The following is a 57,671-nucleotide window of genomic DNA, read 5'->3' on the forward strand; positions in this document are numbered from 1 at the left end:
GATTCTCTATTCTTGCTCAAGACAAAACTCAATTTTCGACGAGTCACTGTCCTGATATTTCGTATCCGAAATACCTCGGCCAGCGCCCACACGAATTACTTGGTCAACTTTTTAAAGAGCGTTCGGGGCTTGCCCGATCAAGGTGGCGTATTCTACATCGAATCACCGCCTTGTCAACCGCTTTCTGAAGAATTTAAAAACTTGAAATCTTCAATTAATTCAAACGGTTGCCTTTCAATTTTTGACCCGCCTCAGCGGCGTGTCCCTCGAAAGAGATGCGTATTCTACAGAGCTCACTTGAGGTGTCAACGCTTCGTTAAAACTTTTTCGGGAAACCGACGAATTACCGTCAAAGTTCGATCTTTACAGCAGCGACTGCCCTGGTCGCCTTTTCTCTGGCTTCGTCAATTGAACCGCCGGTAGCAAGAGCCACTCCCATCCGCCGACGTCCTCTGAGTTCGGGTTTACCAAAAAGCCTGATATATATATCGGGCTCTGCCAGGGCTTTTTCAAGCCCAGAGTAAGCTACGGAGTCGGAATCTCCTTCCGGTAATATCACTGCAGAGGCTGACGGCCCCTGCTGACGTATTGCGGGTATGGGGAGCCCAAGGATCGCCCGGGCGTGTAATGCGAATTCTGAAAGATCCTGGGAAACCAGTGTCACCAGCCCGGTATCATGGGGGCGCGGCGACACTTCTGAAAACCACACCTCATCCCCCTTAACAAACAGCTCTACGCCGTAGACACCATAGCCACCAAGATTGTCGGCAACCGTTTCGGCGACTTCCCGGGAGCGAGCCAGCGCTTTGTCACTCATCGGCTGCGGCTGCCAGGATTCCCGGTAATCGCCGTCTTCCTGACGGTGACCGATCGGCTCACAGAAAGAGATGCCGTCACGATGCTTTACCGTCAGCAGAGTGATTTCGTAATCAAAGTCCACGAAGCCTTCTATAATCACCCTGCCCTTACCGGCGCGGCCACCTGTCTGCGCATAATCCCACGCGGGCTCGATATCCTCGCGGGACCTGACCGTGCTCTGGCCCTTACCAGACGAACTCATTACCGGCTTTACCACCAGGGGTAACCCGATGGCATCGACTGCGGCGAGATAGTCCTCTTTCGATTCCGCGAACCGGTACGGTGATGTGGCAAGCCCGAGCTCTTCGGCTGCCAGGCGCCGGATGCCTTCCCGGTTCATGGTCAGGTTCACAGCCCGCGCCGTGGGGATCACATGATAGCCTTCCTGCTCCAGCGCTACTAATTCAGGCGTGGCAATGGCTTCTATCTCTGGAACAATCAGGTTCGGTTTTTCCGCTTCGATAATGCGTCGGAGCGCCTCACCGTCAAGCATATCGACAACGTGGCTCCGGTGGGCGACCTGCATGGCCGGCGCATTGGCGTAACGATCAACCGCGATGACCTCCACGCCAAATCGCTGAAGCTCAATAACCACTTCCTTGCCGAGCTCACCTGAGCCACAAAACAGTACTCTGAAGGCATTTTCTTTCAGCGGAGTACCTATCCGAACGGTGTCAGTCATGATCTTGCCTGCCTGTGAAATTGATAAGTGCCCACTGTGTTAAATCAACGCCTTGCGCTCTCGCTCGGCAACTTTTTGCAGCACTTCACGTCGTTCTTCGTTGCTCATTGAAGACCAGCGGGTAATTTCCTCCCCGGTGCGGTGACAACCGACACACGTGTCATTGTCGTCCAGTGCGCAAATGCTCACACAGGGTGAGCGTACCTTGTCCGCGACTTTCATCCTGCTATCACCTCTCGCATAACCCATTACATGGCAGGCCGAAGGCCATCACTTTAACCTTTCCTGATCTCTGCATCTAATTCCGGTTCCGTCACCGGCTCCCCCCAGGAATTCCCATGTACCAGTTCCGACAATGGCAAACGCGCCCGCCAGCCCTTTTTCTCAAGCTCGGGCTGATCAAGAAATTCGCTGACATAGCCCAGACACAAATAAGCCAACGGATACACGTGCTCAGGCAGGTTTAGCGCACTGGCCAGTTTATTCTGATCGAGGATACTGACCCAGCCAGCTCCGATACCCTCTGCCCGTGCTGCCAGCCAGAAGTTCTGTACCGCCAGGCAGGTACTGAACAGATCCGTCTCCACGATCGAATTGCGACCCAGAACGTGAGTGCCACCGCGGCTACGATCGCAGGTTATGCAGAGATTCACGGGGCTTTCGAGAATGCCCTGCAGTTTGAGACTTTTATACTGGATATGACGATCGCCTTCGTAGTTATCCGCCGCTTTCAAGTTCTCCTCTTCGAAAATCGAGAGAACGGCCCGGCGCACATCTTTACTGTCGATCACGATAAAGTCCCACGGCTGCATGAATCCCACGGAGGGCGCGTGATGCGCCGCATTCAGCAGGCGGGCGAGAACGTCCGGGGGAATGGCGTCGGGAAGAAACTGGGAGCGCACATCCCGTCGCTCATGAATAGCGCGGTAGAGGCCTTGTGTTTCTTCCGCGCTGAATGGGCGATTCTGGTCTTTGCCGTCATTTCTTTTCATAGGTTACCCCTGATGATCCCTGGCCAGTCCCAGCAGTGTGTTCAGCAACTCAGTATCCAGACACTCCTCCACCAGGTCCGACAGCCGGTCCAGTTGCCCCAGCCGATGGGCCTTGTAATCCACCGCCTGACCTTGTCGACGCAGCCCAGCCCACTGCAGTAGTTCACTAGCCGCTTCCGCCTCGTCGAAAATACCGTGTACGTAGGTGCCCATTACCTGATTATCGTCACTGACAGCGCCATCAGGGCGGCCATCCAACCTCGTTAATGGGCGCTCCAGGGCCGGGCCGGTCGTGACGCCATTATGCATTTCATAGCCAGTCAACCTTGATTCCCCCAACCCAAGGTTGAACACGCCGGCCACCTCCTTCAATTGTTTGCCAGCAACCATGCACGTGGTGATATCCAACAGGCCCAACCCTTCGGTACGGGCGGTCTCACCTTCCAGACCATCGGGATCGACGACTTCCCGGCCCAGCATCTGGAAGCCTCCGCAGATGCCGAACACTTTGCCGCCATAACGTAAATGCTTACGGATTGCCTCAGGCCAGCCCTGGGCCTTCAGCCACTGCAGATCGTGGCAGGTACTTTTACTACCGGGCAATACAATCAGGTCTGCAGGAGGAATAGGCTGACCGGGGCCAATGAACTGCAGGTTGACTCCAGGATGCAACCGAAGCGGGTCGAAGTCATTGTGGTTGCTGATACGAGGCAATACCGGGATGATTACGTTCAGCGCCCCCGCATCGCTGTTCCCGCTTGTACCAACGCTGTCTTCGGCGTCAATCACCAGCCCATGCAGAAAGGGCAACACACCTGCCACCGGTTTGCCAGTGTGCTCAGCCAGCCATTCCAGACCCGGCTCCAGCAGCGCCCTGTCTCCACGGAAGCGGTTGATGATAAAACCTCTGGTGCGCCCGCGCTCGCTCTCCGAAAGGAGTTCCAGGGTGCCTACCAACTGGGCAAAAACACCGCCCTTGTCAATATCCCCAACGAGCAGCACTGGGCAGTCCGCCGCTTCGGCAAATCCCATGTTGGCTATGTCGTTGGTACGCAGGTTAATCTCCGCCGGGCTGCCGGCGCCTTCGGCAATGATTACGTCATACCGGGCGCTGAGATCATGCCAGGCTGCCATCACTGAATTCATCGCTTCTGCTTTGTACGCGTGGTAATCCAGCGCGTCCATATTGCCGTGAACACGACCCCGCAGGATCACCTGGGCCCCGCGGTCACTCTGGGGCTTGAGCAGCACCGGATTCATATCGCTGTGGGGTTCCAGGCCACAGGCCAGGGCCTGCAGGGCGGTGGAACGGCCGATTTCGCCTCCGTCGACAGTAACAGCGCTGTTCAGTGCCATGTTCTGGGGCTTGAACGGCGCTACGGACACACCCTGCCGCGCCAGCCAGCGGCATAGGGCGGCGACCACTGTGGTCTTGCCGGCGTCAGAGGTGGTGCCCTGGATCATGAGTGTGGTCATGGAGTTTCCGGCCTTCTACAGCTCAACGCCTTTCTGGGCCTTGATGCCCTGATCCTTGAAGGCATGTTTCACCACGCCCATTTCAGTAACCGTATCGGCAAGATCCACCAGCTCCTGGGGAGCGGAGCGACCAGTCACCACGACATGCTGCATTTCAGGACGACCCTGAAGGTCATCCAGGACCCGCTCCAGGTCGATATACTCGTACTTAAGAGCGATATTGAGTTCGTCCAGCAGGATCAGGTCGTAACTGTCGTCTTTCAACATTGCGGCAGCCACATCCCAGGCGGCGTTGGCGGCTTCCTCGTCCTGCTCCCGATTCCTGGTTTCCCAGGTGTAGCCCTGGCCCATAACGTGGTAATCCACATTGGGCAGGTCGCGGAAGAAGGCGTGTTCACCGGTACTGAACGCTCCCTTGATGAACTGGACAATGCCCACTTTCATGCCGTGGCCGAGGGCCCGGGCAACCATGCCAAAGCCGGAGCTGCTCTTGCCTTTGCCGGGGCCGGTGAGCACCAGCAACACGCCCTGCTCATTCTGGGCACGGGCGATGCGGTCGCGCATGATCTTCTGCTTTGCTTCCATGCGGCGGGCATGGCGTTCCGGGTCTTTGGCGCGTTCACGCATGGTGTGTCTCCTTCGAAGTGGAAATTGGCGTGATGGCTTCCCCCCTGAAAATAGCCGCCACCAGTTCTGGCGCCGAGGGGAAATAGCCGTGAAAATAGCTGGCCACCAGGCCGTTGTGGCAGAACACCGGCTCCGCTTCAGTACCCGCAATCTTGCGGGTGCGGGCCGTTGGAATCCAGCCGGTCTCAAGGCGGGAATGATGGTAGGTGTGGCCTCTAAGTTCGCCCTGCTCTGTCGTCAGGCTTTGTAGCCCCAACGCCTGCAGCTTGCCCGCCATTTCAACATGGCCCGGCATCAGGCCCAGCATGGGGTGGTTCTCTCCGTTCTTGTCCACCAGTGCTTCCGTACAGGCCATCAACCCGCCGCACTCCGCCAGCATTGGCTTACCCGCCCCGTGATGGTTTCGAATCGCCTCGAGCATCGCGGTATTGGCGGCCAAAGCCGCGCCGTGTAACTCGGGGTAGCCTCCGGGCAACCACAAAGCATCGGCCTCGGGTAATTCGCTGTCTGCCAGAGGCGAGAAAAACGTCACCTCCGCACCCATTGCCGCAAGCAGGTCCAGGTTGCCACGGTAGAGAAAACTGAAGGCGGCATCTCTGGCAATGGCAATGCGAACGCCTTCCAGCAGCCGGGGTGGTGGTGCCGGTGCCTCGGCGGTCAGGGTCACTTCCTGCGGCAGACCATCCAGCCCGGCCTCTGCGAGCACTTGCGCGGCGGCATCTAGGCGCTGGTCCAGGTCATCCAGTTCACCGGCCTGGACCAGGCCCAGGTGCCGGTCCGGTATGTTCATGGCCTCGTTGCGAGGGATCGCCCCCAGCAAACTGATCCCCTCTGGCAGGCTCTCCCGCAGCATATCGCCATGGCGGGGGCTGCCAATGCGGTTGGCGATCACCTGGAAAACCGGCAACTCCGGGTCAAATGTTGCGAGCCCCAGAGCCACGGCCCCAAAGGTCTGAGCCATGCCCCGGGCATCGATTACCGGCAACGCCGGTATACCCATCAGCTTGGCCAGGTCCGCGCTCGAGGGGTCGCCATCGAACAGCCCCATGGAGCCTTCAACCAGAATCAGATCCGCATCCTGGGCCGCTTCAGTCAGACGCCAGCGGCACTCGTCCTCGCCAGTCATCCAGGGGTGCAGCTGATACACCAACTGGTCGGAGGCGACTTCCAATACCATGGGATCCAGATAATCCGGGCCATGTTTGAACACCCTCACCTTGCGCCCAGCGTTTCGGTGCAACCTAGCTAATGCCGCTGTCACCATGGATTTACCCTGGCCGGAGCCTGGAGCGGTTATCATTGCAGCTGCTACGGTTGCTTTCATGGTATCCACCGTGTCCGAAACTTTGGGTGTAAGCATTGGTCGGGGAGCACCTTGCGGGACGCGCTGTGAATACGTCCATGTACGCTCGACAAAAACATCCATGTTTTTGACGGTCCCGCAAGGTGCTCCCCGACCAACGCCCTGAACTTTCATCGGGCCTTCTTGGGCACAAACAAAGGCGCCCCATCCACTTCTACCGTGAGCAATTCCTGGTCATAAAGTCTTTCAAGCGCGGCGGGCGCCAGCATTCGTTCCGCTGGCCCCCAACAGGCATCACCGTTCGGATAGAGCAATAACAGATGGTTGCACCATCGGGCTGCCAGATTAAGATCATGCAGGCACATGAAAACGGAGCGGCCGCTTCGGGCCTGCTCTGTCAGCAACTCCAGCACTGATACCTGATGGTGGAGATCCAGATGGTTGGTGGGCTCATCCAACAGCCAGGTATCCGGTGCCTGGGTCAGTACCGTAGCAATCGCCACGCGCTGGCGTTCGCCGCCGGAGAGCGTGCTTACCAGGCGGTCACTTAGCTGACCAACATCCAGCGTTTCCAGAGCCTGCCGCGCAATTCGCTCATCCTCTCCGGATTCCATCTGCCAGGGCGATAGCCAGGGATGGCGGCCGATCAGGGCGGTTTCCAGTACCGTTGCCGGGAAGCCGTCCTGGCGCTCCTGGAATACCAGACCCAGTTGTTGCGAAATCTGTCGGCGTCGCAGTTCTGTTAATGAGTAGTCAGCGAGGCAAACGGTTCCCTGTCGAGGCGGTCGCAAACCAGCCAGGGTATGCAGCAAGGTAGTCTTGCCAGCGCCGTTTGGACCCAGCACGCCCCAGATCTGGCCCGGCTCGACGGTGAAGCTCAATGGTTGGCCATCGTCCCGGCCCGGAATGTCGATCACCAGTTCTTTTGCCCGTAACGGATTCATCAGCGGCTCCGGTACAGTAAATAAAGGAAGGTGGGCACGCCCAGCAAGGCCGTAATTACGCCCACTGGCAACTGCTCCGGGGCAATCACCACCCGTGCCAGGGTGTCCGCCAGTACCAGCAAGGTCCCACCCGCTAAAGCACAGGCGGGCAGGATCAGGCGCTGATCATTGCCCAGTACCAGCCTGAGCATATGGGGCACCACCAGGCCCACAAAACCGATACTGCCGGCCATGGTAACGGCGGTGGCGGTCAGCAGACTGGCAAGAATGTAGATGGTCCACTCCAGTGGTCGCACCGCAACCCCCAGCGCCGCCGCCTGCATCGGACCCCGCGCCAGAACGTTCAGGCTTCGGCCCAGTGGGACGACCAGCAGGCACACCAGAAGCAGCAGAACCAGGGCGGGCCAGGGTGAGCGGGCGTAGGACACATCCCCCATCAGCCAGTACAGCATGCCCGGCAGGCGCTGGGCCGGGCTTATAGCCAGCATCAGCGTAATCACAGCACCCCAGCCGGCGGCCACCACCACTCCAGTAAGCAACAGTCGCGAAGGTGTCCAGCTGCCGGTACCGTGTGCCAGCCCGAATACCATCAGGGTCGCCAGCAGCGCACCCGCAAAAGCCGAGCCGGAAACAATCAGGCCCCCCAGGCCTGCCAGCATGGCCAGCAAGGCGCCCACGGCCGCTCCCCCTGAAAGCCCGAGAACATACGGGTCCGCCAGCGGGTTGCGCAGCAACACCTGCATCAGGGCTCCGGCCACTGCCAGCAAACCGCCGGTGGCAAACGCCGACAGAGTGCGGGGCAGCCGCAGTTCGAGTACCAGGGTCTGTTGCAGACCGCTGCCCTCGCCCAGGATAACCGCCAGCACCTGCCCCGGCGGTACACTCACGCTGCCGGTGCCCACCGACAGCACCATGGCGGCCAGGCCAGCCAGGACCAGCACCAATAACGGCTTGAGCAGAGGCCGGCTCACAGTCGCCCTCTCCTGTCAGCGCCTGGCACGGGCATCATCCAGTTTTTCACAGAACAGGCGGGAGCCTTCCAGCATGCGCGGCGTGGGACGCTGCACCAGGGAAGGTGGAATAAAGTACAGGTTGTCCTTGCCGGTGGCTTCGATACTGGGGAATTCCTCCCAGCGGGTCAGCCAGTGGCGGTTTTCTTCACCCATACCGCCGGCGAGGATGGCTTCGGGGTTGGCACCGATAACCGCTTCGGGGCTGATCCTGGGTACCAGCCGCTCCAGGTCACCAAACACATTGACCCCGCCGCACAGGGTGATCACCTTGCCGATCAGGTGTTCATCGTTCACCGTCATCAGTGGCTCATCCCAGACCTGGTAAAACACCGGTACCGGCTCCGCATCGCGGTATTGCGCCTCCAGTTCCGCGATGCCCCGGCGGAATCGATGCGCTTCAGCAAAGCCTTCCTCTTCCGTACCTGCCAGGGTGGCCAGCCGTTCAATGGTGTGGGAGACCGCCTCGAAGGTGCGGGGCTCAATGGAGAATACGGGCAGCCCCAGTTCTTTCAACGCCTCAAGCTGCTCAGGCGGGTTGCCGGTGACCCAGCCAATCACCAGATCCGGCTCCAGCTCCATCAGCCGTTCCAGATCCATGCGAGTGTGGCTACCTACGGAGGTGACGTCTTTGGCTTCTTCCGGGTAGTCGCTGTAAGACACCACCGCCACCACCTGATCCCCGGCACCGGCTGCCCACACCAGCTCGGTGGCGCCGGGGGACAGCGCGGCAATGCGGCTGGCCGGCTGTTCAAGGCAAACCTGCTCACCGGTATCGTCCCTGGCACACACCTCACCGGCTACGGCGGTACCCTGCCAAAGTAGTGAGGCAGCAACGATCACCTGGAGTGGAGTGGGAAACGTCAGCATGAGCTCACCCGATTGTTCTGATTATCGCATTCATCATTGGCCGCAGGTAACGATTGATATGCGGGCGAACCACCCTTGCGAGCGGATTCGAAGGCCTCACGCTGCTGCGGTTCCAGCTGCTCCGCCACCCAGTCCATCAACGGATGGTCCGGACGGGTGTGGCCGCTGCCTGGCAGGCCATGGTCGATGATATTACCGGCGAAGTCACGGGCCAGGGACTGGCGGGTAAACACATCCGTCTCCCAGAAGCCGCGCTGGGCAGCCAGCAACGCAATGGCCTGCATGTGGGTCTTGACGTGGACATTGTGCCCCTCGGCCAGGAAGTCATCCAGGCCGATATCGTGACGATCCTGGAAGTACACCTCGTTGATCTCGTCCCAGACACTGGAACGCAACACCTGGGGGCTGGTGATCTGCCAGCCCCAGAGGTTATCGAGGAAGTCGCTGCCCATGGTGCGGGCGCCGGCATAGCCGTGTTCCATCAATGGAACAAGCCATTGCGGGTTAAGGTTGCGGGCTCGCAGTTCCACCTGCAAGGCGCGCTCAAGGGAATCTATCCGCGGATTCTTCGGCTCCGCGTACTGAAGCACCCGGTTCCGGGGTGGTTCGCCGCGAAGGTGCTCCACGGCATTGGAGAGGCCGCCCTGGAAGTCGAAGCCGTCGTCGTTGTCCAGCAAGCCATAGAGATGGCTGGCCCGGCCCAGATAGGTATGGTTCACCGTATGCAACTGCCGGTCAAAAGCCCCATGGGCAGACTCGCCCTGATGGCCCTTGCCATACACATGCCCCATACGACGACGATAGGCATCGCCCAGCTGGTCCCGATCCTGCCAGGCGCCGGAGCGGGAGGCCAAGCGGTTGACGCCGGCACCGTAGGAGCCAGGCGCAGTACCGAAGACCCGGTAGGCGGCCTGGGAGCCGGCGTCCCGGGCCGAGGCACCCGCCGCCAGCAAGACCCGGGTATCTGCCACCCAGCGAGCCGCCACGCCGTTGGTTTCCAGGGTTTCACTGCCGGGGTCCCGCATCTCCACCGGTAACGTCGACAGGGCTTCGTCCAGGGCATCCGTCAGCTCGGGATGTTCCGCTTTGATAGTGTTGGCCGCTCCGGCCAGAGCATAACGGGAGGCCAGGTCCAGCCATTCCAGTTGCCCTTCATACAGGTCACGGAACAGACCGGAAGTGGTGAATACCACATTGCGCCGCTCCGGGGTGTCGGTACCCGGCCCTGCGGGCAGGCGCTCCAGGCCCTTGACGATGCCCCGGCTGTTCCACACCGGCCGGATGCCCAGCAGTTTCATACCGAAGGCAATCATCACGCCTTCGTCCCGCACCGTGTCGGAAGCCCAGAGGACCAGGGCGTCGCTGTCACCCTGTGCTCTGGTTTTGTCCGCCACCGCCTCTTCGGACAGTTCCTGCGCCAGGGACCAGGCCACACGGGTAGGGATCAGGTCATCGGACAGGGCGTGAAAGTTGCGGCCTGTGGGCAATACCGCGGGCGTGCGCAGCGGGTCGTTACCCTGCCCCGGCGCCACGAACCTGCCCGCCAACGCGTTGAGGAAGCTCCGGCGCTCTGCTGCTGGCGAGGCCTCCAGGTTCTTCCGCCACTCTGATTCGGGCGTGCCGGACTTGCCGGCCATGGACTCCAGCATGGTGTCCACCATTTCCGCACTCCAGTCCCGACCAAACACATGCAGACCAAGGGGCATGAAATGTTCCTGCATATCGGTCACATAATGGCCTGCTTCGTGCACCAGCAAGTCCGGCGACAGTTCGTCAACGGACACCTCATCCTCCGACAGCCCCATCTCTCCGGCGATTTCCCGCTCCAGGTCCTCACCGATGTCGAGCACCTGTATCTTTTCCCGCAACAATGTAAGCGCCCGTTCCCGGGTGGGGCTGTCGGGTTCGTTGGCGGACTCCCAGGTTTCCACCAGTTGCCGCAGTTCCAGCAGGTCGTCGTAGAGCTCGGTGGCTGCCAGCGGTGGCGTCAGGTGGCTGATCATCACCGCCAGGGCCCGGCGCTTGGCCTGTATGCCCTCGCCTACCCCATCGACGATGTAGGGATAGATCAGCGGGAGGTCGCCCCCCAGCAGATCCGGGTAGTCATCACCGGTGAGACCGGCACGGCGACGGGGAAGGAATTCCCGGGTTGAGTGACGGCCAACGTATACCAGGGCATCCGCCTGGTAGTGCTCCCGCAGCCAGTGGTAGAAGCCCACATATTGATGGGTGGGCGGGAAGGTAAGGTTGGCATGCAGTATTTCCTCGTCCACTTCCCAGCCCCGGGGCGGCTGCGGGCCGATGTAGATATTACCGAAACGCAGGCCGGGGAATATCAGTTGATCATTGACCACCATTGACTTGCCCGGCGCTTCACCCCAGCCCTTCAGGCCGGGGATGCCGATGTTGGCCAGGGCATCGCGGCTGGTCTTCAGCTCGTCCTGATGGCCGCCTTCGTTCAGCCGCCGCTGCCAGAGGGCCTCGTACTCATCCAGTTTTACCAGGGCCTGCTTTCGGTTGGGGTGCTGCAGGTGCTCAATCAGGTGGCGCAGGTCGCGGATGCCCCGGCTCAGTAGGCCCGTGGCCAGGGCCTTCTCACCCATTCCGTGGGCCTGCTCCAGGCGTTCATGCAGGTAGCCCAGGGGGCCATGGGTCATCTCCTGTTGCACCACGACGGGCAGGGTTTCCAGGTAACGCTGATAGGTGTCGCTGTCCATGGACGCCGCCTTCCCGGCCATCTCCTCCAGGCCGCGGGGATCATCCGGCAGGTTCACACCTCGCTGCTGGATCATGTCATTGAGGGCTTCCGGGCTGTCCGGCAGCGGGCCGGTATCGTAGCCTTCCGCTTTCAGCCAGGTCAGCATTTCGTAGAGGGAGGCGGGCACATCGAGATTGTCCGCACCGATGTTCTGGCGCCCCGGCGGGTGGTTGTAGTAGATGATGGCCACCCGCTTGTGGGCATTGTTTTTTGCCTGAAGGGTCTGCCAGCGCTTGAGGCGGTCTGCCACCGCCTCGACCCGCTCCGGCACCGGTTGCGTCAGGGTCAGGGCCACACCGGTTTTTTCATCGATTACTTCCGGTTCGGCAGTGGCCAGCACCATGGGCTGACTAACACCCTGCAGCTCCGGCATGGCCAGCTTGTAGTGCACCTTGTCGGCGGGAATGCCATCCACCGACAGCTGCCATTGGTTGACAGTGCGTGAGGCCAGCCGCAGGCCCTTGATGACCGGTACATTCAGCCGTGTCAGTGCCTCGGTGACCTGGCGCCGGCCCTCGCCGCCGCCGATGGTAAAGTCCTGCAGGCTGACGATGCCGGACAAGGTCGCGGGCCCAACCGTATTATTCAAATTGCGGACCGCTTCGAGGCTGGCCCCGCCCCAGCGGGACAGCACGGCAAAACACTGGATATCCCGCGCTTCAAGGGCGTCGCAGGTGGCATCCAGCAAGGCCCGGTCACCCGGGCGGTCGCCGCTGTCCAGATCCAGCAGGGTCACCACCGGGCCAGCTCTCAGGTTCAGGTCTGCCGGGTCTTTGGTGGCTTCGTCGTTGCGGTAGTAGCGAATCAGCGCCCGGGGTGGCAGGTCCGGTACCTCCAGCTCCTCGCCCGCCTGCACCAGCAGCCAACGCAACAGCCCATCCAGATGCTGCGGGGTGCGGCCCTGGTAGAGACCGCGCCCGTCCAGCCAGGGCACCTGCTGCGGGAATTGCTGCCGCAGATTGTCCCGGTGGGCCTTGACATCCGCACCCGGGTCGGGCGCTTTCATCAGCTCGTTCAATGCGGACGCGTCCAACCCGTCCAGCACGGCACGACCTTCCAGCCGCGACAACCGTGTCAGCGCCCGGTCACCATTAACTGCCAGTATGGGAAAGTGGCGTTCTGCCGCCTGCTCGCGCACCGCCTGCTCGAGCCGACCCACCTGGTCGCCGAATACCGCTGCCAGCAGCAGGGCATCGGCCTGGCCCAACAGCTCAGCCAGTGCCCGGTTGTCCAGGCTGGCGAGCTGTTCCGGGGTGCGCAACATTACCCGATGATCCGGATGGGCGGCGAGAAACCGTTCCGCGCCCGCAGCCATTTCTGCCGCCGAGCGCTCCGATACCACGCCGACGACCGTGGCCGCCTGCAGCGGCAAGACAATCACCAATCCGGTCAGCAGACTTAGCATAAAGCCGGTCAGACGACGTATTCCTGGCTGCAGCATCCTGCTTTACCTTTTCAGTTGGATTTAACGAAAGTCGTGTCGGACTGACAGGAAGCCCGCAGTGCCGGCTGCAAGATACTCGGTACCGTCAAATCGTTGAGCCGTGGCGTACTCTTTATCCGTCACGTTCTTCAGAGTCAGGCGCGCGTTCCAGTCCCGGGCAAATTCCCAGCCAGCACGCAGGTCGAGGGTGGCATAGCCCGGCAACCGGTCTTCGTTATCGGCATCGTCGTAACGGTAGCCGCTGGCCTGAATGGTACCGCCGAAGCTCCATGCGCCCAGCTCCCGGTCCAGATCGACCCGCAGGGTCTGATGGCTGCGGCGGCGAAGGCGATTGTCGGTTTCTCGATCACGGGGATCGAGCAGGGTGAGCCGTGCGGCCAGATCCCAGTCGTAGGCACGGAATCCGGAACCCATTTCGATACCGCGAATACGCGCTTCGCTGACGTTCACAGGGCGGGAGTCCCCGTTGACGGTCTGGATATCGATCAGGTCATCCACGTCGAGCTGGTAAATAGCGGCATCCCAGTACCATTCCTCGTAACGGCCGCTCATACCCACCTCTACCGAGCTGCCCTTTTCCGGCTCGAGGTCCGGGTTGCCCGCATAGGTGCCGCCAAAACTGAAGGTTTCCAGCGGGTAGTAGAGGTCATTGAAGGTGGGAGCACGGAAGGAGGTGCCGTAGCTCACCCTCATTCGATGAGAGCGATCAAAGGAGTGACCCACGGCAATACCGCCGGTCTCCTGGCGGCCGTAGGCTTCGTTATCGTCTCCCCGCAGTGCCAGCTGAATATCCGAAGGGCCGAAATTCAGTCGTAGCTGGCTGAACAGTGCAGCGTTGGTGCGGCTGTCTTCGTCAAAATTCGTGGAGCTTTCTACCTCGTCCGATTGCAACTCGCCGCCGACAGCCAGCTCATGAACACCTCCAGTGATGGTGTTTTCCCACCGCGCCGTTCGGGTCTTGGTGTTGAAGACGGAATCGCCGGCAGTACGAAAGCTCTCCTGCTCATCGGCAGCTTCGGAGAGCTGGATGGAGCTGTTCCAGTAATCGCTGACAGGGGTATCAAGCCTGAGGCCAACAGTACGGATCATGAAATCCGAGTCGCCACCGTCAAACTCGGTATTGCCCTCGGATTGCATCATTACGGCACTGGCCTCGCCACCGTTGGGCAGCTCATGGACAACACGACCAACACCGGCGGTATTGCGAAAGCCCTTGTCTTCTCCATCTTCAGCAATACGGGTGCCGTCGGTTTCCTTGTGAAGCCCACTGAGGCTGAATCGGGTCGATCCTGTGCTTGCAGTTGCTCCGGCACTGGTTTTCTGGGTATTGAAGTTGCCAGCTCCTGTCTCCACCCAGCCTTTATTGCCGCGCTTCGGATCCAGGGTGAACGCCTGGATGACACCCCCTACCGCATCGGCGCCGTACAACGCGCTGCGCGGGCCACGAACAATCTCTACCCGCTCTACCAGTTCTGCCGGGAAATACTGCCAGGGTGCACCACCGCTTGTGGCGGATCGCAAACGTATGCCGTCCACCAGGAATACCGTCGAATCGTTGGTCGTCCCACGGGTGAACACGCTTGTATTTTTGCCGAAAGAGCCGTTGGTCACCAGGTCAATACCTGGCTGGCCACGCAACAACTCGTTGAATTCAGTGGGAGCCTGGCGCCGGATGGCTTCTTCCTCTACCACGGTTACCGAGGACAGGCTCTCTCCCGCCGTCCGCGGCCCGATTGTGGCAGTCACCACAATCGGATCCAGCTCCCGGGCGCCGTCAATTTCGTCGGCGTTCACGTTAAGTGCGGGTAAAAAAACAAGGGGCAGACCGGACAAAAGTACCGGCACAGTTTTGCTAGCAAAAGCCATAATCAACACTCGCTGTTTAACCATGCGCACCCGCATGGCGATTCTTGTAGTGTTGCGAAGGGTGATTGCGAGGATGGGGGCAGGATACGGGCCGGTCCACAGGTGTGAAGCCGACACAACTCACCCACCACCGTCGCCCTCCGCAACTTCGGGTGTGTATTCAGGCCGGTCTCCGGGCTTGCGAGTGGTATGGCCAACTGGCCAATCCGGGGCAATCACCTTCCCATGCTGAACGCACAGTGGCTTTATTGATTGCCTTTAGCTCGCTTACCGTTGCGGGGGCAGCGTCGGACTCTAACCGACTTCCCGTTTTCAGCTTTCCGGCGGGGGTACCGCGAAAAGCATTACCTGAATACTGTATACATTTAATCGAACGCCAAACTATCAGCCCTCTCGGGGCAAATCAATACAGATCACTCAAACTCATCGCCTGATCGAGCCGCGCCCAATCCGACTCGGATCCGGGCAGCCCGAGCCGCAGTGCCGCGGGTTGATCGAATACCCGGACAAGTATTCCGCGACTGGCAAACTCTGACGCTATGTCCACAGCCCGGCTGTGGCGGACATACCGGAACAACGCGGTACCCGTTGAATCACCAAGCCCCTGGCGCACCAGCATCTCCGCAAGCCGCTGGCTGTCGCTGTGCAGCCGTTCAGTAGTCGCGGCCTGCCACTGCTGGTCTGCCAGCACCCTGCTCATGACAAACCGCGCGGGACCGCTGACTGACCACGGCCCCATCACAGCACCGAGCCGGTCGACAATATCCGGATCCCCGGCCACAGCCCCGGCCCGAACACCTGCAAGGCCAAAAAACTTGCCCAGCGATCTCATCACAACCAGCCCAGGCCGACCGGATGCCTCACCAATGCTGAACGCCGGGGTAGCATCCATAAAAGCCTCATCCACGATCAACCAGCCCCCGCGGCGTTGCAGCCTGTGGTGCCAGCTCAGTAACCGCTCCGGCTCAATGGTGTCGCCAGTCGGGTTATTGGGATTGACCCAGACCAGCACATCCAGGTCATCCAGCCAGCTTTCGTCACCGCTGCCGGTGTGATCCCCGGTGATGCCAGTCACCCGATGCCCGGCTGCGGCCCAGCAGTGTCCGTGCTCCTGGTAACCCGGCGACGGCACCCCAACCCGGCACGGCGGCCGCAACCGGGGCAGCCCCATGATGGCCGCCTGGCTGCCGGCAACCGGTATGCATGCCGCTGAAGCCGTCGCGCCAAGCCAATGCCTGAGAAGACCCTCCAGGCCGTCGTCCGGCTCTGGAAGCCTGCGCCATACCTCTTCCGGTATGACAGGCACTGGCCAGCCGTGGGGATTGATGCCGGTGGAGAGATCCAGCCACTCGGCCAGCGGTATGCCCCATTGTTCGGCGGCGGCACGAAGCCGGCCGCCATGCTCAGGCGCCGTCAACATCCGCTTCATTACCTGCTCTGATGACCGGAATTACTCACCGGGCACCCAAAGTACATCGTCCTTGCCCTTGCCGTTGGCGTGTCTGGCCAGAACGAACAGAAGGTCCGACAGACGGTTCATATACTCCAGCACCACCTGACTGATCTCCTGCTCTGATTTGAGCTGGGCAATGATTCGTTCAGCCCTGCGGGTCACGGTGCGGGCGTGGTGAAGGTGTGTTGCTGCCGCATTGCCAGCCGGCAGGATGAAAGAGCGCAGGGAAGGAATGTCCGCGTTGAAACGGTCAATTTCCTGTTCGAGCTCCAGCGTCTTCGCTTCGGCCAGCCTCAACGGCGGGTATTTGGGCTCTTCTTCAAAGGGCGTGCAAAGATCGGCCCCCACATCGAACAGGTCGTTCTGGATACGAGCCAGAATGCCGTCGAGTTCTTCATCCACGTGAAGCCTGGCCAAGCCGATGACGGCGTTGGCCTCATCCACCGTGCCATAGGCCTCCACACGCAGATCGTGCTTGGGGACCCGGCTGCCATCGCCCAGGCCGGTATCGCCCTTGTCTCCAGTTTTCGTGTAGATCTTGGTTAGCCTGACCATTCATTTCTCCTGGTAGGCGGTTCATTGGTCGTCGAAGCCGGTCAGATTACAGGTTTTTCGCGATAGGTTCCCCATATGCCCTTCAGGGTTTCAACAATATCACCCATGGAAGCGCCTTCCCGGACCAACTCGATTGTCAGCGGCATGAGGTTTACCGATTCATCCTCGGCCTGCTCTTTCAACTGCTTGAGCATACCCTGAACCTTTTCCTCATCGCGGCTGTTCTTGACCTTGTTCAGGCGTTCAATCTGCCGGCGCTCGGTTTCCGGATCGTGGGGATGGGTTTCGATTTCCACATCTTCCTCATCCTGTACGAACATGTTCACGCCGATAACAGGCCGCTCGCCACTGGCCTTGCGCAGCGCGAAGTCATACGCCGAGTCGGAAATGCCTCTCTGGAAGTACCCATCGTCGATACACTGGAGTGTACCGCCGAGCTCTTCAACCTCGTCGAGGATTTTCCAGACTTCCTTCTCAATCTCGTCAGTGAGGCTTTCGACATAGTAGGAGCCACCCAGGGGATCCACTACCTGGGGAATGTTGGTTTCGTAGGCGATGATCTGCTGGGTACGCAGGGCAATCCTCATCGCTTCCTCGGTGGGGATGGCAAAAGCCTCGTCCATGCCGTTGGTATGCAGGGACTGGGCACCCCCCAGCACGGCAGACAATGCCTGAAGTGCGGTACGAATCGGGTTGATGGTGTACTGGGGTTTGGTCAGCGTCGCGGCCGCAGTCTGGGCGTGGAAGCGTAGCCGGCTTGCCTCGGGTTTCGTGGCACCGAACTTCTCCCGCATGATCTTGGCGTATACCCGGCGAGCCGCGCGGAACTTGGCGATTTCCTCGAAGAAATCCGCCTGACTGACAAAGAAGAATGACAGGCGGGGGCCAAATTCGTTCACGTCCACGCCGGCGTCGATGGCGGTTTTGACGTACTCCATGGTGGTGGCCATGGTGTAGGCCACTTCCTGCACGGCGGTCGAGCCAGCTTCCGAGATATGGTACCCGGAGATATTGATGGCGTTGTACCGCTTCATGTTCTCCGAACCGTACTGGATACAGTCGCGAACCAGGCGCACCGACGGCCGCACAGGGAATATCCATTCCTTCTGGGCAATGTACTCCTTGAGGATGTCGTTCTGGATGGTGCCCGACAGATCGTTGAGGTCATAACCACGCTGTTGCGCCAGGGCAATGTACATGGCGTAGAGGATCCAGGCTGACGGGTTGATCGTCATGGAAACAGAAATCTTGGTCAGATCAATGCCTTCAAACAGATCCTCCATGTCCGCCAGCGTATCGATGGCAACGCCTTCGCGGCCCACTTCGCCCTCGGCCATGGAGTGACTGGAGTCATACCCCATCAGAGTGGGCATGTCGAAATCGATCGACAGCCCGGTCTGGCCCTGGGCAATCAGGTACTTGAAGCGCCCGTTGGTTTCCTTGGCAGTACCAAAGCCGGCAATCTGGCGCATGGTCCAGTTCCGGCCCCGATACATGGTGGGATAGGGCCCCCGCGTGAACGGAAACTGCCCGGGAAAACCAATGTCCTCGAACGGAGTATTTTTCAGGTCCAGCGGCGTGTAGGTGCGCTTCGTCGGCATGCCGGATGCGGTGGTGTATTCCGACTGACTTTCCGGTGCCTTTTTAATGAATGACGAAACTTCATTTTTTTCCCACTCATCGAACTCTTTTTCAATATGCTCAAGTGCAGCGGGGTCATGCAGATTAGTCTTGTTCATGAATCGTCTCCTTCATGGCTTTGAGCAGGGTCACCGCGGCGCCGTGAGGATCCAGTTCGCGCTGAGTGACTTTTTTGAGCAGCTCTTCGGTTTGCGACCTGCTGTCACGTACAAAATTATCCCGGACAATCTCCTCGGCAACTTTCACTACCCGGGTTAAAGCAATCTGGCGACGCCGTTCGGTGATTTCGCCACTCCGTTCCAGGTGCTCCGCGTGGTTATCAATCGCGGCCATCAGTTCACCGAAACCGGTATGTTTTTCAGAGCTGGTGGGCACCACGGGCACCCTCCAGACGTCCTTCCCAGGCTCCAGGCTCATCATCAACATGGCCTTCAGTTCCTGGATGGTCCGGTTGGAGTCCGGCCGGTCGGCTTTGCTCACCACATGGACATCGGCAATTTCCAGAACGCCGGCCTTGATAGCCTGAATGTCATCACCCAGGCCCGGTGCATTGACAACCACCGTGGTGTGGGCGGCGCGCACGATATCCACTTCATCCTGGCCCACCCCGACCGTTTCGATCAGGACCACGTCGAACCCGCCGGCATCCAGAAGATCAACCGCATCCAGCGCCGGCCTCGCCAGGCCGCCCAGGGTGCCCCGGGTTGCCATACTGCGGATGAATACGCCAGGGTCGGAAACCAGGTCGCCCATACGGATACGGTCACCCAGGATTGCCCCACCAGAAAACGGGCTGGAAGGATCAATGGCAACAACACCGACGGTGCGGCCGCTGGCCCGGTACTCATGGACAAGCTGTGTCACGAGGGTCGACTTGCCGGCCCCGGGCACGCCGGTGATACCCACCACGTGGGCATTGCCGGTACTTTTATAGAGCTCGGCCAGGGCTTCGCGTACGTCCGGATCGCCGCCACTTTCAACCCGGGTAATCAGCCTGGCGATGGCCCGCAGGTGCCCGTCACGGACCCGCTTGGCCAGTTCCATTGAGGGTATGCGATTAATCATCTAACCCCCTTGCTTCTGGTTAAGGCTCTGGTAAAGATCCCGGTCATCGACGACACGTTGAGCTTTAAAGTCTGTCCGCGGGAAGGTCTCAGGCTCGACCATGATCACCCGTGCCCGCACACCCAGTACCCGGCTCAGCTCGGCTTCGGCCTTTTCGCCAAGTGCCCTGACGGCATCCGGGCCGCTGCTTTTGGTTTCCTGGTCAAACTCCGCCTGTACTGCCAGCTCGTCCATCGAGCCGTCACGGGAAATGACAATGCGGTGTTCGCCGCCGTAGCCGGATAATCCCTCAAGGACCTCCGCGATGGCGCTGGGATAGACGTTCTCACCTCGGATCTGGAACATGTCATCGATCCGCCCGTAGATGCCCTTGGGCAGCCGGGGATAGGTACGACCGCAGGGGTTGTCTTCCATCACCCAATGGGTCAGGTCGCCAGACACCATGCGAATCATGGGCTGGGACGTTCTTTCCAGATGGGTGTAGATCGGCGTGCCCTGTTCACCGTAGGGCACACGTCGATGGGTATTGGGGTCGGCCACTTCGGTATAGACGATGTCCTGCCACAACAGCATGCCTTCGGTGTCGGCGCTGCCGGATGCATGCATCCAGGGCGTCAGTTCGGCCATGGTGCCGCAGTCAACAACCTTGGCGCCGTATATATCCTGGATCTTGTCCCGTATGGACGGTATTGAGCCGCCCGGCTCGCCGGAGAAAAACAGCACCTTGATACCGAATTCCCGGGGGTCTACCCCTTCCTCACGGGCCACTTCGGCCAGCCTCAGCGCGTAGGACGGCGTTGAATACAGGCCGGCAGGTTTCATCATTCCCAGCCAGGTTACCGCTCGCGCGGTCATGCCCGGCGCACCGGCACCGAAGGGGAAGGCTTTGCAGCCCAGCCGCTCCGCTCCGATCAGAGCGCCCCACGAGCCCATATAAAGACTGAGGATAGCGGCCACAAACACTGTATCCCCGGGCCGCAAACCCATGCCCCACATGATCCTGGCATGATTATTGGCGATGGTTTCCCAGTCGCGCCGGGAGATGCCAAATGCGGTAGGCCTGCCGGTTGTGCCAGAGGTACCATGGATATGATGAATCTCGCTTTCCGGGCAGCACAGATAGTCTCCGAAAGGCGGATGTTGAGCCTGGGAGTCCCGCAGCTCCTGTTTGGCGACAACAGGCACCTCTTCAAAGTCGGCAAGCGTGCGAATATCGCTGGCCTTGATGCCCGCTGCATCCCACTTGCGCCTATAGAACGGGGAATGGTCGTAAGCGTAGGCCATCACATCCCGAATGCGCGCAACAATGAGTTCTTCCCGCTTTTCCGGGTCCATGGTTTCACGCTCCCGAAACCAGTAAGGACTGTTCGGATCGGGAAAATAATCGCCGCTGTAATTGGGGGGAAACTTCCACTCTTCCATCGGAGACTCCTGATATTGTTATTGGTGGGCGTCTGAGGAAATTTGGTTTACCGGGCACCCCGCTCTGCGACCAGTTGCCGGAACGAATCAATGATTTCCTGTGGAGGAGTGTCCTGAAGCAGAATCTTGTGGACGCCCATCTCGTAAAGCTCTTTGACATCGTTGTCGGGAATGACACCGCCACCGGCCACGATCATGTCCTCGGCCTCTTTGGCTTTCAGCAGGTCCAGCACCTTGGGGAAAATGTGCATATGGGCCCCGGAAAGCAGGCTGATGCCCAGGATATCCACGTCTTCCTGGATGGCGGCGTCAACAACCTCTTCAGGCGTGCGGTGCAGGCCGGTATAGACCACATCCATACCGGCATCACGCAGAGCGCGAGCGACCACTTTTATGCCCCGGTCATGGCCGTCGAGACCAATCTTGGCCAGCATTACCCGGATTACCTGCGCATTATTGTCATTGTTTTGCATCGTATTCTCCTTGGATTAGATATCAGAGCTGCCAGTTCTTCTGCAGGGCTCATGGGAAACGCGAATCTCCTGCTGAAGCCAGCGGGATGCGGTTTCCACATGCTGCCTGGCGAGCGTTTCAGCCGTTGTCACATCCCCGGTCAATACGGCTTCGAGTATTGCCGAGTGCTCATCCCAAATCTGTTGCTGGTTCTTCTGCACGATGAGGATGTCCGCCATCACCCGCCTGACGTGGTTCCAGTGGGCTTCCATGGAATCGAGAATGAACGTATTGCCCGCCAGTTCATAAATGAATCCGTGAAAGCGCATGTCAGCATCAATGAGAGCAGGAAGATCATGGGCCTTGCCGGCGGCGTAGCCCTCTGCAAGAATCTCTTCCCCGCGTTTTCGCGCGAAGGCATCCACTCGCCGGGCGGCCAGGCCCGCACTGATCAAATCAATCCCACACCGGTATTCGTACAGCTGGGCCACAAACTCTTCATCCAGTATGGAAACCATCAGCCCACGTCGTCCGACGCTGGAGAGGAATCCATCATCCCGCAGACGCTGCATGGCCTGGCTCACCGGCAATCGCGAAACGTCCAGTCTTTCAGCCAGGGTCTCCTGGGTCACCCGTTCACCCGGCTTAAGCAAACCTTCCACAATCGCGTTGACCACGGAGTCGTATATGAGCTCCGGTAAGTTCTTCTCAGCCTGAATTTTCTTCATCGATCAAACTCCACGACACAGCTCCCTGGTTGTCGTTTGCATACAGTATTCACCATGTAATACTCATTTCCGGCACAAACACATAAGACTTTAGTCTAATTATTGAACGCATTTTTTGAACACACAGCAGCTCGCCCCCATTCCATCCGGAACAGGGGCGATAGAAAAGCCAGGAAAATCAGGGGGACAGTACGGGCCTGAATGAACAGGCGCTATGATCAGGACGCGGAAAAAAATCAGCCCGGCTCAGGAGGCTCGAGCAAATCAATACCCGCATCGTAGACAGCGTTCAGGAAATCAACCAGTACCACAGCGGACAGGCCCCAGATCTGGTAGCGCTCCCAGCGATAGCACGGCACATAAAAGGTATTATTGAGAAAGTTCAGCGGGTCGGTGCGATGGCGCTTGTCTTCCAGGAAAAATTCAACAGGCACCCTGAATATGCTTTCAATTTCCGCGGGGTTTGCGGTCAACGGGTGATCGCCGGGTATTACCCCAACGTATGGAGTTACGAGTATCTGATGCAGAGACATCACCTGGCTCAGAGGTGCAATAAGCTGAACCTGCTCCGGAGGTAATCCGATTTCTTCATGGGTTTCCCGTAGCGCCGTGTCGGCAATGGAATGGTCCTCCGGATCACGGCGACCGCCGGGGAAAGACACCTGGCCCCGATGAGTACTCAGGTTTTCAGACCTCAGGGTAAAAACGATTTCAGGATTGCGGCGGTCATCTGTGACAGGGACCAGCACGCCAGCTTCGGGGTAATCAAGCGTCAGTAACCGGGGAACATAACCTGAGAGGCGTTCGGTAAGAAGATCACGCAAAACACGGCTCCGTTTTTACATCGAACTATTGAATGAGACGCCGGCAGCACCGATAGTTACACCTGCTACCACACAATTGTCCAGTATACGGTGAAACGAATGAAATACTGCAGTACCTGCGGCCATCCTGTCGAACAGCGCGTCCCTGAAGGAGACAATCGTCACCGTTATGTGTGCATAAGCTGCGAAACCATACACTATCAGAATCCCCGCATTGTCGCGGGCACGGTTCCGATCTGGCAAGGACAGGTTCTGTTGTGCCGGAGAGCCATCGAACCCCGCTACGGTTACTGGACACTGCCCGCGGGATTTATGGAAAACTCGGAAACCACACTTGAAGCCGCAACCCGGGAAACCTGGGAAGAGGCGCTGGCCGAAGTCACCGTGGACAATCTATACACCATTATTCATGTGCCCCACATCGACCAGGTCCACATGTTCTACCGCGCGACTCTCACCAGCGAAACGTTTGGCGCCGGCCAGGAGTCTCTGGAAACCAGGCTGTTTGCCCTGGAGGAAATTCCATGGGATGAGCTATCGTTTCCGACCGTTCGTCGCACCCTGGAGCTTTACCTGGAAGATGTACAGAAAGAGCACTTCCCGGTACATGTGGACGACATACGTTATCGGATGAAACCCGTCGGGCAGTAAGCGCTACATGTCCTCCATACGAAAGACTTCGTAGGCCGGTTCTTCATACGGATGTGATTCCTTTAGCGCCTGAACCGCAGCCCGGATCAGCTCATCCCTGCACACCAGTTCTACGCGATACTCCTCAACCTTCTCCACTTCACCCGCTTGACCAAGATAGGGGTTGCTCCCGTCGAGCGGGCGGAACTGCCCCTGCCCCTTACACTGCCAGGCACAACTGTCGTAGTCTCCGATACGGCCAGCACCGGATTCAAACAGCGCAGTCTTGGTGACTTCGAGATGACTCTCCGGGACGAAATAACACATTTTGTACATGGCCACCCAGCTCCTCTACAAGACGTTAAGCAGCATCGACGATTCCGGTTTCAGCTATGCCAATGCGCATATTTTTTGTACAGATTAAGCAGTTAGCTACTTACCCACAGAATCTGTGGATAACTCTGGGGAAAGATTTTGGGAACATGCCCTCACCCCCCGTAATTACTACACTTCCGTTAAATTGGCGACAAATTCACCTACTTCATTAAAAGCTTATTTATCAACACCTTATAAACCTTGCGCAAAAAATGAACCTGAAACCAACGCTTTGTTCAAGGAACGCACAACAAGGTACCCGGAATGTGCATAAAGTATTTTAGTCAAGGGGATTTTCGCACTTATAAACAAAAATTTCCCTTGAAAACCGTCGCATTCTCAAGGTTCGGAAATAAAAAAAGCCGGCCCTGGATCAGTCACCTTAAAGGTGTATCCGGGCCGGCTTTTTCAGCCTCTGTCAGAGCTTATTCGAACCAGCGCCTCGCGTTGCGGAACATGCGCATCCATGGTGCATCTTCTGCCCACTCCTTCGGATGCCACGAGAGCTGAGAGGTGCGGAAAACCCGCTCAGGATGCGGCATCATTATGGTGACCCGGCCGTCCCTGGTAGTCACACCAGTAATGCCTGCTTCCGAGCCATTCGGATTGTAGGGATAGCGGGTCGTAACGGCACCCCGGTTATCCACATAGCGCAGGGCCACAAGCTCGCTGTCGCTGAGCTGTTCCGCCGACGTGCCAGAGGCAAATTCCACCTTCCCCTCGCCGTGGGCAACCGCTATGGGCATTCTGGACCCTACCATGCCCTCCATAAAGGCAGAGGGGGACGGCGTTACCTCAGCCATCACCAGCCTGGCTTCAAACTGCTCCGACTGATTACGAACGAAGCGGGGCCAACCCTCACTGCCGGGAATCAGCTCATGAAGATTGGACAACATCTGGCAGCCGTTACAGACACCCAGCGCCAGGGTGTCCTGGCGATTAAAGAACGCGGCAAACTGGTCGCGAACCCGATCACTGAACAGAATGGACTTGGCCCAGCCCTCTCCTGCACCAAGCACATCGCCATAGGAGAAGCCGCCACAGGCCGCCAGGCTGTTGAAGACTTCAAGAGACGCCCTGCCCGACAGCAGGTCACTCATGTGAACATCGACAGATTCGAATCCCGCACGGTCAAAGGCTGCGGCCATTTCGACCTGACCGTTGACACCCTGCTCCCGCAAAACAGCAATCTTCGGCCGGGCGCCCTTGTTGATATAGGGAGCGGAGACATCCTCGCTGACATCAAAGGTCAGGCTGGCATGGAGACCGGGATCATCAGCATCCAGAAGGTTATCAAATTCTTCCCGGGCACAGTCGGCGTTATCGCGAAGCGCCTGCACGCGGTAACTGGTTTCAGCCCACAGCCGCTGCAAAGCGGCACGCGGCCGGGCAATGACCTCGTTGCCTTCGAAGGTATAGCGAATGCAGTCATCCTGGTTGAGCGTACCAATTACGGAAGTGTGGTCACCAAGGCCCGCCGCCGAAAACTGCTGCAGTACAAAGCCGGTTTCTTCACGCCGAACCTGAATGACCGCCCCCAGCTCCTCATTGAAAAGCTCACGAGGGAACTGGGATGAGTCTTCCGCCAGTCCATCCAGCTTGATATCAATACCTGAGCGCGCGGCAAAGCTCATCTCCGCCAGTGTCACAAACAGACCGCCATCCGAGCGGTCATGATAGGCCAGCAACTTGCCGTCTGAATTCAGCCCCTGAATCACCGCAAAAAACGCCTTGATATCTTCCGGGTCATCCAGATCAGGCGCCACTGCGCCCACTTGCCGGTAAACCTGCGTCAGAGCAGAGCCACCCAGGCGATTCTGGCCGGCCGCCAGATCAATCAGAATCAGGTCCGTGTCGCCGGCATCTGTAGCCAGTTGCGGAGTGAGGGTTCGGTCAACGTCTGTCACCGGTGCGAAACCACTGATGATCAGCGACAAAGGTGAGGTAACGCTCTTCTGCTCGCCATTATCCTCTTCCCACACGGTTTTCATGGACATGGAGTCCTTACCCACCGGGATGGTGATGCCCAGCGCCGGACAAAGCTCCATCCCCACAGCACGTACTGTTTCGTAGAGGTTCTCGTCCTCTCCGGGGTGCCCCGCTGCGGCCATCCAGTTGGCGGACAAACGGATGTCCGACAGCCTGGCGATCGGCGCTGCAGCCAGGTTGGTAATTACTTCACCAACCGCCATGCGACCGGACGCTGGCGCGTCAATGACAGCGACCGGTGTGCGCTCGCCCATTGCCATGGCCTCACCGGACTTCACGTCAAACGATGAAGACGTAACCGCCACATCGCTGACCGGTACCTGCCAGGGGCCCGCCATCTGATCCCGGGCTACAAGGCCGGTGATCGTACGATCACCAATGGTAATCAGAAAGCTCTTGGAACCCACTGAGGGCAGTCGGAGAACACGGTTGATGGCATCTTCAAGATCGATCTTTGTGGAATCGAAAATGGGCTTGGTAAACGAGGAGCGGGAAACGCTCCGGTGCATACGCGGTGGCTTGCCGAAAAGAACATCCATCGGCAGATCAACCGGACGGTCGTCGAAATAGGAATCACCCAGTTCAAGATGGTGCGTTTCGGTCGCTTCCCCAATTACCGCATAAGGGCAACGCTCGCGGCGACAAAGCGCATCGAACTGCTCAAGGTTCTCCGGCGCTACGGCCATCACGTAACGTTCCTGGGATTCGTTGCACCAGATCTCCAGGGGCGACATGCCAGGCTCGTCACTGGGAATGTCCCGCAGTTCAAAACGGCCACCACGGCCGCCGTCTTTCACCAGTTCGGGCATGGCATTAGAGAGCCCGCCTGCGCCAACGTCGTGAATAAAACAGATGGGGTTGTCGTCACCCATTTGCCAGCAGCGGTCAATCACCTCCTGACAGCGACGTTCCATTTCGGGGTTGTCACGCTGAACCGAGGCAAAATCCAGATTTTCGTTGCTGGAGCCGGAATCCATGGAGGAAGCTGCACCGCCACCGAGACCGATCAGCATGGACGGCCCGCCCAACACAATCAGTTTGGCGCCGACAGGAATATTGCCTTTTTCTACATGGCTGGCACGAATGTTACCCAGACCGCCCGCAATCATGATGGGCTTGTGATAGCCGCGGACTTCCTCGCCACCGGCACCCGGCACCAGCTCCTCGAACGTACGGAAATAACCGGTCAGGTTCGGGCGCCCGAATTCGTTATTGAAAGCCGCCCCGCCAATGGGGCCTTCAATCATGATATCCAGTGGTGACGCAATCCTGTCCGGCTTGCCGTAATCCAGTTCCCAGGGTTGGGGGTCATCCGGCAGGTTCAGGTTGGAAACCGTAAAACCCGTCAGCCCGGCCTTTGGCTTGGAACCACGACCGGTGGCTCCCTCGTCGCGAATTTCCCCACCGGAGCCCGTGGCGGCACCAGCCGCCGGAGCTATGGCTGTGGGGTGGTTATGGGTTTCCACCTTCATCAGAATGTGGATGTCTTCTTCGTGGTAACGATAAACACCGGTTTCCGGTTCCGGGAAGAAACGGCCGCCGCGGCTGCCGGCGATCACGGACGCGTTGTCCTTGTAGGCCGACAGCACGCCTTCGCTGTTCATTTCGAAAGTATTGCGGATCATGGCGAACAGGGATTTATCCTGCCCTTCACCGTCAATATCCCAGGAGGCGTTAAATATCTTATGGCGACAGTGCTCCGAGTTGGCCTGGGCGAACATCATCAGTTCAACGTCGGTGGGATCCCGCTCAAGGTCCGAAAAAGACGCGACCAGGTAATCAATTTCGTCTTCCGCCAGTGCCAGGCCAAGTGAACGGTTGGCGTCCACCAGAGCCTCGCGTCCGCCGGAAAGCACCGGGATGCGGTTGAGAGTGCGGGGCTCATCGGTGTGGAACAACAACTCTGCCCCGCCCATCTCGTGAAACACCTTCTGGGTCATGCGGTCGTGAAGCAGCGCCGCAATCTTTTCTCTCTGCGCCAGCCCCAGTTTACGACTGGCCTTTATATAGTAGGCCGTACCCCGTTCGATTCGCCGGATCTGCTTTAATCCGCAGTTGCGCGCTATATCCGTCGCCTTGCTGGACCAGGGCGACAGGGTGCCGGGCCGCGGAACCACCAGAAAAAGTACTCCGTCAGGTTCTTCGGCAGGAACACTGGGGCCGTAGGTCAGTAACCGGTCAAGTACCGCCTGGTCCGATTCGGAAAGTGGCGACTCAAGGTCTGTGAAATGCATGAACTCTGCATACACATGATCCACCTCGGGAACGATATCCTGAATGCGGGTATGCAGCTTGCGGGAGCGAAAGGGCGAAAGCGCAGGAGCGCCGCGAAGTTCAAGCATGATCAAAACCTGTACGCGCGAAACTGGGAGCCGGGGCACGCCTCCTGTTCCCCGGGAGGTCCGGTAACAGGAAAATGCTGGCCATTTGAAAGGCCGCAATGATACTCGAAACGGGGTTCGGGATACAGCGTCAAAAGGTCATAACCTGTGCCATGCATTTCACATTGTTTTGCATATAAAATGATCACCTCCATTGACCGGCACCCTCCGACCGGGGATTATTAAGGCCAGGACAGGGAGTTCAGAATTTGCAGAAAATAAAACGCCAACCGACAGGCTCCACCATGGCAAGGTATATTTGCCTGCTGGCTATTGCCCTCGTCGCTGCCGGGTGCTCCAGGCCCAGCACTCTCCAGGAGATTCGCTCGGAGGGTGTTCTGCACGTGATAACCCGTAACGCACCTTCTGTGTACTATGAAGGTCGCGACGGCCCCACCGGCTATGACTACGAGCTGGCCCGGCTATTTGCCAATGATCTGGGCGTAGAACTCAAGGTGCGGGTAGCTGACGACAACACCGGTGTGCTCTCTGTGATCGACCAGGACTACGCCCACATCGGGCTGGCCGGCCTTTCCGTCCGCCCGGATTTTCCAGGGCGGTATCACACGGTCTCCAATGGCGTGGAGGCAGAGTCCGTAGTGGTGTACAACCGCGACACAGACCGCCCCGAGTCCGTAAAAGACCTGGAAGGACAGGTTCTCCACCTCGTTGCAGACAGCAACCATGAACACCAGCTGGCGCAACTGCAGTCGGAGCACAAAGGCCTGCAGTGGGAGGTTCACTCCGGTCTGGACGCGGCCGGCATACTGGCCCGGGTTGAGTCGGGAGAATACTCGCTGGCCATCGTCTCCTCCAACGAGCTTGACCTCAATCACGTCTTCTTCCCCATGGTCAAAAGCGCGTTCAGTCTGGGCGAGCCTGAAGACCTTTTGTGGCTGTTTCCCGGAGAACAGGACCAGACCCTTGCCGTGGCCGCCCGGGAGTTCATCGGCGAGCTGAGAGAAAGCGGCGCCCTGGCCCAGATAGCTGAGCGTTTTTACGGCCACCTGGACCGCCTCAATTATGTCGGTGCGCGGACCTTTGTCCACCATGTGGAAAACCGCCTGCCGAAGTATGAACCCCTGTTTCGGGATTATGCGACTACCTACGAGCTGGACTGGCGCCTGCTGGCCGCTATCGGCTACCAGGAATCCCATTGGCGGCCAAATGCCGTCTCTCCCACCGGCGTGCGCGGACTGATGATGTTGACCCGTACAACCGCCAACCATATCGGTATAAAGAACCGGCTTGATGTGGAGCAGAGCATTCAGGGCGGGGCCAAGTATTTCACCATGGTTCATCGTAAGGTTCCCGAGCGTATCCAGGAGCCGGACCGCACCTGGTTTGCACTGGCTTCATACAACGTTGGCTGGGGCCATGTGGAAGACGCCCGCAGGCTGACCGAGGACGCCGGAAAGAACCCTGACCGCTGGATGGACGTCAAGGAATTTCTACCGCTACTGACTCAGAAAGAATGGTATTCCAAAACCCGTTTTGGCTACGCCCGTGGCCACGAACCGGTTATCTACGTGCAGAATATCCGGCGCTATTACGACGTTCTGGCCTGGATGACAGAGCCCACGAAAGTTGCCGAGACCCCGCAGGAACCCTGGTTCAAAGACCTTGAAGGCATGGAAAAAATTATCCGGCCCGGTGGCATTCCGTCTGGCCAGGAAACCCGGGCGAGCCTGCCGAGTGAACTCGGCTTCGTTCCCCCTACGCTATAGCCGCCGCTCAAGCGCTGACTCCACTTGGTCAGAAGCGAATCCTCTTCTGGCCAGAAATCGCCCCTGGCGGACCTTTTCATCCCAGTCTTCACTGATATCGCCCAGACCAAAACGCTTTTCCCGCAGCAGTACGGCCCGCTCAGTCCAGTCGGAATCGGTCATATCACGGACACAGCCGGGAGAGGTATAAACACCGCGCTGCTGAAGCTCCGCCAGAATCCTGAGTGGCCCGTAACCAAGGTCTATCCTCTGGCGCGCATAGACATCGGCAAACCGCTCATCGCTCAGCCAGCCTTCGGCTTCGTAGTCATCCAGAACCCGCTCGATAATGTCGGATTCAATTTTTCTCTGCCTGAGTTTGAGGGACAACTCAAGACGGCTATGCTCCCTGCGGGCCAACAGCCGCAACGCGGCCGAGCGGGCCTTGTAATCCTGGTCGTCCTGATTTGATGCTTTTCCCATTCTGACTCTTCCCGCAAATGCCGACAAAACGCTAGACTAGTGCCCCGAATGGCTACCCCACTCGATAATCGTACCCGGCATCCGTAACACCGGATAAAGCCGATGGTCGGTGCAGGCTTACTTTGCCGGCACCGGGAACTGGTTTCAATATCAAAGGATACCCCCATGGCTGCATTCATCCAGAAACTGTTCAGAACTCGCAAGGCGACGACACCTACCCCTGCGGCGAGTCGACGGGAACCAACGCCTGAAGATCTGGAAAAGGTAAACAGGCAGGATGACAAGCGTGAGCAGCAAGTCGAGATTCTGAAGTCCGCTCCTTCCGCCAGCCAACTTGAAGAACTGGCAACCAGCGGCATGACCTCCGGCATCCGTATTGAAGCAGCGGAAGCCCTGGCCGATAAAGCAGCCCTGCAACGGGTACAGAAGCTTGCCAAGGGAAAGGACAAGGGGGTTTATCAGGCGGTACGCCAGAAGCTCCAGCATATCCGTGATAAAGAGGAGCAACAGCGCCAGCAGGCTGAAGCCATACAGACGCTGGTACGCAACGCTACCGATCAGGCCCGCAGTGACGACACAAAACTGTACGAAGCCCGGCTTGAAGCATTGTTGCAGAAATGGGCAGAAGTGGAATCCCGGGCTTCCCAGGAACAGACCACCGACTTCCTCCAGGCAGTGCACCAGATCCGTGAACGCCTCGGCCTGATGCAGGCAGAAAAAGATCAACTCAGGCAGCAGCAGGAACAGCGCAGCCAGCGGGCGGAAACCCTCGCCCTTCTCGAAAATACCCTGGACGAACTGAAACAGCAGGATCCGGACCTTGAACCGTCCCTTGCCTCTCTTGATGCACTGCAGAAAACCCAGGAAAACCGCTGGCTGGAAGCCACCCGGGAGACTCCGGTCGACAAGCAGGAACAAAAGGCCTATGAAAACCTGATGCAGTCGCTGCGGGCCTACATAGCCGCTGTCAAACGCCTCGGCCAGCACAAAGATGAGATTACCGCGCTGCAGAACCCTGCCGAAGGCGAGCCAGAAGAAGAGACAGGCACCCAGAAGGCGAGGGAAATACTCGACGCGGTTGAGTGGCCAAAGGACTTCCGGCGCCCCTCGCTGCTCGACGCTCTCTACCGCATCACCGGCAAGCCCCGCCCAGCAAAAATGGAAAAGCCGGACACCGACGAACAAAAGCAACTGGCCGACTCAGTGCGACAGACCCTGGACAAGCTGGACGCGGCCCTGGAAGCCAGGCAACTGAAAGAATCCCGCCAGCACTTCAAAGCCGCGCAACAGCAACTGAAAAGTCTGGACCACCGTCACAGTAAATCCCTGCAGCCCAGAATTCACCTGCTGGGGGGACAGCTTCGTGAACTGACCGATTGGCAGGGGTTTGCCACCCGCCCGAAACAGGTGTCCCTGTGCGAACAGATGGAATACCTGGCAGACCAGCCCATGGAACCGGAAGCCAAAGCTGAACGCATCAAGGAACTGCAGAACGAATGGCGTGACCTTGGCGGCTCATCGGACCGCGACCTGTGGTCACGATTCAAACAGGCCTCTGACCTGGCCTATGAACCCTGTAAGGTCTATTTTTCTGCAAAGTCCGGGCTGAAAAAAGCAAACCTGCAAACCCGGAAAACAATCTGTGAGCAGCTCCGCACCTTCCTCGACAACGCTGACTGGCAAACCATCGACTGGAAAGCTGCCGAGCGAATCCATCAGACTGCCCGGGAAGAGTGGAAAGCCGCATGGCCGGTAGAATTCCGCGACAACCGGCAGGTACAGAAGCAATTCGACGACCTTCTCAAACAACTCGAGGAGCCCCTGGATGAAGAACGCAAGAAAAACGAAGCGCTGAAACAGGGAATTGTGGAACGGGCGGAGGCCCTTATTGACCACGAGCCTCTTGCTGACGCCATGAACCAGGCTAAATCCCTGCAGGGCGAGTGGACCAGCATCGGCATCACCCGCCACCGCGAAGACAGGAAGCTGTGGCAGGCGTTCCGCAAGGCCTGCGACCAGATTTTTGCGCGCCGTGATGCCCATAAAAATGAACAGGAACAGCTCTCCCGTGAAGCGGACGAAAAGGCAGAACCGGTACTTGTCGCCTGCAAATCTCTCGGCGCCGACGCCAGCGTGGAGACCCTGCAGACAAGCCTGACGGAACTGAACGCCCTGAAGAGTGAACCTTTGTCAGCTGGTGCCCGGGAGCAGGTCCACAACGAACGTAGCCGACTTTCCGCGCTGGCCTCCAGCCGCAAGTTGCAGGAGCAGATTGAAACCTGGACGCACTGGATCATGGCGAGAAGCACCAGTACCCTCAACAGCGATGCCTTGCCCGGCCACTGGGCGCAACTGGCTGCAAAAGTCGGACAGCCGGGCCCGGAAGAGCTCGTTATCCGGGCAGAGATACTGGCTGAGGTTCCCTCCCCTGACGAAGACCAGGGCCGCCGTATGGAAATCCAGGTACAGCGACTTGCGGAAGGGATGGGTAACGCGGCCAGCGATCAGGACAAGTCACAGCAACTTGAGATGCTGGTCGCAAACTGGTGCCTGGCGCAGCCAGTGGAGGCGGTAAGCGAGCCCCTGGCCCAGCGACTTGGCCGGGCACTGGAAGCGGTTCTGGGGCGTGAAGGTCAGTCGTCCCGCTGATGGGCCCTGACAAACTCCCTGGCCTGCTGTACGGCGGACAGGGAGTTTTTCTTCATGGCTTCGAGTTCGCCATCGGCAAGATAGAACATCATATCGATGCTGTGGCGATAATATTTTGCGGGTAAGCGGTTCAGAGCCACGCACATCACATCGGCCAGAAAGTCCTGGTTGTCCCCCTCTTCCCTGGTTTCATCAATGGCTTCAGCAACCAGCGGCTCATAAAAGTTATCAATGGCGTCTCTCAGGGACATCTCGCAACTCCTGCTTTTGATACACGTACCTGTCTATAACATAGATCCCCGGGCAGCAAATGTCATGATCAGCGTGAGCAGTTTCGCCAATGGGATTGGCAGCGCACGTCATTACGCATCGGGGCGGCAAACCGCTATGGTTAGTTTTTTGAGATTCGATTCCCGAGCCAAAGACCAACAGAGGACAGGAAATGACCACCGAAGCCTATATCTTCGATGCCGTTCGCACCCCACGGGGGCGCGGCAAGAAAGACGGTTCCCTGCACAGCGTCAAACCCATCACACTGCTGACCACGGTGCTCAAAGCCCTGCAGGAGAGAAACAGCCTGGACACTGCCCAGGTTGACGACATCGTTATGGGCTGTGTGACCGCAGTGGGCGACCAGGGGGCGGATATCGCCAAAACCGCTGCTCTTGCAGCAGACTGGGACGAAGTGGTGGCAGGCGTTACTCTCAACCGATTCTGCGCCTCTGGCCTTGAAGCTGTAAACCTGGCGGCCATGAAAGTCCGTTCGGGCTGGGAAGACCTGGTGGTTGCCGGGGGTGTTGAGGCCATGTCGCGGGTACCCATGGGTTCCGACGGTGGCGCCTGGGCAACCGACCCCGCCACCAACCTGCACACCGGCTTCATGCCCCAGGGTATCGGCGCGGACCTGATCGCCACGCTGGAGGGCTTCAGCCGGGAAGACGTGGACGGCTTTGCCGTGAAATCCCAGCAAAAAGCGGCCAACGCCTGGGAAAAAGGCTACTTCTCCAGGTCCATCATTCCCATCACCGATCAGAATGGGGTGATGATTCTGGATCGCGACGAGCATGTTCGCGGAAATACCACCGTGGAATCCCTGTCCAGCCTCAAGCCTTCGTTCCAGATGATGGGCGAAATGGGCTTTGACGGCGTTGCCCGGGAAAAATACCACTACGTGGAGAAGATCAACCACGTCCACCACGCTGGTAACTCCTCCGGCATTGTGGACGGCGCTACCGCCATGCTGATCGGCAGCGAAGCCAAGGGTAAGGCCCTGGGACTCAAACCCCGCGCCCGCATCCTGGCGACGGCTGTCACCAGCACCGACCCCACCATCATGCTGACCGGACCTGCGCCAGCGGCCCGCAAGGCGCTAGAGAAAGCTGGCATGACGGCGGACCAGATCGACCTGTTTGAAGTCAACGAAGCCTTTGCCTCGGTGGTCATGCGTTTTCAGAAAGAACTGTCGGTTCCCGACGAGAAGGTGAACGTGAACGGCGGCGCCATTGCCATGGGACACCCTCTGGGTGCCACTGGCGCCATGATCCTGGGCACCCTGCTCGATGAACTGGAGCGGAGAGAACTGCGCTACGGCCTGGCCACCCTGTGTGTGGGCGGCGGAATGGGCATTGCCACCATCATTGAGCGCGTCTGAGCCGACCACTGATTCTGAGAGGAGAACCGATTATGAGTGCCATTCACTACGACCTGGGTTCAGACCAGATCCTGACCCTGACCATCGACATGCCGGGCCAGTCCGCCAACACCATGAACGCCGACTTCCGCACGGGCCTTACCGAAACAGTGGGCAAGGTCAAAAACGACCTGGACAACATTCGCGGCATCATTATTACGTCCGCGAAGAAAACGTTTTTTGCCGGCGGCGACCTGAAAGAACTTTACAAGGTTACCCGGGAAGACGCCATGGCCTTCGAGGACATGGTCAACAGCCTCAAAGCTGAGATGCGGACCCTGGAAACCAGTGGCAAGCCGACTGTTGCAGCCATTAATGGCTCCGCACTGGGTGGCGGCCTGGAAATCTGCCTGGCCTGCCATCACAGGGTGGTGATGGACGATGACAAGATCCAGTTGGGCCTGCCGGAGGTGACTCTCGGGCTTTTGCCTGGCGGTGGCGGCACCCAGCGCCTACCCCGGATGATTGGCCTGGAAGCGGCTTTCCCCTACCTGATGGAAGGCAAGAAAGTGAGCCCGAAAGCGGCCTTCAAGGCTGGCATAGTCGATGAACTGGCCTCGTCCATGGACGATATGATGGGCAAAGCCCGGGCCTTTATCGAAGCCAACCCGAAAAGCCAGCAACCGTGGGATCAGAAAGGCTTCAAATTCCCCGGCGGCGCCCCCCATCACCCGGCCATGGCCCAGAAACTCGCCATTGCGCCGGCCATGCTCAAACAGAAGACCAAAGGCTGCTACCCGGCACCGGAACGCATCTTGGCCGCAGCCGTGGAAGGCGCCCAGGTGGATTTCGACAATGGCAGCCTGATCGAGACCCGCTATTTCGCTGAACTGGTCACCGGCCAGGTGGCCAAGAACATGACCGGCACCTTCTGGTTCCAGCTCAATGCCGTCAATGCGGGTGAAAGCCGGCCTGAAGGCGTGAACAAGGAAACCTTCCGTAAGGTAGGTGTGCTGGGTGCCGGCATGATGGGCGCAGGCATTGCCTATTCCACAGCAACACGGGGCATCGAGGTGGTGCTCAAGGATGTGTCCACTGAGAATGCCGAGAAAGGCAAAGCCTATTCGGAAAAACTGCTGGCGAAGAAAGTCAGCCGCGGGCGCATGACCGAAGAGCAGAAAACCGAGATACTGAACCGTATCATGGCCACCGGCTCCGCCGCGGACCTTGAAGGTTGCGATCTCGTCATCGAAGCCGTTTTCGAGGACAGCGAGCTGAAAGCGAAAGTGACTCAGGAAGCGGAAGCCAGGTTGGTCAAGAACGGCATATTTGCATCAAACACCTCCACCATTCCCATCACGCAACTGGCGGAAGCTTCAGCCGCACCGGACAACTTCATTGGCCTGCACTTTTTCTCCCCCGTGGACAAGATGCAGCTGGTGGAAATCATCGTGGGGGCCAAAACCTCGGATGACACGCTGGCCCGGGCCTTTGATTACGTGCAGCAGATCGGCAAGATCCCTATCGTAGTGAACGACAGCCGCGGCTTTTTCACCTCCCGCGTGTTCGGTACCTTTGTCAACGAAGGCATCGCGATGCTTGGTGAGGGCATTCACCCGGCCAGTATCGAGAACGCCGGTGTGCTGGCCGGAATGCCGGTGGGCCCGCTGGCCATTTCCGACGAGGTCAGTATGACGCTGATGCAGCACATCCGTGACCAGAGCAGGAAAGACACGGAAGCAGCCGGTAAAACCTGGAATGCCCACCCCGCAGAGGCGGTGATCGACCAGATGGTTACAAGCCATAACCGCAAGGGTAAGGCCGCGGGCGCCGGATTCTACGAATATCCAGAATCCGGCAGGAAATACCTGTGGCCGGAGTTGGAAACACTGTTTGTGGATCAGGAAAAGGCCCGGGCAACCGGATTGCAGGATCTGAAAGACCGCATACTGTTCATTCAGGCTATCGAAACCGTGCGCTGTCTGGAGGAAGGTGTGTTGCGCACTGTTGAAGACGCCAATATCGGCAGCATTTTCGGGATTGGCTTTGCCCCCTGGACCGGCGGTGCCATTCAGTTCATCAATCAATACGGTGTGAGAGCCTTCGCAGAACGGGCAAAAAATCTCGCGGAGCGTTTTGGTGACCGCTTCTCCCCGCCGGCGCTGTTGCTGGAAAAAGCCGAAACCAACACAACCTTCAGCTAACACCCGCCCTTCCTTGCCGGAGCCCTGATTACTCCGGCAAGGCTTCCCGACCGACTGGTGCGTTTTCCCGCTTACGTACCTGCCCACTTCATGGACAGATTGTCACGAACCGATACTTCAACGCTATGGCAACCGCACCTGCGCTTGCCTACAATAAAATCATGAGCCAATCCGGCGATATCCAGAATGCGTATGGCCTTCACCAGCGGTCGCTGCACTAAAGCCCTTTCCGCTGACCTTTATATCGCCAACCACCGTCAGGTACACAAGCTTATGAGCATCGCGGAACGATTTTTCAACCGTTGCAGCAACTCCGGCAAAGCCGGCAAACAGGCAGCCATCCTGACGCTGGCGCTGGCACTCGCGCTGCCTGTATCAGCCAAAGTGGATACCGACAAGGTCTACGAACCCGTCTCCCCTTCGGTAGAACAAGCCAGGGCGAATATCCTCATCGCCCGGCAATTGCAGTTTACCCATTTCCGCGATATGAGCATCAACGACTCCCTTTCCGGGGACGTATTCGATGCCTACCTGGAATACCTCGATGGTCAACGCATCTACCTGACCCAAAAGGACATCGAGAACTTCAATGCCGTACGCCTGGGGCTTGGCTCGGCCCTGAAAACCGGCCAGCTTCAGCCCGGGTTCGACATCTACAACCTGGTGCAGCAACGAATTATCCAACGTCTGGAATTCGCCCTAGCCGTTATTGATGAAGGTATCGACAAGCTCGACTTCGAGGCCGAAGAAAGCATCCTGCTGGATCGATCCGAAGCCAGCTGGGAAGCCGACGAGGAAGCGCTGGACGCCCTGTGGGTCAAGAGAATCAAGAACGCGGTACTCGCCCAGCGCCTCAATGGCACCGAGGATGAAAGTATCGAAGAAGCTCTTCGCCGCCGGTACGAAGGCCAGTTAAAGCGAGCCTACCAGGCCCGCAGCGAAGACGCCTTCCAGGCTTATATGAACGCCTTTGCCGGCATGTGGGACCCGCATACCTCCTACTTCTCCCCGCGCACCTCCGAGAACTTCAACATCAACATGAGCCTCTCCCTGGAAGGCATCGGGGCTGTGCTGCAGTCGGACAATGAATACACCAAAGTGGTGCGCCTGGTGCCAGGCGGGCCGGCGGCCAAGCAGGGGCAACTGGAACCGGCCGACCGCATTGTGTCGGTGCGCCAGGAAGATGAAGACAAAGTGGTTAACGTGATTGGCTGGCGCCTTGACGAAGTGGTGGACCTTATTCGGGGTCCGCGGGAATCCACCGTTACACTGGAAGTCATTCCGGCCGATGCCGCCGACGAAACCGTGACCGAAACCATTGCCATCAAGCGCGATAAAGTGAAGCTGGAGGAGCAGAGCGCCAGCAAGGAAGTGATCGAATTTGAGCGGGGCGACGATACTTTCCGCATCGGCGTCATCCACATTCCCACTTTCTACGCTGACTTCAAGGCGATGCAGAACGGTGATCCGAACTACAAGAGCACCACCCGTGATGTTCGCAAACTGATCGACGAGCTCAAGGCCGAGGGCATCGATGGAGTGGTAATGGACCTCCGCAACAATGGCGGCGGTGCTCTTCACGAAGCCAACGACCTGGTAGGCCTGTTTATCGAGAAGGGCCCCACAGTGCAGATCCGCAACTCCAATAACGACGTGCAGGTACTGAACGACGAGGACCCGTCGGTTTCCTACGATGGCCCGCTGGTGGTTCTGGTCAATCGCATGAGTGCTTCGGCATCAGAGATCTTTGCAGGCGCCATTCAGGATTATGGCCGGGGCCTGGTGGTAGGGTCACAAACCTTTGGCAAGGGCACCGTGCAGGCTGTACGCCCGCTGAACCATGGCCAGTTGAAGATCACCCAGAGCAAGTTCTACAGGGTTTCTGGCGGCTCAACACAACACAAGGGCGTGATTCCCGATATCGAGATCCCCTCCCGGGTCGACAAGACCCGCATCGGTGAAGATGCTCTCGACCATGCCCTGCCCTGGGATCAGATCGAAGCCGTGCCTCACACCCGCTACTTTGACTTCAGCAGCGTGATTGACGAGCTACGTACACGCCACGACAACCGATTTGAAGACCATCCGGAATTCCAGCTGCTGCAGAAAGAGATCGAGTTCCTCAAACAGCAGCGGGAGCAGACCTCTGTCAGCCTCAACATCGATTCTCGCAAGGAACATCAGTCACAGATCGAGCGCACGCGTCTCAGCATAGCCAATGCCCGCCGCGAGATTCATGGCGGCGACCCCTTCGACAGCCTCGAAGAACTGGATGACTGGCAGGACCAACAGGCCGCAGATCTGGACGCCACCGACGAGGAAATGGATTTTATCGTTCATGAGGGTGGCAACATCATGGCCGACATGCTGGAGCTCGATCAGCGCATGGCCTCTATCCTGGACCCCAAGCAGATAACCGCTCAGGCCCAGGCACGCTGAGCGGCATCAATTCCTCCGTTAACGGGCGTTAGCCATGGCTGACAAGGAAGAAGACCGGAACAGGGCCCGCCTGCTGGAAGGCATGCTGATGGACGCCATGCATGCCATGAGGTCCATGGAAGAGGTTGAACAGGTCCAGGGCTCATCAAGTCCCGGGGAGAGCAAGGAATCAGAGTCCCTCGTTGATCGCATTGCCGGTTTTACCGGCTCGGCCCTTCGTTTTGCCGCAAGGTCTACCGATACCTCCCTGAGAGTTGGCCGCGCGCTGATGAATTCTCAGGACCAACTGCGCATGATGCTGGTAGCAGGAAAATCCCTCAAGGACATCCGTGAAGTAGCTGGGCTCACCCTGTCGGAAATGAGCGAAGCCCTGAACCTGAAGGACAAATCAGTTCTGGAAGCTATCGAGAACGGCACCACCACCCTGTCCTTTGAGCTGATACTCCGCCTGGCAGCCCTGATAGCCCGCAACGATCCCATTCCGTTCATTCTTCGCACCACCCGCAATTACAACCCGGAAGTCTGGCGCATTCTGAACGATTGGGGCGTCGGCCGTCTGCCACTGCAGTTTGAGCGGGAACGTCAGTTCATCAATATTTTCCGCAGCCACGACGATGCCCGTACCCTCTCTGACGAGGGGTTCCAGAAAGTCCTGGAGTTCACTCGCCAAAGCTTCGAGATGTCGCTGCATTTCATCGAAGAGCAGGAAAAGGAAATGGCGCAGTTACGGGCGAAAAAGGACAACTCAGCGGAATAACGTCTTCATTCCGGTCACATTCGGCGTGCTGACAACCCCTTTCTCCGTCACGATTACGTCGATCAGACTCGCAGGAGTGACATCAAATACCGGGTTGAATACTTTCACACCGGCCGGTGCAATGGCCATTCCTCTTATCTGCCTCAGCTCCGAACCCTCCCTTTCTTCAATAGGGATATCCTTGCCGGTCTCCAGTGACATATCCACGGTGCTGGAAGGCGCCACCACCATGAATCCGACCTTGTGATGGCGAGCCAGTACAGCGAGGCTGTAGGTACCAATCTTGTTGGCGACGTCCCCATTGGCGGTAATGCGATCGGCACCGACAATCACCCAGCGCACCTTACCGGCGGCCATAATCGCTGCAGCCGCGCCATCGGCATTCAGCGTGACAGGAATACCGTCCCGCGACAGCTCCCAGGCAGTGAGCCTGCTGCCCTGAAGCCAGGGGCGGGTCTCGTCCGCAAACACCTCCTTGAGCAACTTTGCTTCATGAAGTCGGCGGATTACGCCCAGCGCAGTTCCATACCCCCCGGTCGCCAGGGCCCCGGTATTGCAGTGAGTAAGCACAGAGAATGGTTTGTGGGCAGCCATATGCTCCAGAGCGTAATCCGCCATGGTGAGATTGGCGGCCAGGTCGTCCTCATGAATGCGAACAGCGGTTGCGGCAAGACGTTTGACGGCTTCATACAGGGAATGGCAAGCGGCGAATTCGCGCTCCATCTCCTGAAGTGCCCAGAACAGATTTACCGCCGTCGGTCGGGAGGCTGCCAACTCCCGTATCGCCTGCTTGATCTCGGCTTTCCAGTCACCACCACCGGCGTGGCGGGCGGCGAGGGCCACTCCATAAGCCGCACTGATGCCAATAGCAGGAGCACCGCGCACCACCATGTCCTGGATACACTGGGCCACACCGGAGGCTCCCTCCACCGTAATCCAGTGCTCCTGATCCGGCAACAGGCGCTGATCCAGCAGCTCAAGACTGCCTCCATGCCAGCGCATGGCAACGGTTCCCACGGAACGCCCACCGGAAGAAACGGGGGTTTTGCTCATTCAGTCACTCCAGCCAGGTAAAAAAGGCAGTATACCCCTGATCGCGCCCCAAACTCAGCCCCCAGGGTAGTTCTCGGCCCGGGTGGTCGCTATACTTTCGGGCTACATTCTTTGGCTGCACGGAAGGGTTCCGTGCAGCCCGGCCAAGGCAGGGTAAATGACGGCAGATACCATTACCGCAGCAGACATTCGCATCAACGCACGCTGGGTTATCCCCATCGCGCCGGCGAACGAACTACTGGAACATCAGGCGGTGCTCATCCAGGGCGAACGAATTGCCGCGGTAGTCTCCCGGGAAGAAGCCGACACCCGCTTCCGAGCCAAGGAAACCATCGACCTGCCCAATCATGTTGTTCTTCCCGGCCTGATCAATATGCATGGCCACGCCGCCATGTCGCTGTTCCGCGGCCTGGCAGATGACCTGCCGTTGATGACCTGGCTGAATGACCATATCTGGCCCGCCGAAGGGGCGTTTGTCAGCGAAACTTTCATTGCCGATGGCACCCAGTTGGCGATGGCGGAAATGTTGCGCACCGGTACCACCACTTTTTCAGACATGTACTTCTTTCCGGAGATTGTGGCCCAGATGGCCAGGGACGCCGGCATGCGCGCCCAGGTATGTTTCCCGCTTCTGGACTTCCCCACACCCTGGGGCTCCGGGCCAGAGGAATATCTCTCCAAGGGCGAAAGCTTTATTCGCCAGTGGCACAACGATCCGTTCATCATGCCGGCCATTGGCCCTCACGCCCCCTATACCGTATCGGACGCTCCGCTTGCGAAAGCAGTGGCGCTGTCTCAGGCGACCGGCGCTCCGATCCAGATACACCTGCACGAAACCGCCTCTGAAGTCACCGACTCCATGGAGCAGACCGGCATACGGCCGACACAACGAATGGCCGAACTGGGGGTTCTGGGGCCAACAACCCAGTGTGTCCACATGACACAGATCGATGACTCGGATATACAATTGCTGAAAACTACCGGCGCCCAGGTAATACATTGCCCTGAATCCAACCTCAAGCTGGCGAGCGGCCTCAGCCCGGTGCAGAAATTCCGCGATGCGGGCATCAATGTCGCCATTGGCACTGACGGTGCGGCCAGCAATAACGACCTGGACCTGTTCGGCGAGCTCAATACCGCAGCGATGCTGGCCAAAGTGGTAGCCGGGGACGCGTCTGCACTCTCTGCCCATGAAGCGCTGGCAATGGCCACCCTTGGGGGCGCGCAGGCACTGGGAAGAGCCCATGAGCTCGGGTCTCTGGAGGCTGGTAAACTGGCCGATCTCATTGCTGTTGACCTTGGCGACCCTTTCCTGCAACCAGTCTACGACCCGGCTTCACACCTTGTTTACAGCAACCATGGCCGCCAGGTAAGCCATAGCTGGATCAACGGCGTACCTCAGGTACAGGAAGGCAGGCTGACCCGTATTGACGTACCAGACCTGATGCTCCGCGTCCGGAGCTGGGCGGACCGTATTCGCGAACAGCAGACCAGCTGACGCGCTCTATTCCAGATAGCAGACAGAGCCAACTATGAGCAACCAGAACGTAGACCACAGTGAAATCGCCAAATTCGAGGCACTCGCCAGCCGCTGGTGGGACCCCACTAGCGAATTCCGGCCCCTGCACGACATCAATCCGCTGCGCCTCAACTACATTGACGAGCGCGTGCCACTGGCAGGAAAGCGGGCCCTGGACGTCGGCTGCGGCGGCGGCCTGCTATCCGAAGGCATGGCACAGCGGGGCGCGCACGTGACTGGCATAGACATGGGCGAAGCACCGCTGGCAGTTGCCAGGCTCCATGGCATGGAAAGCGGAATCAAGGTGGATTACCGCCAGATCACCGTTGAAGAGCTGGCAATGGACCCGGAACATACAGGCCAGTACGACGTGGTCACCTGCCTGGAGATGCTGGAGCATGTTCCGGACCCTGCGTCGGTCATCAAGGCCTGCGCGGCCCTGCTGAAACCCGGCGGGCACCTGTTCGTGTCCACCATCAACCGCAACCCCAAGTCGTTCCTGTTCGCGATTGTGGGCGCGGAATATGTGCTCAGACTGCTGCCCAAGGGCACTCACGAATGGCGCAAATTCATTCGCCCGTCGGAAATGTCTGACCACCTGCGCCACGCCGGGCTGGACATCCGTGAACTGACCGGCATGACCTACAACCCCGTTACCAAGGTTTATCGCCTGGGGCGGGATGTGGACGTGAACTATATGATGCATGCCATGGATACGCGCGAGGAAACAGATCCATCGTGACTGCTATCCCCTCACAGCCGTCAATTGTTCTGTTCGACCTGGATGGCACCCTGATTGACACCGCGCCGGACTTCATCCGTTGCCTCAACGAACTCCGGCGGGCCCACGGACTGGCAGCGCTGCCTGCGCCCCATATCCGCCGCTCGGTGTCCAACGGCGCCAGGGCCATGATCCGGGTGGGCTTTGGTCTTGAGCCGGATCATCCGGACTATCTGGAAAAACACACGGCATTTCTCGACCTGTATGAAGCCGGCATTGCCGTGGAAACTGCCCTATTCGAGGGCATGGACAGCATCCTGCAAGATCTGGAATCCCGCAATATCCCCTGGGGCATTGTCACCAACAAACCGGTACGTTTTGCAGCACCTTTAATCGAGGCTCTGGACCTTGCAAACCGCTGCTCTACGCTGATCTGCCCGGATCATGTCACTGACCGCAAACCCCACCCTGAAGCCCTGCTTCTGGCCTGCCGGGAAGTAGGGGCCGATCCGGCTACCGGCGTGTATGTCGGCGACCACGAGCGGGACATTGAAGCCGGGCGCAACGCGGGTATGACAACCATCGCAGTACGTTACGGTTATATCGAACAGCCAGAGGCGGTTGACCTGTGGCAAGCTGACATCGTGGCTGACACCGTCAGCGACCTGGCAAAACTGTTACAATAGAGTTCCAAACGGAGACACAGAATGCAGGACTATCAAGCACCGGCTGATTTGCTGAAAGATCGCATCCTTATGGTAACCGGTGCCGGCAGCGGCATCGGACGGGCAGCAGCAAAAGCCTATGCGGCCCATGGAGCCACTGTGATTCTTGTAGGCCGTACCGTTTCCAGGCTGGAATCCGTGTATGACGAAATTGAGGCCGCAGGTCACCCGAAACCGGCTATCGTGCCGCTGAATTTCGAAGGGGCTGCCGTCAAAGACTATGAAGAACTGGCGATGACAATCGAAGACAACTTCGATCATCTGGACGGCCTGCTTCACAACGCCGCCATCCTTGGCGCACGCAGCCCCATTGAACTTTATGACCCGGAAATCTGGAACAAGGTAATGCACGTGAATGCCACCGCTCCGTTCCTGCTGAGCCGGGCAATGATTCCATTGCTGCGCAAGTCTGAGGATGCCTCCGTCATTTTCACCTCCTCCGGTGTCGGCCGCCGCGCCAAGCCCTACTGGGGAGCCTACGCGGTTTCCAAGTTCGCCATCGAAGGACTGAGCCAGATGCTTTCCGAAGAGCTGGACGACGACCGCCACAATGTCCGGGTGAACAGTCTTAATCCGGGTGCAACCCGTACCAATATGAGAGCCACCGCGTATCCGGCCGAGAACCCGCAACAGAATCCTACGCCGGAGGACCTGATGCCGGTTTATCTGTACCTGATGGGGCCGGAAAGCAGAGGCGTCAACGGCCAGCAGCTAGACGCACAGCCCAAATAATGGAACTGATTTTCTACACCACGTCCCAGTGCCATCTCTGCGAGCTGGCCGAAGCGCTGCTGGTAAATACGCCCATGCCAGAACCGATCCCCGTGGACGCGGTGGATATTGCCCAGTCCGGGCAACTGGTGGAGCGCTACGGCACCCGCATTCCGGTGCTGCGCCGTAACGACACCGACGAGGAACTGGACTGGCCGTTTACCAGGGATCAGTTACTGAACTTTCTCCGATGAGGATTGCCTGACATGTTGATGGTTATTTCCCCTGCAAAAACGCTGGACTACGAAAGCCCGCTGGCCACCACCAAGGCCACCCAACCGGATTTCCTGGACGATGCCTGCGAACTGGTTGACCAGCTCAAGGAACTGGAACCCCACGATATCAGCAACCTGATGGGCGTCAGCGACAAACTGGGCCAGCTCAATGCGGAACGCTTCAGAAACTGGCACACCCCCTTTACACCTGAGAATGCGCGTCAGGCAGTGCTGGCATTCAAGGGCGATGTGTATACGGGGCTCGATGCGGAAAGCTTCAGCGACAAGGAGTTCGGGATTGCCCAAAAGCACCTGCGGATCCTCTCCGGCCTTTACGGTGTGCTCAAACCCCTGGACCTGATGCAACCCTATCGCCTGGAAATGGGCACAAAGTTCGAAAACCGCCGTGGCAAGGACCTGTACGCCTTCTGGGGCAGCAAGATCACCGACGAGCTCAACCGCCTGCTGAAGGCCGACGACGGGGTTCTGGTGAACCTGGCGTCCAACGAGTACTTCAAGAGCGTTCGCAAGAAAGAGCTGGATGCCCGCCTGGTCACACCCCAGTTCAAGGACTGGAAGAATGGCCAGTACAAGATGATCAGCTTCTACGCCAAGAAGGCACGGGGCCTGATGTGCCGCTACGCCATCCAGAACAACATTACCCAGGCAGACGATCTCAAGGGGTTTGATCTTGAGGGTTATCGGTTCAGCGAGGAACAGTCCAGCGCGGACAATTGGGTCTTCCTGCGAGACGAACAGTAAGCCTTCTACAAACCCGGAGTGATTAATGAACGAAGCAGTATTTGCAGAACTTTCCATGCTGGTCCTGCTGACCGGCCTGATTGTCTGGATGGGCTTTATTGTCTGGGACCTGGCCAAGAAGTCCCAGGCAGGCCGGTTTGGCACCATCGCCCTGTTTACTATTCTGGGTGCCGGTGTGGTGGGCTTTATCGTAAAAACCGTACTGGTCGAAATCATGCAGATTTAAGGTATCATCCCTCCCCTTCTGCAAAACCGACATCACTCTCGATTTCACCCCATAACCAACAAGGACCCGGACAATGTGGTTTCGTAATGCCCGCGTATTCCGTTTTACCAAGCCATTTGAAATAACCGCCGAAGCCCTGGAGGAAAAGCTTCAGGCCGATGCCTTCAAGCCCTGTGGTCCCCAGGAAACATCCCGCCAGGGCTGGGTGTCGCCCATGGGAAAACACAGCGATCTGCTGGTTCACAGCGCCGGTGGGTACCACCTGATCGCCCTGCGCAAAGAAGAGAAGCTGTTGCCTGCCTCCGTTATCAAGGAACTGGTGGACGAAAAGGCGGAAATGATCGAGGCCGAGCAACATCGCAAGGTAAGGCGCAAGGAAAAGGACGAGCTGAAAGAAGAAGTGATGCTGGAAATGCTGCCACGGGCCTTTTCCAAGAACCGCCGATGTTACGCCTACCTGGCCCCCGCTGATGGTGTTCTGATAGTCGATGCCGGCTCCGCCAAGCAGGCGGAGGATCTGGCCTCGACGCTGCGCAAAAGCGTGGGCTCACTGCCTGTTCGCCCGCCAGCGGTGGAGCAGGCCCCCGGGTTTACCTTTACCGGTTGGCTGAACGAGTCCATCGACCTGCCCGCAAGCATCGAACTGGGCACAGAATGCGAGCTGAAAGACACATCGGAAGACGGCGGCGTTGTGCGATGCAAGGGCCTGGACCTTCAGGGCGACGAAATCCGCAGCCACCTGGATGCCGGCATGCAGGTCACCAAACTGGCCGTCACCTGGGACGACAATCTATCGTTCGTGCTGGATGAGGAACTGGGGATACGGCGCCTGAAATTCGGCGATACCCTACAGGAAAAGCTGGACGATGTTGACGCCGACGATGCCGCTGCCCGCTTCGATGCAGCCTTCTCGCTGATGACGCTGGAACTGGCCAGGCTGATCCCCGGACTGCTGGAGGCACTGGGCGGAGAAGACCGCTCAGCGATTGTCGAAGAGGGCTGAGAACCGCCTGTCAGTGGGAGGTCTGTTCCAGACGCTCCCGCTGCCAGTCCTTCTCCGGCTCGTTCAGTACCAGGGTCAGGTCCATGACTTCCTCTTCCGGGTTGTAGCGGATCTCAAAGCCCAGGTGCTCTGCCAGCCGCAACATCGGGCGGTTATCCGCCAGCACATTACCCACCATTTCCACTGTTCCCTTGGCGCGGCAGTAGTCGATCATTTTCTGCATCAGGGCCACGCCAAGGCCCTCGCCTTTCATCTTGTCATGCACCATCACCGCGAACTCGGCCCGCAAATTGTCGGCGTCTGTCCAGGTACGAACGGTGCCCAGAGTCTCCTCTCCTTCGCCATCCTCACGCGGCGCGTTGGCGATAAACACCATTTCCCGGTCGTAGTCGATCTGGACCATCTGGGCCACGTCTTCCCGTGAAAAATGTTTACGATACTGGAAGAAACGATAACGGATGGATTCCGGCGACTGGAGCTCGTGAAAGGCCCGGTGAGCAGGCTCGTCTTCCGCCAGTACCGGGCGGATAATCACCCGCCGGCCGGACTTGGGCAGCAATATCCACTCTTCCAGCTCTCTGGGATACGGCTGGATAATGGGCCGTCCCGGTTTGTCGGCCAGATCAATAGCCACGTTTACAGCGACTGCGCCCTGCTCGTTGAATAACAGGGGGGAGATTTCCAGCCCCCGGATCTCAGGAATATCAATGACAATCTGGGACAGCGTCACCAGCGTCTCCGCGACTGCGCGAATGTCCTCTTCCGGTTTCAGGCTATGTTCTTTCAACAGCTTGTACATGTAGGTTCGACGCAACAGCTCCCGCGCCAGCACCATGTTCAGTGGCGGCAGGGCAATCTGCCGGTCGGTCATCACGTTGATCTGGGCGCCCGCAGCCCCGCACACCACCAGCGGACCGAACAGCTTGTCCCGGGTAATGCCAACGCTGAATTCAATACCCCCAACATGCTGATAGGAACGCTGAACCGCAAATCCCAAAAAACCACTATCAGGGTAATACTTCTGGTACTCCTCCATCAGGAAACGACAGGAATCCATGATGGCTCCTTCGCTGTTCAGCTTCTGTACCGTGCCCTTGTAACGGCGCTGGCCGGGGCTGAGTTCGACCAGGGGGTGACAGGACCGCTCATGAATCAGTGTTATATCCACTGGCCGGCGTTCCACGGCGAAGGCTTCCAGCACCTCTTCCATATCATCACAGTAGATCGTCTCCACGGCGTTGATGCCGTAGTCACGGATGACATCCCGGGCTTCCTGGTTGGACAGGTGATTGCGCCCAGAACGCATGGCGTTAACCACTACCCGGCGCGTTTGCGTATGGTCAGCAAGGTGATCAGTGAACGATTCAGGCGTCTCCGTAAGCAGCCGTTGCACCCGCTGGTGACGCACGTGCTGCATGAATGCCATAACCGCCTTCTCCGGATTGAAGAACGACGGCAGGCCAGCCCGGTAAAACTCGTCACGCGCATCCAGTACCGTGCTCTGCCCCAACCAGCAGGTAAACACATTCAGACGCGTGCCCTTCGCTGCCTGCACCACTGCGTCCGCAATCTGCAGGCTGTCCTGGGTGAGGCTCGGGGCGTACATTACCAGAATATTGGCCACCTCAGGGTCTTTGGCGAGGACTTTGATGGCCTGGGCATACAGCTCGGGTGACGCATTGTAGCCAAGGTCGATGGGGTTCTTGCGCGTCCAGTAAGGGGGCAGCAACTCCGCCAGCGACTCAATGGACTTGCCGGACAGTTCCGCCAGTTCGCCCCCCAGATAGGACAACCGGTCCACAGCCAGCACGCCCGGGCCAACACCGTTGGCCATGATCGCCAGGGTTTCCCGCCGTAAGGGGCGCATTCTGGTAAGGGTTTCCAGGGCATCGAACATCTGCCCGAGCCCGTCCACCCGCAGTACACCGGCACGCTGCAACATGGCGTCATAGATAGGGTCACTGCGGGTCAGGCCCGCGGGTAATTCGTGGTGGAACCATTCCGATTCGGGCACCCGACCGCTTTTAACGGCAATCACCGGTTTGGTGCGGGAAGCCACACGAACCGCCGACATGAAACGCCGCGGATTGGGAATGTTCTCAATGTGCAGCAATATGGCGCGGGTCTGACTGTCCTGGGCCAGGTAGTCGATCAGGTCATCATGGTCGATGTCCATGCCGTCGCCCAGGGTCAGGAAGTAGGAAAAGCCCACCCCGCGGGCAAAGGCCCAGTCAATCACCGAACTGGCAATGGTGCCCGACTGGCCTACAAACGCGACCTTACCAGGGATCGCACCCATATGGGCATAGGTGGCGTTCAGGCTCCGGGCCGGAACCATCAGCCCAATGGTATTGGGCCCGAGCACCCGGATACCGGTTTCCCGCGCTGCATCACGGACCGAATACATCAACGGCTGACCGGTTTTACTGTGGCTACGGGACATGCCGCCGGTCATCACAATTGCAGTACGAACACCTGCCTGCCCCAGCCGTTTTATCACCTTTGGCACGGTGTCAGGCGGCGTACAGATAATCGCCAGATCAGGGCTGAACCCCATCAGGGAGACTTTCTTTACGCAGGGTACCCCGTGCACGTTGTCGTAATCGTTCTGGTTAACCACCAGCAACTGGCCCGGATACCCACCACCCAGCAGGTTCCTCAGAACCATACCGCCCAGGTTTTCTGCCCGTTCCGAGGCGCCGATAACCACTATGGATGAGGGGTTGAAAAGGCTTTCCAGGTATCGGGTGCTCAAGCTTCGCTCCTTGCTTCGGGTCGACCGGGCGGATGTACACTCTATCTTAGGCGCTTGGCTGGTGATGTAAAATGCCTATCACCACCATAAGACCAAAGAAACACGGCAGGGCCAACCTATCCCTGATAATATTGAACAAAATACAAGCACAACCAGAGCGTTCGGGATCAGCATGACAACGGGATTTTTCTCACACGACGACTGCATGAAACACAATATGGGGGCGGAGCATCCGGAGTCCCCTGAAAGGCTTGCAGCGATTGTAAGTTATCTGGCGGATACCGGCCTGGAGCAGGATCTGGACTGGGTGCGCCCGGATGAAGCCACACGGGATCAATTGCTGACCGTGCATCCCGAACGCTACCTGCACCAGCTGGACCTGATGCAACCTACCAGGGGCCGCGTGTTTACCGACCCGGACACCGCAATGATGCCCGACACCCTAAGGGCCGCTCGCCTTGCTGCCGGCGCGAGTATCGAAGCGGTCGACATGGTGCTCAGCAGCCAGCTCACCAACGCCTTTGTGTGCGCACGGCCACCGGGGCACCACGCAGAGCGCAGCAAGTCCATGGGCTTCTGTTTTTACAATAACATCGCCCTGGCCGCCATGCGCGCCCTGACTTTCCACCACCTGGAACGGGTAGCCATTATTGATTTCGATGTCCACCAGGGCAATGGTACTGTCGACATTGTGGGCGGTGATGAGCGCATCCTGATGTGTTCCAGCTTCCAGCATCCATTTTATCCCCACTCCCACGTGCACCGTCAGGCTGAAAATATCATCAATACGCCCATCCCGGCCGGAACCTCTGCGGACGAGTATCGTAAAACCGTGGAAGCGGCCTGGGTGAAACGGTTACAGGACTTCCGCCCCCAACTGGTGCTGATTTCCGCCGGGTTCGACGGCCATCGCCTGGACCCCATGGCGGAATTGAATCTGGAAGTGGACGATTACCGCTGGCTGACAGAGATGATCGCCAGCATTGCCGCCGACTCTGCCAATGACCGGATCATCTCGACCCTTGAGGGGGGATATCATCTGAAGGCACTGGCAGAAAGCGTGAATGCGCACCTTGAAGTGCTCAATTCCATCCGCTGACCGGGCTATTGGAGCCGCGTCGCTAAGAGTTAGGTGAGGCAGCATCATAGCCGTTGGCCTGCTGCAGGTCCGGACGCTCGCCTTCCCGCTGCAGGCGGATGGTGGTACGGCGGTTATCCGCCGGGCGGCCTGACACCTGGTACTGGTCCGCATGAGCCCGGACCGTCACCATATTGGTATCAACGCCCTTCCCTGTCAGATAATCCGCCACCACATTGGCCCGCTCCTCGGACAGGGCCCGGTTGTCGATACGGCTACCGCTGCTGTCCGTGTGCCCGTCCACGAAAATCCGCTCCACCGTGGTATCCGCCATCACATAAGCGATGATGTTATCCAGCAGCCGCATGTCGCCCTCGGAAAGGCTGGTGCTGCCGGCTGCAAACGGAATACGGGAACGCTTGATCTGATCGTAATTCACCGGCAACAGGCCGGATGCGCATGAACGGTAGCCGGAGAACTGGCCGGCAAAATTGATGTTGGAGACTTTCACACGAACCGGGCTGCCGTCGTACCAGGACTCACGGGTCACCGTTGGGTCCATCCCCTCCAACAGCCCCTGAACCATAATCATGGCCTTGCGGGAATCCAGCAATACCGGGCGGCGCCCATCCTCTATGTTTACCCGACCCAGGGAACGGGGCGCCGTGCCCGGGCGCCAGGATGGAGCCTCTACTGCCAGCGTGCCCCGCCCGGGGCGCATCAGCTGCGTTTCCGATTCCAGAACGAATGACAGAGACTCGCCTGCACGATGACGGAATATAGCCCGGCCATAACCCGGCACCTGGTGTACCAGAGTACACTCGAACACAGACTCGGACAGATACCACTGGCTGTTCTCGATACCGGCACCATAGGTGGCGGCCTGGGCCGTATTAGGGGCCACCAGCAAGGCGCATGCACTGGAAATAACTGCCCCGCGCAGGAAGGCTGGAAGTCGTGCCATACCATCAGTCCGTCAAAGAGTGTTCACTGGTTTGTTAACGGCCAGGGGAAAGCATTCTTTAGGATTTCGGCCCGAAACAATCGGCGACGGCTTCTGATATAATTCCGCCAGAATTTATCAGGGGCAACCACACCAAAGGCCCCGGCAAGCCGGAAACCGTTAATGACCAATCAGATTACCATTACCCGCCCCGATGACTGGCACCTCCATGTCCGGGACGGCGAAATTCTCAGGGACGTGGTGCCTGCCACTGCTCGCTGCTTCCACCGCGCCATCATCATGCCCAACCTGGTACCACCAGTAACCGATGCCCGACAGGCCATGGCGTACCGCGACAGGATTCTGGCAGCCGCCAAGGGCCATGACTTTGACCCACTTATGACCCTGTATCTCACAGAGACCACCACACCGGATCAGATCCGTGAAGCGAAGGCAGTCGGTGTGGTTGCAGCGAAGCTTTACCCTGCAGGCGCCACCACCAATTCCGACTCCGGTGTTACCGATATCCGCAATATCTACCCGGTACTGGAAACCATGGCCGACTGCGGCATGTTGCTGCTGGTCCACGGTGAAGTCACTGATCAGGACATCGATATTTTTGATCGGGAGAAAATCTTCCTGAAGCGGGTACTGGCGCCAACTCTCGAGGCATTTCCTTCGCTGCGGGTGGTTCTCGAGCATATCACCACGGCAGACTCCGCCGAATTCGTCCGCAATCACCAGGGTGACAACCTCGGGGCCACCATCACGCCCCAGCACCTGATGTATAACCGCAACCATATGCTGGTAGGCGGTATTCGTCCTCACCTGTACTGCCTGCCGATTCTCAAACGTAACCGTCACCAACAGGCGCTGCTGGATGCGGTTGTCAGCGGTGACCCGCGCTTCTTTCTGGGTACGGACTCGGCCCCCCATTCAAAGGACCGTAAAGAAACGGCCTGCGGCTGTGCCGGTTGTTATTCCGCCTACAGCGCCATTTCACTGTACGCGGAGATCTTCGAAGACCTGGGCATTCTCGACAAGCTGGAAGCGTTTGCCAGCTTCAACGGCCCCGATTTTTACGGGCTTCCCCGAAACACCGACACCATAACCCTGGTGCGGGAAAGCTGGGAAATGCCCGCTGAACTGCCTTTGGCAGAGGGCACGATTGTTCCGCTGAAAGCCGGTGAAAGCCTGAGATGGCGGCTCGCCGAACACTGATTCAACACCTGTTCCTATTTCAGGCCGGTTGACCTGGCCAGCAACACCGGGAGTTTAAGTGACTGACGAAATTAAAGAACGCCACCCCATGTCCCGCCGCTTTCGCGGGTTCCTTCCTGTGGTGGTGGATGTGGAAACAGGCGGATTCAATCCAGAACGAGACGCCCTGCTGGAAATTGCCGCTGTTATCATCACCATGGATGACGACGGCTGGCTGATTCGCGGAGAAACCCACCTCCAGCAGATCGATCCATTTGAAGGCGCCAACCTGGAACAGTCAGCGTTGGATTTTACCGGTATTGATCCCTGGAGCCCTGAACGGGAAGCCGTTCCCGAGCGGGAGGGCCTGAGCGAAATCTTCAGCCCGATCCGTAAGGCGGTAAAAGCCCACGATTGCAAACGGGCGGTGCTGGTAGGCCATAACGCCACCTTTGACCACAATTTCGTGTTCGCCGCCGCCCTGCGCTCGGATATCCGACGCAACCCGTTCCACCCCTTCTCCACATTCGATACCGCCACCCTAGCGGGCCTTGCCTATGGCCATACGGTACTGGCCCAGGCGTGCAAGCTGGCAGGCATTCCTTTCAGCAATAAGGAAGCGCACTCGGCTGCGTACGATGCGGAGAAAACCGCTGACCTTTTCTGCGGCATTGTGAACCGGTGGCGTGAGATCGGCGGCTTCCCTCCGCCTGTCGTGCCAGACGATCCTGAATAACGGCCACAAAAAAACCCCGCTCCTGGAAGCGGGGTTTTTGTTTTCAGGGTAGGCCTTACCAGTAAATACCCCGCATGATCGCAGCGAACGCCACCTGCTCCGAGGAAACCTTCGGCCTCTCGCCCGAGCGGCTGCCCGCAGCTGCCGGAGAATCCGGGAACATACGGTAACCGGTGTTCATGACGATCTCGCCCAGCTTCGGCGCCAGCGCCTGCAACACCTGAGCAAAGATACCCAGCCTTGTGGCAATGCGCTTGGGCCGGTATACGATGGCATCCACCACCATGTCGGCGGCTTCGTCCGGTGTCAGCGTGGGCACGGAATCATAGATCTTGGTCGGCGCGATCATCGGTGTCTTTACCAGCGGCATGTTGATGGTGGTAAAGGTCACGTTGCGATCCGACCACTCAGCAGCCGCGCAGCGGCTGAAGGCATCCAGCGCAGACTTTGAAGCCACATAGGCCGAGAAGCGCGGCGCATTGGTCAGCACACCAATGGAGGAAATGTTGATCACGTGACCGCGGTGGCGCTCAAGCATGGCCGGTGCAAAGCCCATGATCAGGCGCACAGAGCCGAAATAGTTCAGCTGCATGGTGCGTTCGAAATCGTGAAACCGGTCAAACGACAATGCCAGCGAGCGACGGATTGAACGGCCTGCATTGTTAACCAGCACATCCACGTGGCCGTGGTTATCCAGTACAGTTTTCACGAAGCGGTCGCAGTCTTCCATCTCCGCGAAGTCACATTGATAGGCGTGAACGTTACCACCACGGGCTTCGAGCTGGGCTGCCACTTCCATCAGGCGTTCTTTCTTACGGGCACCGATCACCAGAATGGCACCTGCATCCGCCAGCTTTTCAGCAGTCGCCAGACCAATGCCGGAGGTGCCGCCGGTGATCACACAGACCTTGCCCTCAACCGTGCCACGCAGGGTGCGGTCTTTGAACAGATCAGGATCAAGGTTGCGTTCCCAGTAATCCCAGATCACTGCCGAGTAGCTGTCAAGGCGCGGCACTTCGATGCCAGTACCCTTGAGAACACGCTCTGTTTCACGGGCGTCAAACCGCGTCGGGTAATTTATGAACGACAGGACCGACGGCGGGATGCCCATATCATCCAGCACGGCTGTGGTCAGACGTTTTACCGGAGGCAGGTTTTTCAGGCTCTGACGGATAAACGGCGGAACAAACCCGAATATCCGGGAATCCAGGCGCATCGCCATGCGTGGAGCATGGCCGGCCTCTGAGAAGATATTGAGGATCTCGCCAACTTTGTAGGGATCGGAATCCACCAGGTGAAAGCAGTTGCCGTCCTCGCCTTCGAGGTGAGCGATGTGGTCCATGGCATTCACCACAAAATCCACCGGAACGATATTCAGGCGGCCGCCCTCAATACCGATGGTCGGCATCCATTGCGGCAGCGCATGGCGGATTTTCTGGATCATCTTGAAGAAATAATAGGGCCCGTCGACCTTATCCATCTCGCCGGTTTTCGAATGGCCGATAACCATACCCGGGCGATAGATCCGGAACGGCACCTTGCAACTCTGGCGAACAACTTTTTCCGACTCGTGCTTGGTCAGCAGGTAGGGATGGTCGAGCTTTTCGGCTTCCTCGAACATATCCTCCCGGAATGTACCCTTGAACATCCCGGCTGCCGCGATGGAAGACACGTGATGGAAGCAACCGGCTTCCATGGCTTCTGCCGCCTGGACTGCACTGAGCGTGCCCTCAATATTGGTCGCCTGCTGTGCCTTTTCGTCTGCGCCCATGTCGTAAACGGCGGCAAGGTGGAAGAAATGATCAATGTTACCCTTGAGCGATTTCATCGTCTTGGCGTCAATGCCCAGGTCCGGGCTGGTAAGGTCGCCGATCACTGCCTTCACCCGGGACTCATCCGCACCCCAACGCTCCCTGAGCTGGGCCAGTTTGTCCTGTGATTGCTCGCGCACCAGTACGTGTACTGTGCCGCCGCGAGCCAGCAGTTTTTCAACGAGAAAACGGCCGATGAATCCGGTGCCACCCGTCAGAAAGTAATTCATTGATAGTCCACCCTGCTTGTTGCTCAATTGTTGTCTGTCCCTTTGTGGCCAGGGAGATATTAGACCAAAGTCGTAGACTCTCCCGGCACGCCGGCATTGTACTTAATTGCAACTCTCATGTATCGAACTTTTTTAGAGCATTTACTCTGTAACCCATTGTTTTATTTAGAGCTATTACTCTAGTATCGGCATGGAAAGCAGGTCTTGACCTGTTTGATTGCCCGACATACTGAAATTGAGACTAGCACATGGTGTGCAGCCTGCTCGTAAATCCCTACCATTACAGACAAGAAATGAAACCCGTCAGGAGCGGTGACATAATCGGAACCATTCATGACAGCTTCTGTCCTAACATCCCGGTTTTCGGAATCCCGACTATGAACCAAGACGACCCCAACGCTGAACGTTATATTGCGATCGCCAGAGCCTGCCTGAAGGCCATCAACGACACTGCGGCTGACTCCGGCACCCGAGAGGAGAAAATCCAGGCCGTTTACCACGCCATAGATCACGCCTTTCAGGCCGAATTCGCAGACTATCGCCGGTCTGTGGCTGTGATGGGCACGGTACTCGAACGCATCGCCTCGGGTCAGCTTGATGCCGAGGCCGCGGCCAGTCTGGCGAAAAAAACGCTGGATCAACAACCGGAAAGTACTCGCAACGAACTGATTCACTGAATCTTCCATCGGAAAGAGAGGCTCTATGCGCCCAGGCATTCGTGGATTTGCCAACGGTTTCCCCGGCCTTAAGGAAAGCTTTTTGCTGGCACTCCTTCTGGCCTTCAGCTCAGTGGCACTGGCTAATACGTCCCCCGTCAAAAGTCCGAACGACGACAACGAGTACCGTTATATCCAGTTGGATAACGAGCTCAGGGTGCTGCTGATTTCCGCCCCGGAATCCGACAAAGCGGCTGCTTCGATGAACGTCGCCGTGGGCAGCGGTGATGACCCTGCCAACCGGGAAGGCCTCTCCCACTTTCTTGAACACATGCTGTTCCTGGGCACTGAAAAGTACCCTGACCCTGGCGAATACCAGCAGTTCATCAAAAGCCACGGTGGCAGCCACAATGCCTTTACGGCCTTCCAGGACACCAACTATTTCTTCGATGTGCAGGCCGAGTACCTGGAGGATGCCCTGGACCGCTTTGCGGAACAATTCTCCGCCCCGCTGTTCACGCCCGAGCTGGTTGACCGTGAACGCCGGGCCGTGCACTCCGAGTTCAGCGCCAAACAGAAAGAAGACGGCCGCCGCTTCTACTCAGTGAAGAAGGCCATCAGCAACCCTGAGCATGCGTTCCATCAGTTTGCCGTGGGGAATCTCACCACACTGGAGAATACCGAAGAACGCCCGTTGCGCCCTGACCTGATCGAATTCTGGAAGCAGCACTACTCGTCCAACCTGATGACACTGGCGGTCTATGGTCCACAAACTCTGGAAAAGCTGGAAGCCATGGTACGGGGGCGTTTTGACCGGATTGAAAACCGCAACCTGAAGGCTGAAGTCCATGACGAGCCGCTGTTCAGTCCGGACAGACTACCGGCCAGGGTGACAGTAGATGCCCTCAAGGACATACGCAGCCTGACGCTGACCTTTCCGATTCCCTCACAGGAGGAAAACTACCGCGACAAACCTGCGAACTACGTAGCAAGCCTGCTGGGCCACGAAGGCCCGGGCAGCCTGTTCGACGTACTCAAGCAGGCGGGACTTGT

The 57,671-nt window shown here is 58.4% G+C and carries 48 protein-coding genes and 1 riboswitch (1 of these 49 running past the window's edge); of the genes, 21 read left to right on the forward strand and 27 right to left on the reverse strand.

What is annotated here, in order from left to right; translation table 11 throughout:
* Window positions 1-188 (forward strand): hypothetical protein (locus FO268_RS23005; protein ID WP_225316704.1); only part of this gene is annotated, 188 nt, incomplete at its 5' end.
* Window positions 189-349: 161 nt separating this feature from the next.
* On the opposite strand, the gene purT is transcribed toward FO268_RS23005, so the two are convergent.
* From purT to FO268_RS13615, 19 genes are all read right to left on the reverse strand, one after another.
* Complete coding sequence (gene purT / locus FO268_RS13525; protein WP_150993867.1) at window positions 350-1,540, reverse strand: formate-dependent phosphoribosylglycinamide formyltransferase; 1,191 nt, start codon at window positions 1,538-1,540, stop codon at window positions 350-352.
* Between the two features lie 39 nt (window positions 1,541-1,579).
* On the reverse strand, window positions 1,580-1,762 hold the full coding sequence (locus FO268_RS13530; protein WP_150993868.1) for a DUF1289 domain-containing protein: 183 nt from the start codon (window positions 1,760-1,762) through the stop codon (window positions 1,580-1,582).
* Between the two features lie 53 nt (window positions 1,763-1,815).
* Window positions 1,816-2,532, reverse strand: a complete 717-nt coding sequence (gene bluB / locus FO268_RS13535; protein ID WP_150993869.1) for a 5,6-dimethylbenzimidazole synthase — start codon at window positions 2,530-2,532, stop codon at window positions 1,816-1,818.
* A gap of 3 nt (window positions 2,533-2,535) precedes the next feature.
* Window positions 2,536-4,008 carry a cobyric acid synthase gene (locus FO268_RS13540; RefSeq protein ID WP_150993870.1) on the reverse strand — a complete coding sequence of 491 codons (1,473 nt, stop codon included), beginning with the start codon at window positions 4,006-4,008 and terminating at the stop codon, window positions 2,536-2,538.
* Window positions 4,009-4,023: 15 nt separating this feature from the next.
* A complete protein-coding gene (gene cobO / locus FO268_RS13545) occupies window positions 4,024-4,635 on the reverse strand; it encodes a cob(I)yrinic acid a,c-diamide adenosyltransferase (protein ID WP_150993871.1) in 612 nt (203 codons plus the stop codon).
* Entirely contained in the window at window positions 4,628-5,959 is a 1,332-nt protein-coding gene (locus tag FO268_RS13550; protein WP_150993872.1) for a cobyrinate a,c-diamide synthase, read from the reverse strand. Before FO268_RS13550 ends, cobO begins: the two co-directional genes overlap by 8 nt.
* A 149-nt stretch (window positions 5,960-6,108) precedes the next feature.
* On the reverse strand, window positions 6,109-6,882 hold the full coding sequence (locus FO268_RS13555) for an ABC transporter ATP-binding protein (RefSeq protein WP_150993873.1): 774 nt from the start codon (window positions 6,880-6,882) through the stop codon (window positions 6,109-6,111).
* Window positions 6,882-7,796: a FecCD family ABC transporter permease gene (locus FO268_RS13560; protein ID WP_227716480.1), complete on the reverse strand. Its 915-nt coding sequence runs from the start codon at window positions 7,794-7,796 to the stop codon at window positions 6,882-6,884. The genes FO268_RS13555 and FO268_RS13560 overlap by 1 nt, the downstream gene beginning before the upstream one ends.
* A gap of 72 nt (window positions 7,797-7,868) precedes the next feature.
* A complete protein-coding gene (locus FO268_RS13565; RefSeq protein ID WP_150993874.1) occupies window positions 7,869-8,762 on the reverse strand; it encodes a cobalamin-binding protein in 894 nt (297 codons plus the stop codon).
* On the reverse strand, window positions 8,756-12,961 hold the full coding sequence (locus FO268_RS13570; RefSeq protein WP_150993875.1) for a cobaltochelatase subunit CobN: 4,206 nt from the start codon (window positions 12,959-12,961) through the stop codon (window positions 8,756-8,758). The genes FO268_RS13565 and FO268_RS13570 overlap by 7 nt, the downstream gene beginning before the upstream one ends.
* Window positions 12,962-12,985: 24 nt before the next feature.
* Entirely contained in the window at window positions 12,986-14,947 is a 1,962-nt protein-coding gene (locus tag FO268_RS13575) for a TonB-dependent receptor domain-containing protein (protein WP_318527303.1), read from the reverse strand.
* Between the two features lie 39 nt (window positions 14,948-14,986).
* Window positions 14,987-15,186: riboswitch (cobalamin riboswitch) on the reverse strand.
* 47 nt (window positions 15,187-15,233) lie between these two features.
* Complete coding sequence (cobD, locus tag FO268_RS13580) at window positions 15,234-16,259, reverse strand: threonine-phosphate decarboxylase CobD (RefSeq protein ID WP_225316708.1); 1,026 nt, start codon at window positions 16,257-16,259, stop codon at window positions 15,234-15,236.
* A gap of 21 nt (window positions 16,260-16,280) precedes the next feature.
* A complete protein-coding gene (locus FO268_RS13585; protein ID WP_150993876.1) occupies window positions 16,281-16,838 on the reverse strand; it encodes a cob(I)yrinic acid a,c-diamide adenosyltransferase in 558 nt (185 codons plus the stop codon).
* Between the two features lie 41 nt (window positions 16,839-16,879).
* On the reverse strand, window positions 16,880-18,577 hold the full coding sequence (locus tag FO268_RS13590; RefSeq protein WP_150993877.1) for a methylmalonyl-CoA mutase family protein: 1,698 nt from the start codon (window positions 18,575-18,577) through the stop codon (window positions 16,880-16,882).
* The gene (gene meaB, locus FO268_RS13595) at window positions 18,564-19,544 is read right to left on the reverse strand and encodes a methylmalonyl Co-A mutase-associated GTPase MeaB (RefSeq protein WP_150993878.1); all 981 of its coding nucleotides are present in this window, start codon (window positions 19,542-19,544) and stop codon (window positions 18,564-18,566) included. The genes FO268_RS13590 and meaB overlap by 14 nt, the downstream gene beginning before the upstream one ends.
* Window positions 19,545-20,966 carry a phenylacetate--CoA ligase family protein gene (locus FO268_RS13600; protein WP_150993879.1) on the reverse strand — a complete coding sequence of 474 codons (1,422 nt, stop codon included), beginning with the start codon at window positions 20,964-20,966 and terminating at the stop codon, window positions 19,545-19,547.
* A gap of 47 nt (window positions 20,967-21,013) precedes the next feature.
* A complete protein-coding gene (locus FO268_RS13605) occupies window positions 21,014-21,439 on the reverse strand; it encodes a cobalamin B12-binding domain-containing protein (protein WP_150993880.1) in 426 nt (141 codons plus the stop codon).
* Between the two features lie 15 nt (window positions 21,440-21,454).
* Window positions 21,455-22,147, reverse strand: coding sequence for a GntR family transcriptional regulator (locus tag FO268_RS13610; RefSeq protein WP_150993881.1), 693 nt, complete (start codon window positions 22,145-22,147; stop codon window positions 21,455-21,457).
* A 236-nt stretch (window positions 22,148-22,383) separates the two neighbouring features.
* On the reverse strand, window positions 22,384-22,971 hold the full coding sequence (locus tag FO268_RS13615) for an NUDIX hydrolase (RefSeq protein WP_150993882.1): 588 nt from the start codon (window positions 22,969-22,971) through the stop codon (window positions 22,384-22,386).
* Window positions 22,972-23,070: 99 nt separating this feature from the next.
* On the opposite strand from FO268_RS13615, the gene FO268_RS13620 reads away from it, so the two are divergent.
* Entirely contained in the window at window positions 23,071-23,622 is a 552-nt protein-coding gene (locus tag FO268_RS13620) for an NUDIX hydrolase (RefSeq protein WP_150993883.1), read from the forward strand.
* Between the two features lie 3 nt (window positions 23,623-23,625).
* On the opposite strand, the gene FO268_RS13625 is transcribed toward FO268_RS13620, so the two are convergent.
* Together FO268_RS13625 and purL are read right to left on the reverse strand one after the other, a co-directional pair.
* Window positions 23,626-23,937 (reverse strand): Nif3-like dinuclear metal center hexameric protein, encoded by a 312-nt coding sequence (locus FO268_RS13625; RefSeq protein ID WP_150993884.1) that lies wholly within the window; start codon window positions 23,935-23,937, stop codon window positions 23,626-23,628.
* A 464-nt stretch (window positions 23,938-24,401) separates the two neighbouring features.
* On the reverse strand, window positions 24,402-28,307 hold the full coding sequence (purL, locus tag FO268_RS13630; RefSeq protein ID WP_150993885.1) for a phosphoribosylformylglycinamidine synthase: 3,906 nt from the start codon (window positions 28,305-28,307) through the stop codon (window positions 24,402-24,404).
* A 284-nt stretch (window positions 28,308-28,591) separates the two neighbouring features.
* Here purL and mltF point away from each other — a divergent pair, with 284 nt between their 5' ends.
* A complete protein-coding gene (gene mltF, locus FO268_RS13635; protein ID WP_150993886.1) occupies window positions 28,592-30,073 on the forward strand; it encodes a membrane-bound lytic murein transglycosylase MltF in 1,482 nt (493 codons plus the stop codon).
* On the opposite strand, the gene FO268_RS13640 is transcribed toward mltF, so the two are convergent.
* Entirely contained in the window at window positions 30,068-30,535 is a 468-nt protein-coding gene (locus FO268_RS13640; protein WP_150993887.1) for a regulatory protein RecX, read from the reverse strand. The two genes, mltF and FO268_RS13640, sit on opposite strands and share 6 nt — an antisense overlap.
* Before the next feature lie 165 nt (window positions 30,536-30,700).
* Between FO268_RS13640 and FO268_RS13645 the strand changes: the two genes are divergently transcribed.
* A complete protein-coding gene (locus tag FO268_RS13645; protein WP_150993888.1) occupies window positions 30,701-33,184 on the forward strand; it encodes a DUF349 domain-containing protein in 2,484 nt (827 codons plus the stop codon).
* On the opposite strand, the gene FO268_RS13650 is transcribed toward FO268_RS13645, so the two are convergent.
* Window positions 33,169-33,435, reverse strand: coding sequence for a late competence development ComFB family protein (locus FO268_RS13650; RefSeq protein ID WP_150993889.1), 267 nt, complete (start codon window positions 33,433-33,435; stop codon window positions 33,169-33,171). The two genes, FO268_RS13645 and FO268_RS13650, sit on opposite strands and share 16 nt — an antisense overlap.
* 191 nt (window positions 33,436-33,626) lie before the next feature.
* On the opposite strand from FO268_RS13650, the gene FO268_RS13655 reads away from it, so the two are divergent.
* The 4 genes from FO268_RS13655 to FO268_RS13670 all read left to right on the forward strand — a co-directional run bounded on the left by FO268_RS13655 (window position 33,627) and on the right by FO268_RS13670 (window position 40,214).
* Window positions 33,627-34,835, forward strand: a complete 1,209-nt coding sequence (locus FO268_RS13655; RefSeq protein WP_150993890.1) for an acetyl-CoA C-acetyltransferase — start codon at window positions 33,627-33,629, stop codon at window positions 34,833-34,835.
* A gap of 32 nt (window positions 34,836-34,867) precedes the next feature.
* Window positions 34,868-37,018 carry a 3-hydroxyacyl-CoA dehydrogenase NAD-binding domain-containing protein gene (locus tag FO268_RS13660; RefSeq protein ID WP_150993891.1) on the forward strand — a complete coding sequence of 717 codons (2,151 nt, stop codon included), beginning with the start codon at window positions 34,868-34,870 and terminating at the stop codon, window positions 37,016-37,018.
* 273 nt (window positions 37,019-37,291) lie between these two features.
* Window positions 37,292-39,457 carry a carboxy terminal-processing peptidase gene (locus FO268_RS13665; protein WP_150994053.1) on the forward strand — a complete coding sequence of 722 codons (2,166 nt, stop codon included), beginning with the start codon at window positions 37,292-37,294 and terminating at the stop codon, window positions 39,455-39,457.
* Between the two features lie 34 nt (window positions 39,458-39,491).
* Window positions 39,492-40,214 (forward strand): helix-turn-helix domain-containing protein, encoded by a 723-nt coding sequence (locus tag FO268_RS13670; RefSeq protein ID WP_150993892.1) that lies wholly within the window; start codon window positions 39,492-39,494, stop codon window positions 40,212-40,214.
* Here the strand turns inward: FO268_RS13670 and mtnA are convergent.
* On the reverse strand, window positions 40,203-41,267 hold the full coding sequence (gene mtnA, locus FO268_RS13675; protein ID WP_150993893.1) for an S-methyl-5-thioribose-1-phosphate isomerase: 1,065 nt from the start codon (window positions 41,265-41,267) through the stop codon (window positions 40,203-40,205). The two genes, FO268_RS13670 and mtnA, sit on opposite strands and share 12 nt — an antisense overlap.
* Window positions 41,268-41,424: 157 nt before the next feature.
* Here mtnA and FO268_RS13680 point away from each other — a divergent pair, with 157 nt between their 5' ends.
* The 8 genes from FO268_RS13680 to rdgC all read left to right on the forward strand — a co-directional run bounded on the left by FO268_RS13680 (window position 41,425) and on the right by rdgC (window position 47,209).
* A complete protein-coding gene (locus FO268_RS13680) occupies window positions 41,425-42,765 on the forward strand; it encodes a TRZ/ATZ family hydrolase (RefSeq protein WP_150993894.1) in 1,341 nt (446 codons plus the stop codon).
* A 34-nt stretch (window positions 42,766-42,799) separates the two neighbouring features.
* Window positions 42,800-43,528, forward strand: coding sequence for a bifunctional 2-polyprenyl-6-hydroxyphenol methylase/3-demethylubiquinol 3-O-methyltransferase UbiG (ubiG, locus tag FO268_RS13685; RefSeq protein ID WP_150993895.1), 729 nt, complete (start codon window positions 42,800-42,802; stop codon window positions 43,526-43,528).
* Between the two features lie 5 nt (window positions 43,529-43,533).
* Window positions 43,534-44,193 carry an HAD-IA family hydrolase gene (locus FO268_RS13690; RefSeq protein WP_150994054.1) on the forward strand — a complete coding sequence of 220 codons (660 nt, stop codon included), beginning with the start codon at window positions 43,534-43,536 and terminating at the stop codon, window positions 44,191-44,193.
* 21 nt (window positions 44,194-44,214) lie between these two features.
* Window positions 44,215-44,964 carry a YciK family oxidoreductase gene (locus tag FO268_RS13695; protein ID WP_150993896.1) on the forward strand — a complete coding sequence of 250 codons (750 nt, stop codon included), beginning with the start codon at window positions 44,215-44,217 and terminating at the stop codon, window positions 44,962-44,964.
* A complete protein-coding gene (locus FO268_RS13700) occupies window positions 44,964-45,197 on the forward strand; it encodes a glutaredoxin family protein (RefSeq protein WP_150993897.1) in 234 nt (77 codons plus the stop codon). Before FO268_RS13695 ends, FO268_RS13700 begins: the two co-directional genes overlap by 1 nt.
* A gap of 12 nt (window positions 45,198-45,209) precedes the next feature.
* Window positions 45,210-45,980, forward strand: coding sequence for a peroxide stress protein YaaA (yaaA, locus tag FO268_RS13705; protein ID WP_150993898.1), 771 nt, complete (start codon window positions 45,210-45,212; stop codon window positions 45,978-45,980).
* 25 nt (window positions 45,981-46,005) lie between these two features.
* Complete coding sequence (locus FO268_RS13710) at window positions 46,006-46,206, forward strand: DUF2788 domain-containing protein (protein ID WP_150993899.1); 201 nt, start codon at window positions 46,006-46,008, stop codon at window positions 46,204-46,206.
* Between the two features lie 73 nt (window positions 46,207-46,279).
* The gene (gene rdgC, locus FO268_RS13715; protein WP_150993900.1) at window positions 46,280-47,209 is read left to right on the forward strand and encodes a recombination-associated protein RdgC; all 930 of its coding nucleotides are present in this window, start codon (window positions 46,280-46,282) and stop codon (window positions 47,207-47,209) included.
* A gap of 10 nt (window positions 47,210-47,219) precedes the next feature.
* Here the strand turns inward: rdgC and FO268_RS13720 are convergent, their stop codons facing one another.
* Window positions 47,220-49,964 (reverse strand): bifunctional acetate--CoA ligase family protein/GNAT family N-acetyltransferase, encoded by a 2,745-nt coding sequence (locus FO268_RS13720; RefSeq protein WP_150993901.1) that lies wholly within the window; start codon window positions 49,962-49,964, stop codon window positions 47,220-47,222.
* A gap of 172 nt (window positions 49,965-50,136) precedes the next feature.
* Here FO268_RS13720 and FO268_RS13725 point away from each other — a divergent pair, with 172 nt between their 5' ends.
* Window positions 50,137-51,063: a histone deacetylase family protein gene (locus FO268_RS13725; protein WP_150993902.1), complete on the forward strand. Its 927-nt coding sequence runs from the start codon at window positions 50,137-50,139 to the stop codon at window positions 51,061-51,063.
* 22 nt (window positions 51,064-51,085) lie between these two features.
* Here the strand turns inward: FO268_RS13725 and FO268_RS13730 are convergent, their stop codons facing one another.
* Window positions 51,086-52,006 (reverse strand): flagellar protein MotY, encoded by a 921-nt coding sequence (locus tag FO268_RS13730; RefSeq protein ID WP_150993903.1) that lies wholly within the window; start codon window positions 52,004-52,006, stop codon window positions 51,086-51,088.
* 162 nt (window positions 52,007-52,168) lie between these two features.
* On the opposite strand from FO268_RS13730, the gene pyrC reads away from it, so the two are divergent.
* Window positions 52,169-53,206: a dihydroorotase gene (gene pyrC, locus FO268_RS13735; RefSeq protein WP_150993904.1), complete on the forward strand. Its 1,038-nt coding sequence runs from the start codon at window positions 52,169-52,171 to the stop codon at window positions 53,204-53,206.
* Window positions 53,207-53,264: 58 nt separating this feature from the next.
* Entirely contained in the window at window positions 53,265-53,921 is a 657-nt protein-coding gene (gene rnt, locus FO268_RS13740; RefSeq protein WP_191966965.1) for a ribonuclease T, read from the forward strand.
* 55 nt (window positions 53,922-53,976) lie between these two features.
* Here the strand turns inward: rnt and FO268_RS13745 are convergent, their stop codons facing one another.
* Entirely contained in the window at window positions 53,977-55,962 is a 1,986-nt protein-coding gene (locus tag FO268_RS13745) for an SDR family oxidoreductase (protein ID WP_150993905.1), read from the reverse strand.
* Window positions 55,963-56,339: 377 nt separating this feature from the next.
* Here FO268_RS13745 and FO268_RS13750 point away from each other — a divergent pair, with 377 nt between their 5' ends.
* Complete coding sequence (locus FO268_RS13750) at window positions 56,340-56,639, forward strand: hypothetical protein (protein WP_150993906.1); 300 nt, start codon at window positions 56,340-56,342, stop codon at window positions 56,637-56,639.
* Between the two features lie 25 nt (window positions 56,640-56,664).
* Window positions 56,665-57,671, forward strand: the 5' end (the start) of a protein-coding gene (locus tag FO268_RS13755; protein WP_150993907.1) for an insulinase family protein. Its footprint extends 1,846 nt past the window's final position; only the first 1,007 of its 2,853 coding nucleotides appear in the window; it begins with the start codon at window positions 56,665-56,667; its stop codon lies off the right edge, out of view.

The sequence above is a fragment of the Marinobacter denitrificans genome, assembly GCF_008795955.1.
GTDB lineage: Bacteria > Pseudomonadota > Gammaproteobacteria > Pseudomonadales > Oleiphilaceae > Marinobacter > Marinobacter denitrificans.

Excerpts from the sequence above, each read along its gene's own strand:
- purT (WP_150993867.1), bottom strand. The coding sequence starts at position 1,540 with ATGACTGACACCGTTCGGATAGGTACTCCGCTGAAAGAAAATGCCTTC.
- FO268_RS13530 (WP_150993868.1), bottom strand. The coding sequence starts at position 1,762 with ATGAAAGTCGCGGACAAGGTACGCTCACCCTGTGTGAGCATTTGCGCA.
- bluB (WP_150993869.1), bottom strand. The coding sequence starts at position 2,532 with ATGAAAAGAAATGACGGCAAAGACCAGAATCGCCCATTCAGCGCGGAA.
- FO268_RS13540 (WP_150993870.1), bottom strand. The coding sequence starts at position 4,008 with ATGACCACACTCATGATCCAGGGCACCACCTCTGACGCCGGCAAGACC.
- cobO (WP_150993871.1), bottom strand. The coding sequence starts at position 4,635 with ATGCGTGAACGCGCCAAAGACCCGGAACGCCATGCCCGCCGCATGGAA.
- FO268_RS13550 (WP_150993872.1), bottom strand. The coding sequence starts at position 5,959 with ATGAAAGCAACCGTAGCAGCTGCAATGATAACCGCTCCAGGCTCCGGC.
- FO268_RS13555 (WP_150993873.1), bottom strand. The coding sequence starts at position 6,882 with ATGAATCCGTTACGGGCAAAAGAACTGGTGATCGACATTCCGGGCCGG.
- FO268_RS13560 (WP_227716480.1), bottom strand. The coding sequence starts at position 7,796 with ATGGTGCTGTCGGTGGGCACCGGCAGCGTGAGTGTACCGCCGGGGCAG.
- FO268_RS13565 (WP_150993874.1), bottom strand. The coding sequence starts at position 8,762 with ATGCTGACGTTTCCCACTCCACTCCAGGTGATCGTTGCTGCCTCACTA.
- FO268_RS13570 (WP_150993875.1), bottom strand. The coding sequence starts at position 12,961 with ATGCTGCAGCCAGGAATACGTCGTCTGACCGGCTTTATGCTAAGTCTG.
- cobD (WP_225316708.1), bottom strand. The coding sequence starts at position 16,259 with ATGAAGCGGATGTTGACGGCGCCTGAGCATGGCGGCCGGCTTCGTGCC.
- FO268_RS13585 (WP_150993876.1), bottom strand. The coding sequence starts at position 16,838 with ATGGTCAGGCTAACCAAGATCTACACGAAAACTGGAGACAAGGGCGAT.
- FO268_RS13590 (WP_150993877.1), bottom strand. The coding sequence starts at position 18,577 with ATGAACAAGACTAATCTGCATGACCCCGCTGCACTTGAGCATATTGAA.
- meaB (WP_150993878.1), bottom strand. The coding sequence starts at position 19,544 with ATGATTAATCGCATACCCTCAATGGAACTGGCCAAGCGGGTCCGTGAC.
- FO268_RS13600 (WP_150993879.1), bottom strand. The coding sequence starts at position 20,966 with ATGGAAGAGTGGAAGTTTCCCCCCAATTACAGCGGCGATTATTTTCCC.
- FO268_RS13605 (WP_150993880.1), bottom strand. The coding sequence starts at position 21,439 with ATGCAAAACAATGACAATAATGCGCAGGTAATCCGGGTAATGCTGGCC.
- FO268_RS13610 (WP_150993881.1), bottom strand. The coding sequence starts at position 22,147 with ATGAAGAAAATTCAGGCTGAGAAGAACTTACCGGAGCTCATATACGAC.
- FO268_RS13620 (WP_150993883.1), top strand. The coding sequence starts at position 23,071 with ATGAAATACTGCAGTACCTGCGGCCATCCTGTCGAACAGCGCGTCCCT.
- FO268_RS13625 (WP_150993884.1), bottom strand. The coding sequence starts at position 23,937 with ATGTACAAAATGTGTTATTTCGTCCCGGAGAGTCATCTCGAAGTCACC.
- purL (WP_150993885.1), bottom strand. The coding sequence starts at position 28,307 with ATGCTTGAACTTCGCGGCGCTCCTGCGCTTTCGCCCTTTCGCTCCCGC.
- mltF (WP_150993886.1), top strand. The coding sequence starts at position 28,592 with ATGGCAAGGTATATTTGCCTGCTGGCTATTGCCCTCGTCGCTGCCGGG.
- FO268_RS13640 (WP_150993887.1), bottom strand. The coding sequence starts at position 30,535 with ATGGGAAAAGCATCAAATCAGGACGACCAGGATTACAAGGCCCGCTCG.
- FO268_RS13645 (WP_150993888.1), top strand. The coding sequence starts at position 30,701 with ATGGCTGCATTCATCCAGAAACTGTTCAGAACTCGCAAGGCGACGACA.
- FO268_RS13650 (WP_150993889.1), bottom strand. The coding sequence starts at position 33,435 with ATGTCCCTGAGAGACGCCATTGATAACTTTTATGAGCCGCTGGTTGCT.
- FO268_RS13655 (WP_150993890.1), top strand. The coding sequence starts at position 33,627 with ATGACCACCGAAGCCTATATCTTCGATGCCGTTCGCACCCCACGGGGG.
- FO268_RS13660 (WP_150993891.1), top strand. The coding sequence starts at position 34,868 with ATGAGTGCCATTCACTACGACCTGGGTTCAGACCAGATCCTGACCCTG.
- FO268_RS13665 (WP_150994053.1), top strand. The coding sequence starts at position 37,292 with ATGAGCATCGCGGAACGATTTTTCAACCGTTGCAGCAACTCCGGCAAA.
- FO268_RS13670 (WP_150993892.1), top strand. The coding sequence starts at position 39,492 with ATGGCTGACAAGGAAGAAGACCGGAACAGGGCCCGCCTGCTGGAAGGC.
- mtnA (WP_150993893.1), bottom strand. The coding sequence starts at position 41,267 with ATGAGCAAAACCCCCGTTTCTTCCGGTGGGCGTTCCGTGGGAACCGTT.
- FO268_RS13680 (WP_150993894.1), top strand. The coding sequence starts at position 41,425 with ATGACGGCAGATACCATTACCGCAGCAGACATTCGCATCAACGCACGC.
- ubiG (WP_150993895.1), top strand. The coding sequence starts at position 42,800 with ATGAGCAACCAGAACGTAGACCACAGTGAAATCGCCAAATTCGAGGCA.
- FO268_RS13695 (WP_150993896.1), top strand. The coding sequence starts at position 44,215 with ATGCAGGACTATCAAGCACCGGCTGATTTGCTGAAAGATCGCATCCTT.
- FO268_RS13700 (WP_150993897.1), top strand. The coding sequence starts at position 44,964 with ATGGAACTGATTTTCTACACCACGTCCCAGTGCCATCTCTGCGAGCTG.
- yaaA (WP_150993898.1), top strand. The coding sequence starts at position 45,210 with ATGTTGATGGTTATTTCCCCTGCAAAAACGCTGGACTACGAAAGCCCG.
- FO268_RS13710 (WP_150993899.1), top strand. The coding sequence starts at position 46,006 with ATGAACGAAGCAGTATTTGCAGAACTTTCCATGCTGGTCCTGCTGACC.
- rdgC (WP_150993900.1), top strand. The coding sequence starts at position 46,280 with ATGTGGTTTCGTAATGCCCGCGTATTCCGTTTTACCAAGCCATTTGAA.
- FO268_RS13725 (WP_150993902.1), top strand. The coding sequence starts at position 50,137 with ATGACAACGGGATTTTTCTCACACGACGACTGCATGAAACACAATATG.
- FO268_RS13730 (WP_150993903.1), bottom strand. The coding sequence starts at position 52,006 with ATGGCACGACTTCCAGCCTTCCTGCGCGGGGCAGTTATTTCCAGTGCA.
- pyrC (WP_150993904.1), top strand. The coding sequence starts at position 52,169 with ATGACCAATCAGATTACCATTACCCGCCCCGATGACTGGCACCTCCAT.
- FO268_RS13745 (WP_150993905.1), bottom strand. The coding sequence starts at position 55,962 with ATGAATTACTTTCTGACGGGTGGCACCGGATTCATCGGCCGTTTTCTC.
- FO268_RS13750 (WP_150993906.1), top strand. The coding sequence starts at position 56,340 with ATGAACCAAGACGACCCCAACGCTGAACGTTATATTGCGATCGCCAGA.